The organism is Microbacterium sp. 4R-513 (assembly GCF_011046485.1).
GTDB lineage: Bacteria > Actinomycetota > Actinomycetes > Actinomycetales > Microbacteriaceae > Microbacterium.
This window is the reverse complement of the sequence record NZ_CP049256.1, coordinates 1554269-1611275: the sequence shown is the minus strand read 5'-3', so window position 1 is coordinate 1611275 and position 57007 is coordinate 1554269. Positions and strand designations below refer to the sequence as shown.

The 57007-nt window shown below is 72.1% G+C and carries 47 protein-coding genes, 4 pseudogenes and 1 riboswitch (2 of these 52 cut by a window edge); of the genes and pseudogenes, 23 read left to right on the top strand and 28 right to left on the bottom strand.

What is annotated here, in order from left to right; genetic code table 11:
* The 5 genes from G5T42_RS07030 to G5T42_RS07010 form a co-directional block, all read left to right on the top strand.
* Positions 1-458 carry the final stretch of an ABC transporter ATP-binding protein gene (locus tag G5T42_RS07030; RefSeq protein WP_165127154.1) on the top strand. Its footprint begins 475 nt before the window's first position, so the window shows 458 of its 933 coding nt (coding positions 476-933); its start codon lies beyond the left edge, outside the window; it ends in the stop codon at positions 456-458.
* The gene (locus G5T42_RS07025; RefSeq protein WP_165127152.1) at positions 455-2074 is read left to right on the top strand and encodes a polyketide antibiotic transporter; all 1620 of its coding nucleotides are present in this window, start codon (positions 455-457) and stop codon (positions 2072-2074) included. Before G5T42_RS07030 ends, G5T42_RS07025 begins: the two co-directional genes overlap by 4 nt.
* Positions 2075-2091: 17 nt before the next feature.
* Entirely contained in the window at positions 2092-2562 is a 471-nt protein-coding gene (locus tag G5T42_RS07020) for a helix-turn-helix domain-containing protein (RefSeq protein ID WP_165127150.1), read from the top strand.
* Positions 2563-2572: 10 nt separating this feature from the next.
* Positions 2573-3103 (top strand): ribonuclease HI, encoded by a 531-nt coding sequence (locus tag G5T42_RS07015; protein ID WP_241245996.1) that lies wholly within the window; start codon positions 2573-2575, stop codon positions 3101-3103.
* A 146-nt stretch (positions 3104-3249) separates the two neighbouring features.
* A complete protein-coding gene (locus G5T42_RS07010; RefSeq protein WP_165123763.1) occupies positions 3250-4065 on the top strand; it encodes a hypothetical protein in 816 nt (271 codons plus the stop codon).
* Position 4066: 1 nt separating this feature from the next.
* Here the strand turns inward: G5T42_RS07010 and G5T42_RS07005 are convergent, their stop codons facing one another.
* Together G5T42_RS07005 and G5T42_RS07000 are read right to left on the bottom strand one after the other, a co-directional pair.
* Complete coding sequence (locus G5T42_RS07005) at positions 4067-4540, bottom strand: NUDIX domain-containing protein (protein ID WP_165127146.1); 474 nt, start codon at positions 4538-4540, stop codon at positions 4067-4069.
* Between the two features lie 112 nt (positions 4541-4652).
* A complete protein-coding gene (locus G5T42_RS07000; protein ID WP_165127144.1) occupies positions 4653-5666 on the bottom strand; it encodes an aldo/keto reductase family protein in 1014 nt (337 codons plus the stop codon).
* Positions 5667-5859: 193 nt separating this feature from the next.
* On the opposite strand from G5T42_RS07000, the pseudogene G5T42_RS17880 reads away from it, so the two are divergent.
* A pseudogene (locus G5T42_RS17880) lies at positions 5860-5955 on the top strand (GIY-YIG nuclease family protein); the annotation flags it as partial.
* A gap of 105 nt (positions 5956-6060) precedes the next feature.
* Here G5T42_RS17880 and G5T42_RS06990 read toward each other — a convergent pair.
* Together G5T42_RS06990 and rlmN are read right to left on the bottom strand one after the other, a co-directional pair.
* On the bottom strand, positions 6061-7653 hold the full coding sequence (locus G5T42_RS06990) for a DUF4407 domain-containing protein (RefSeq protein WP_165127142.1): 1593 nt from the start codon (positions 7651-7653) through the stop codon (positions 6061-6063).
* 117 nt (positions 7654-7770) lie between these two features.
* Complete coding sequence (gene rlmN / locus G5T42_RS06985; protein WP_165127140.1) at positions 7771-9039, bottom strand: 23S rRNA (adenine(2503)-C(2))-methyltransferase RlmN; 1269 nt, start codon at positions 9037-9039, stop codon at positions 7771-7773.
* A gap of 26 nt (positions 9040-9065) precedes the next feature.
* Here rlmN and G5T42_RS06980 point away from each other — a divergent pair, with 26 nt between their 5' ends.
* The 6 genes from G5T42_RS06980 to G5T42_RS06955 are packed head-to-tail and all read left to right on the top strand — an operon-like array spanning position 9066 to position 22734.
* Positions 9066-12950 carry an adenylate/guanylate cyclase domain-containing protein gene (locus G5T42_RS06980; protein ID WP_165127138.1) on the top strand — a complete coding sequence of 1295 codons (3885 nt, stop codon included), beginning with the start codon at positions 9066-9068 and terminating at the stop codon, positions 12948-12950.
* Positions 12947-20077: a PD40 domain-containing protein gene (locus G5T42_RS06975; protein WP_165127136.1), complete on the top strand. Its 7131-nt coding sequence runs from the start codon at positions 12947-12949 to the stop codon at positions 20075-20077. The genes G5T42_RS06980 and G5T42_RS06975 overlap by 4 nt, the downstream gene beginning before the upstream one ends.
* Positions 20074-20625: a Pycsar system effector family protein gene (locus G5T42_RS06970; RefSeq protein WP_165127134.1), complete on the top strand. Its 552-nt coding sequence runs from the start codon at positions 20074-20076 to the stop codon at positions 20623-20625. Before G5T42_RS06975 ends, G5T42_RS06970 begins: the two co-directional genes overlap by 4 nt.
* Before the next feature lie 49 nt (positions 20626-20674).
* Complete coding sequence (locus G5T42_RS06965) at positions 20675-21157, top strand: GNAT family N-acetyltransferase (protein ID WP_206535724.1); 483 nt, start codon at positions 20675-20677, stop codon at positions 21155-21157.
* Positions 21158-21167: 10 nt separating this feature from the next.
* Entirely contained in the window at positions 21168-22070 is a 903-nt protein-coding gene (locus tag G5T42_RS06960) for a hypothetical protein (protein WP_165127132.1), read from the top strand.
* A gap of 25 nt (positions 22071-22095) precedes the next feature.
* Positions 22096-22734, top strand: a complete 639-nt coding sequence (locus tag G5T42_RS06955; RefSeq protein WP_165127130.1) for a LysE family translocator — start codon at positions 22096-22098, stop codon at positions 22732-22734.
* Positions 22735-22783: 49 nt separating this feature from the next.
* Here G5T42_RS06955 and G5T42_RS06950 read toward each other — a convergent pair whose 3' ends face one another.
* The 4 genes from G5T42_RS06950 to G5T42_RS06935 form a co-directional block, all read right to left on the bottom strand.
* On the bottom strand, positions 22784-23155 hold the full coding sequence (locus G5T42_RS06950) for a VOC family protein (RefSeq protein WP_165127128.1): 372 nt from the start codon (positions 23153-23155) through the stop codon (positions 22784-22786).
* A 59-nt stretch (positions 23156-23214) separates the two neighbouring features.
* Positions 23215-24069, bottom strand: coding sequence for an NAD(P)-dependent oxidoreductase (locus G5T42_RS06945; RefSeq protein ID WP_165127126.1), 855 nt, complete (start codon positions 24067-24069; stop codon positions 23215-23217).
* Positions 24070-24166: 97 nt separating this feature from the next.
* Positions 24167-24952 carry an enoyl-CoA hydratase/isomerase family protein gene (locus G5T42_RS06940; protein ID WP_165127124.1) on the bottom strand — a complete coding sequence of 262 codons (786 nt, stop codon included), beginning with the start codon at positions 24950-24952 and terminating at the stop codon, positions 24167-24169.
* 9 nt (positions 24953-24961) lie between these two features.
* Positions 24962-25723, bottom strand: a complete 762-nt coding sequence (locus G5T42_RS06935; RefSeq protein WP_165127122.1) for an SDR family NAD(P)-dependent oxidoreductase — start codon at positions 25721-25723, stop codon at positions 24962-24964.
* A gap of 141 nt (positions 25724-25864) precedes the next feature.
* Between G5T42_RS06935 and G5T42_RS06930 the strand changes: the two genes are divergently transcribed.
* Genes G5T42_RS06930 through G5T42_RS06920 form a run of 3 tightly spaced genes read left to right on the top strand, consistent with a single transcriptional unit; the run spans position 25865 to position 27442 of the window.
* On the top strand, positions 25865-26209 hold the full coding sequence (locus G5T42_RS06930; RefSeq protein ID WP_241245995.1) for a DUF488 family protein: 345 nt from the start codon (positions 25865-25867) through the stop codon (positions 26207-26209).
* 4 nt (positions 26210-26213) lie between these two features.
* Positions 26214-26939 (top strand): aminoglycoside 3'-phosphotransferase, encoded by a 726-nt coding sequence (locus G5T42_RS06925; RefSeq protein ID WP_165127118.1) that lies wholly within the window; start codon positions 26214-26216, stop codon positions 26937-26939.
* Complete coding sequence (locus G5T42_RS06920) at positions 26936-27442, top strand: SRPBCC domain-containing protein (RefSeq protein WP_165127116.1); 507 nt, start codon at positions 26936-26938, stop codon at positions 27440-27442. The genes G5T42_RS06925 and G5T42_RS06920 overlap by 4 nt, the downstream gene beginning before the upstream one ends.
* A gap of 45 nt (positions 27443-27487) precedes the next feature.
* Here the strand turns inward: G5T42_RS06920 and G5T42_RS06915 are convergent, their stop codons facing one another.
* The 3 genes from G5T42_RS06915 to G5T42_RS06905 form a co-directional block, all read right to left on the bottom strand.
* On the bottom strand, positions 27488-28276 hold the full coding sequence (locus G5T42_RS06915) for an energy-coupling factor transporter transmembrane component T (RefSeq protein WP_165127114.1): 789 nt from the start codon (positions 28274-28276) through the stop codon (positions 27488-27490).
* A gap of 115 nt (positions 28277-28391) precedes the next feature.
* Positions 28392-29864, bottom strand: a complete 1473-nt coding sequence (locus G5T42_RS06910) for an ATP-binding cassette domain-containing protein (RefSeq protein ID WP_165127112.1) — start codon at positions 29862-29864, stop codon at positions 28392-28394.
* A 1-nt stretch (position 29865) separates the two neighbouring features.
* On the bottom strand, positions 29866-30495 hold the full coding sequence (locus G5T42_RS06905) for an ECF transporter S component (RefSeq protein WP_165127110.1): 630 nt from the start codon (positions 30493-30495) through the stop codon (positions 29866-29868).
* Positions 30487-30595: riboswitch (TPP riboswitch) on the bottom strand. (Overlaps the previous gene by 9 nt.)
* 39 nt (positions 30596-30634) lie before the next feature.
* On the opposite strand from G5T42_RS06905, the gene G5T42_RS06900 reads away from it, so the two are divergent.
* Positions 30635-32116, top strand: a complete 1482-nt coding sequence (locus G5T42_RS06900) for a D-alanyl-D-alanine carboxypeptidase (RefSeq protein WP_206535723.1) — start codon at positions 30635-30637, stop codon at positions 32114-32116.
* An 86-nt stretch (positions 32117-32202) separates the two neighbouring features.
* Here G5T42_RS06900 and G5T42_RS06895 read toward each other — a convergent pair whose 3' ends face one another.
* The 4 genes from G5T42_RS06895 to G5T42_RS06880 are packed head-to-tail and all read right to left on the bottom strand — an operon-like array spanning position 32203 to position 35580.
* Complete coding sequence (locus G5T42_RS06895) at positions 32203-33132, bottom strand: J domain-containing protein (protein ID WP_165127108.1); 930 nt, start codon at positions 33130-33132, stop codon at positions 32203-32205.
* Positions 33133-33144: 12 nt separating this feature from the next.
* A complete protein-coding gene (locus tag G5T42_RS06890) occupies positions 33145-33654 on the bottom strand; it encodes a hypothetical protein (RefSeq protein ID WP_165127106.1) in 510 nt (169 codons plus the stop codon).
* Complete coding sequence (locus tag G5T42_RS06885; protein ID WP_241245994.1) at positions 33651-34517, bottom strand: LssY C-terminal domain-containing protein; 867 nt, start codon at positions 34515-34517, stop codon at positions 33651-33653. The genes G5T42_RS06890 and G5T42_RS06885 overlap by 4 nt, the downstream gene beginning before the upstream one ends.
* Positions 34518-34521: 4 nt before the next feature.
* Positions 34522-35580: an enoyl-CoA hydratase/isomerase family protein gene (locus G5T42_RS06880; RefSeq protein WP_165130125.1), complete on the bottom strand. Its 1059-nt coding sequence runs from the start codon at positions 35578-35580 to the stop codon at positions 34522-34524.
* Between the two features lie 138 nt (positions 35581-35718).
* Here G5T42_RS06880 and G5T42_RS06875 point away from each other — a divergent pair, with 138 nt between their 5' ends.
* Together G5T42_RS06875 and G5T42_RS06870 are read left to right on the top strand one after the other, a co-directional pair.
* A complete protein-coding gene (locus tag G5T42_RS06875) occupies positions 35719-37734 on the top strand; it encodes an ABC transporter ATP-binding protein (protein WP_165127102.1) in 2016 nt (671 codons plus the stop codon).
* Positions 37731-38558, top strand: a complete 828-nt coding sequence (locus G5T42_RS06870) for an ABC transporter permease (protein WP_165127100.1) — start codon at positions 37731-37733, stop codon at positions 38556-38558. Before G5T42_RS06875 ends, G5T42_RS06870 begins: the two co-directional genes overlap by 4 nt.
* Here the strand turns inward: G5T42_RS06870 and G5T42_RS06865 are convergent.
* The 11 genes and pseudogenes from G5T42_RS06865 to G5T42_RS06820 form a co-directional block, all read right to left on the bottom strand.
* On the bottom strand, positions 38555-39013 hold the full coding sequence (locus G5T42_RS06865; RefSeq protein WP_165127098.1) for a hypothetical protein: 459 nt from the start codon (positions 39011-39013) through the stop codon (positions 38555-38557). The two genes, G5T42_RS06870 and G5T42_RS06865, sit on opposite strands and share 4 nt — an antisense overlap.
* Before the next feature lie 86 nt (positions 39014-39099).
* A pseudogene (locus tag G5T42_RS06860) lies at positions 39100-39898 on the bottom strand (uroporphyrinogen-III synthase).
* Positions 39899-40103: 205 nt separating this feature from the next.
* Entirely contained in the window at positions 40104-40376 is a 273-nt protein-coding gene (locus tag G5T42_RS06855; protein ID WP_165127094.1) for a DUF3618 domain-containing protein, read from the bottom strand.
* Positions 40366-40767, bottom strand: coding sequence for a phage holin family protein (locus G5T42_RS06850; RefSeq protein ID WP_165127092.1), 402 nt, complete (start codon positions 40765-40767; stop codon positions 40366-40368). The genes G5T42_RS06855 and G5T42_RS06850 overlap by 11 nt, the downstream gene beginning before the upstream one ends.
* A gap of 1 nt (position 40768) precedes the next feature.
* Complete coding sequence (locus tag G5T42_RS06845; protein WP_165127090.1) at positions 40769-41158, bottom strand: hypothetical protein; 390 nt, start codon at positions 41156-41158, stop codon at positions 40769-40771.
* A 103-nt stretch (positions 41159-41261) separates the two neighbouring features.
* Positions 41262-42722 carry an FAD-dependent oxidoreductase gene (locus G5T42_RS06840; protein WP_165127088.1) on the bottom strand — a complete coding sequence of 487 codons (1461 nt, stop codon included), beginning with the start codon at positions 42720-42722 and terminating at the stop codon, positions 41262-41264.
* A 54-nt stretch (positions 42723-42776) separates the two neighbouring features.
* Positions 42777-43607, bottom strand: a complete 831-nt coding sequence (locus G5T42_RS06835; protein ID WP_165127086.1) for an ABC transporter ATP-binding protein — start codon at positions 43605-43607, stop codon at positions 42777-42779.
* Positions 43604-44626, bottom strand: a complete 1023-nt coding sequence (locus G5T42_RS06830; protein ID WP_241245993.1) for an ABC transporter ATP-binding protein — start codon at positions 44624-44626, stop codon at positions 43604-43606. Before G5T42_RS06830 ends, G5T42_RS06835 begins: the two co-directional genes overlap by 4 nt.
* Positions 44627-44630: 4 nt before the next feature.
* Positions 44631-45680 carry an ABC transporter permease gene (locus tag G5T42_RS17630; RefSeq protein ID WP_241245992.1) on the bottom strand — a complete coding sequence of 350 codons (1050 nt, stop codon included), beginning with the start codon at positions 45678-45680 and terminating at the stop codon, positions 44631-44633.
* A 412-nt stretch (positions 45681-46092) separates the two neighbouring features.
* Positions 46093-46344, bottom strand: a pseudogene (locus tag G5T42_RS17970) (FtsX-like permease family protein); the annotation flags it as partial.
* A gap of 992 nt (positions 46345-47336) precedes the next feature.
* Positions 47337-49754 (bottom strand): ABC transporter permease, encoded by a 2418-nt coding sequence (locus G5T42_RS06820; protein WP_165127084.1) that lies wholly within the window; start codon positions 49752-49754, stop codon positions 47337-47339.
* A 127-nt stretch (positions 49755-49881) separates the two neighbouring features.
* On the opposite strand from G5T42_RS06820, the gene G5T42_RS06815 reads away from it, so the two are divergent.
* From G5T42_RS06815 to G5T42_RS17620, 3 genes and pseudogenes are all read left to right on the top strand, one after another.
* Positions 49882-50454, top strand: a complete 573-nt coding sequence (locus G5T42_RS06815; RefSeq protein ID WP_165127082.1) for an HhH-GPD-type base excision DNA repair protein — start codon at positions 49882-49884, stop codon at positions 50452-50454.
* A gap of 153 nt (positions 50455-50607) precedes the next feature.
* Positions 50608-51462 (top strand): annotated as a pseudogene (locus G5T42_RS17965) (ATPase); the annotation flags it as partial.
* A 179-nt stretch (positions 51463-51641) separates the two neighbouring features.
* Entirely contained in the window at positions 51642-53483 is a 1842-nt protein-coding gene (locus G5T42_RS17620; RefSeq protein ID WP_165127078.1) for a hypothetical protein, read from the top strand.
* 114 nt (positions 53484-53597) lie between these two features.
* Here the strand turns inward: G5T42_RS17620 and G5T42_RS06800 are convergent, their stop codons facing one another.
* Complete coding sequence (locus G5T42_RS06800) at positions 53598-54407, bottom strand: ABC transporter permease (protein WP_165127076.1); 810 nt, start codon at positions 54405-54407, stop codon at positions 53598-53600.
* Positions 54404-55399 (bottom strand): ATP-binding cassette domain-containing protein, encoded by a 996-nt coding sequence (locus tag G5T42_RS06795; protein ID WP_165127074.1) that lies wholly within the window; start codon positions 55397-55399, stop codon positions 54404-54406. Before G5T42_RS06795 ends, G5T42_RS06800 begins: the two co-directional genes overlap by 4 nt.
* Positions 55400-55628: 229 nt before the next feature.
* Between G5T42_RS06795 and G5T42_RS06790 the strand changes: the two genes are divergently transcribed.
* Together G5T42_RS06790 and G5T42_RS06785 are read left to right on the top strand one after the other, a co-directional pair.
* Entirely contained in the window at positions 55629-56396 is a 768-nt protein-coding gene (locus tag G5T42_RS06790; protein WP_165127072.1) for an FHA domain-containing protein, read from the top strand.
* On the top strand, positions 56393-57007 hold the 5' portion of the coding sequence (locus tag G5T42_RS06785) for a DUF6177 family protein (RefSeq protein ID WP_165127070.1). Its footprint extends 531 nt past the window's final position; only the first 615 of its 1146 coding nucleotides appear in the window; it begins with the start codon at positions 56393-56395; its stop codon lies beyond the right edge, outside the window. Before G5T42_RS06790 ends, G5T42_RS06785 begins: the two co-directional genes overlap by 4 nt.

Genomic DNA, 57007 nt, shown 5'->3' with positions numbered 1-57007 from the left:
TGTACGTCTTCGACGAGCCGACGAGCGGACTCGATCCCCTCATGGAGGTCATGTTCCGCCGTGAGGTCGCGCGCGTGAAGGAGGCGGGCGCCACGGTGCTCCTGTCGAGCCACATCCTCTCGGAGGTCGAGCGGCTCTGCGACGGGGTGTCGATCATCCGCGCGGGGAAGATCGTCGAGACGGGCACCCTGGCGGATCTTCGTCACCTCACGCGCACCGAGGTCTCGTTCGAGGGGACGGATGCCGCGATCGCGGCGTCGATCGGGGCGGCTCACGACGCTCTGGCCGAAGACGGGCGCGTGAGCTTCACGGTCGACAGCGACCAGGTTGCGGGGGTCCTGCCTGAGCTCGCCCGCCTGAACGTGGCGGGCCTCCGTGTCGAGCCGCCCTCGCTCGAGGAGCTGTTCCTTCGCCACTACGGCGACGACCTCGCCGCACTCGAAGGCGCCGCACGATGAATCGGCTGCTCCCTCTGCTCGCCCAACGGCTGAGGCGCGACTGGCTGCAGCTGACGCTCTGGATCCTCGGCACCGTGGCCCTCGCCTTCGCCGGCCTCGGCGGGGTGACCCAGTCGTACGGGACCGAACAGGACCGCCTCGGCATCTTGGCGGCCGTCATGGCGAACCCGGTGATCCTGCTGTTCCGCGGGCTCCCGTCCGGCCCGGAGACGAATGCGTTCGTCGTCTTCCTGCTCTTTCCCTGGCTCGCGATCCTCGCCGCGTTCATGAGCGCGTTCCTGGCGGTGCGCCACACCCGCGGCGATGAGGAGGCCGGACGACTCGAACTCGTCGTCGCGACCCCCGCCGGCCGTTGGATCCCGACGATCGCGACCCTCATCCACGGGACGCTCGCGAACGTCGTGCTCGGCATCCTGGTCGCCCTGTCCTTCCTGGCGGGAGGAGCGCCCGCCGAGGGGTCCTGGCTTGTCGGCACCGCGACCGCCGCCGTGGGGCTCGTCTTCCTCGGGCTCGGGATGCTGTCATCCCAGCTCATGCGGACGTCGCGGGGCGCCAACTCCCTCACCGTGTGGATCCTGCTCATCACCTTCGTGCTCGCCGGCATCGGCAATGCGCTCGGGACGCCGAGCGACGATCTCACGCGCATCGACAGCTCGTGGCTCACCTGGACTTCGCCCTTCGGCTGGGCCGAGAACACGCGCGCGTACGACGAGAACCTGTGGTGGCCGGTGCTCCTGTGCGTCGGCGCGTTCGTCGTCCTCGCCGCGGGCGCCCTCGCGCTCCAGGCCGTGCGGGACCTCGGTGAGAGCATCGTCGCCGAACGTCTCGGGCGCGCTTCGGCACGGCCGGGGCTCTCGTCGACGACCGCACTCGTGACTCGCCTGTCGGCGCCGTCGACCATCGGCTGGATGGTCGGCGCGCTGCTCACCGGCGCCCTGTCCACGTCGCTCGGCGGCGTGGTCGACCAGCTCGGCGGCGAGAATCCGGCGATCGCCGATGTGCTGAAGTCGCTGTCGTCCGAGGGCGACCTCCTCCAGGCCGTGGTCGTCGTCTTCTTCACGATGGTCGGGCTCCTCGCGGCCTGCGCAGCCGTGCAGACGGTGGCCCGTGCCCGCCAGGAGGAGGCGCACGGCACGGCCGAGCCCGTGCTCGCGACCCCGGTGCAGCGGGTGCGGTGGCTGGCGGACTTCCTCGGGATCGGGTTCGCCGCGATCGTCCTGACGTGCGCGGCCGGGTTCGGCGGGGCGGCGCTGGGCGCCGCAGGGGTGGACGACGCTAACGACCTCCTCCGCTCCGCCGCCATCGCCGCGGCCGGCCAGATCGTCGCTGCGACGGTGTTCCTCGCGCTCACGGCGCTCATCTTCACGATCGCGCCACGCCTCACGATCCCGCTCGGCTGGACCCTCGTCGTCGTCGCCATCGTGGTCGGGCTCTTCGGACCCCTGCTGGGATTCTCGGACTGGCTGACGAACCTCTCGCCGTTCTCGGTCGCCCCGCAGGTCGACGGCGATACGGTCGACGTGCGGGGGCTGTGGTGGCTCCTGCTGACGATCGTGGTCGGGGGCGGGGCATCCGTCGCCCTCATGCGGCGGCGCGAGCTCGCACCGGCCGGATAGGCGAAGACGGGGAGACGATGGCGACCGAGCATCCCGGGGCGGAGGCCGCCGAGCAGGCCGCGGCCATGCTCACCGCGGCAGGCATGGCGCGCATGCCCGCCCGCGTGCTCATGGCGCTCGTCGGATCGCCCGACGAGGGGTACACCGCGGCAGAGCTCGCCGACCGGCTCGGGGTCTCGGCCGCCGCCGTCTCGGGTGCCGTCCGCTACCTCACGTCGATGCGGCTCATCCACCGCATCGCCCGGCCCGGCGACCGGCGCGATCGGTACGACCTCACGGGCGACGCGTGGCACGGAATGATCACGTCGAACGCGCCCCTCTACTCCAGCCTGGCCGGCCTGATGGACCAGATCGCCGACGAGAACGCGGGCGCACCGGCATCCGTCGAGCGCGCCCGGGATGTCGCCGATTTCATGCGGTACCTGGCGGCACGGATGCCGGAGCTCGTCGACGAATGGCAGGCGCAGCGCTCGCGCGGCGACCGGTAGCCTTGCCCGAGTGACTCCGGACGATCGCTACATCGTGGCCACCGACGGCGCCTGCAAGGGCAATCCCGGGCCCGCCGGCTGGGCATGGGTGGCCGAGGACGGCAATTGGGCGGCAGGATCGATCCCCGTCGGCACGAACAACATCGGCGAGCTGCTCGGGCTGATCAAGGCGATCGAAGACCACCGCGACGTGCGGAACCTCGTCGTGCAGGCGGACTCGAAGTACGCGATCGACACGTACGAGAAGTGGATGGACGGGCACAAGCGCCGCGGGTGGAAGACCTCCACCGGCGCCCCGACCAAGAACCGGGAGCTGCTCGAGCAGCTCATGGCCGCGCGCGACGAGCGGCGGGCCGCCGGTATGCCGGATGTCGTGCTCGAGCACGTGCGCGGGCACTCGGGTCACGTGCTGAACGCGTGGGCCGACGAGCGCGCGGTGCGCGCGTCGGAGCACGCGGCGAAGGGCATCGAGTCGGCGTGGTCGTCCCTCGGCTCGCACCCGAAGCTCGACGTCTCGGCGGCTCCCAAGAACGGGCGGTGATAGGGCCCGGCGTGACCGAGCCTTCGCCGAACTGCGCCGAGATCGCACGAATGACGGGGGCGGATGCCGCGGGACGGTGATCCTTGCCATCTCGATCAATCCCGGCGAGCCGCCTCGGCGGTCGGTGAGAGTTCTAGCCTGGAGGGGTGGCAGAGGAGCCCGATCCGCTGCATGTCGAACTGCGTGGGCTGCAGCGGCGCGCGTACGGGCCGGATGCCGACATCGACTCGGATCCGGCCGCCCTGGCACGCCTTCAGGAGCTCGAGCGGGCCTTCGCACCGCGCATCGTGCACCCGGCTCGGGCACCGGATGACCTAGTCGAGGTCGGCGGCTCGGCCGCCGTGGCGCAGTCCGCCACGGAGCCGCCCCAGCCGACACCCACGCCGAAGCCGCCTGTACGGCGGCGCGCCCCGTTCGTCGGGCTCGCCGTCGCCGCGGCTGTCGCGGCGCTCGCAGCCTTCGCGCCGACCGTGCTTGCGCCCCTGTCCGCCGCCGACCGCGCGGCGCAGCCCGGGAGCGGCGAGCCGTCCCCGGCCGGCGCCGTGTCTCTCTCGCGCGGCGAGGTCTACCGGCTCTACCTCGAGGGGAAGCGCAACGAGGTGCTCAACCTTCCGGGCGTGGAAGGCGTGGCGGCGCGGATGGTGCGCGAGGAGCTGCGGCTGTACGGACGTCTGTATGGCCGCCTCGTCGGTGCCGGACCGACCCTCGACGGCAGGCTGTGCATGCTCGTCGAGAACGAGCCGAGCGCGACGGCGGTGTGCCTGCGAGGGCCTGGGCCGGCGCCGGCGACCGTCATCTTCCCCGCCCCGCAGTTCGACGCGCTGTCACCGACGGGGTCGACCCTGGTCGAATACACCCTCGGAACGGACGGCCAGGTCGTCGCGCGCCCGACCACCGATTCGGCCGACGGACGCGTCCCGGTGCCGGTGCGCACGTCGATCCCCGCCCCCGGCACGCAGTAGGTCACGTCTCGGCGAACCGCTCGGCGAGCGCATCGAGCGCCGGCCGCTGACCCTTCACGAGCCGCGAACGCGCGTCGGGCAGAGGCATCCACTCGGCTCGGTCTACTTCGGGGAAGGACTGCCTGCGGCCCGAGCGCGGGGGCCACTCGAGCTCGAACTCGCCGTAGACGACGCCCTCGAGCGAGAAGTCGGCGCCGTCGGCCACGAACACCGTGATGCGCTTGCCCGACGAGTACGCCCACGTGCCCAGCTCGGCGTACGGCCCGTCGGGGGGCGTGAGGCCGAGCTCCTCTTCGAACTCCCGGCGCGCCGCGTCGAGCGGGGTCTCCGTCTCGGGGTCGTACTCGCCCTTCGGCACCGACCACGCGCCCTCGTCCTTCGAGGCCCAGAACGGCCCGCCCATGTGGGCGATGAGCACCTCGGGGGCAGCCTCTCCCACCCGGTAGAGCAGCAGACCTGCACTGTGCACCGGCATAGGGCTCCTCTCACACGACAACGTCGGAGATTCGCGCCTGCGTCGGAGGAATCACCGTGATTCCTCCGACGCTAGGCCGATTCTCCGACGTTGGGGTGCGCGGATCAGCGGATCAGGCCGGACGGCCCTGGGGCGACACCTCGTAGGTCTTCTCGGGGTCCGTCTCCGCGACGCCGCCGAGGGCGTCGTCGATCGCGGCCATCGTGTCGGCGTCGAGCTTCACGCCCGAGGCCTTGACGTTGTCGGCGATCTGCTCCGGACGGGATGCCCCGACCAGCGCAGCCGAGACGTTGGGGTTCTGCAGCACCCACGCGATCGCGAGCTGCGGCATCGTGAGGCCCGCATCGGACGCGATGGGCTTGAGCTTCTGAACGGCCTCGAGCACGTCGTCGCGGAGGAGTCGTGAGATGAACTGCGCACCGCTCTTCTCGTCCGTCGCGCGCGAGCCCTCGGGCACGGGCTGACCGGGGAGGTACTTGCCCGACAGGACGCCCTGGGCCATCGGCGACCAGACGATCTGCGAGATGCCGAGCTCTTCGGACGTGGGGATGACCTTGTCCTCGATGACCCGCCACAGCGCCGAGTACTGCGGCTGGTTCGAGACGAGCTGGAACTTGAGCTCCTTCGCGAGTGCCGCGCCCTCGCGCAGCTGCTCGGCCGTCCACTCCGAGACGCCGATGTAGAGGGCCTTGCCCTGGCGGACGACGTCGGCGAACGCCTGCATCGTCTCTTCGAGCGGCGTCTCGTAGTCGTACCGGTGCGCCTGGTACAGGTCGACGTAGTCGACGCCGAGACGGTTCAGCGACCCGTGGATGCCGTCGAAGATGTGCTTGCGCGAGAGACCCTGGTCGTTTGGTCCCTTCGGGCCGATCGGCCAGTAGACCTTCGTGAGGATCTCGAGCGACTCGCGGCGCTGGCCTTCGATCGCCTTGCCGAGCACGACCTCGGCGGCCGTGTTCGCGTAGGTGTCGGCGGTGTCGAACGTCGTGATGCCCGCGTCGAGCGCCGCGTGGACCGTCGCGATCGCCGCGCTGTCGTCGACCTGCGAGCCGTGCGTCACCCAGTTGCCGTAGGTGATCTCCGAGACCTTGAAGCCGCTGTTGCCGAGGTAGCGATACTCAACCATTCCTAGATTCTCTCGTTTCGTTCGTCCGGCGCGACCGCACCGGGGCTCTCCAAGCATCTCCTCTGCGAGACGCCGAAGGGCGCGAGAAGGCGAAATTCGCCCCGGCGTGCTCTCCTCAACAACGGCCCCGGCTGTGGAAGACCGAGAAGAGACGGATGCCGCGGCCTAGCCTGCCGTGATAGCCCACGTGTACATGCTCAAATGCTCGGATGGCACGCTGTACGTCGGCAGCACTGTCGACCTGCGCCGCCGAATGGAACAGCATTCGCCGGGGATGGGATCGGCGTACACGCGCAAGCGCCCGCCCGTCGACCGGGAACGAGCACGGCGCGTTTCGTCTCCGCGGCTTCGCCGCCCCGCTCAACGACCGAAGATCGGCACGGGAGCGACGAGGTCAGGCGTCGGCGTTCTGGGCGATGTCGGCGCGCTCGCGCCAGCTGCGGGCCGTCACGCGGTCGAGCGCGACCTGGCGGCGCAGGGCGTCGGCCTGCTCGTAGAGCGATGGCTCGCCATAGCTCGTGAGCACCTTCACGAGCACGGGCAGCAGCTCGATCATGAAGAAGAGACCGGCGATGAGCCAGTGCGCCCAGGCGAGCGTCGGCTCGCGGGCGGAGAGCCGCTCGAGTCCGCTGATCTGGCTGAGGAGCCCCACCGCCCCCGCGTTCCCGCCGGCGACCTCTGCCGCTCGGGCGTCGTACGCGGCGAGCGCCGCCTCGTACTGCTGCCGTGCCGCGGGCAGCTCGTCCTTCGCCTGCTGCTTGTTCTGGGACTCGGAGGCTGCGACATCCGACGTGCCGGCCGCCTGTGCTGCCGCGAGATCCGCCTGTGCGGCGGCGAGCTGAGAGGCGATGTCGTCGTACGACGCCTGCGCCTGCGTGAGCTGGTCCTTCGCGGCCGTCGAGCTCGCGCCCTCGCCGGCGACGCCGCTGCAGCCGGCGACCTCGCCGGATCCCTGACCCGTCAGCTCGCACTGGTACATCGCGCGAGCCTGGTCGATCACCTGCTGCTGCGCGGCGAGCTTCGCGGTGAGGTCGTCGACCGTCTGCTGTGCCGAAGCCGCCGACGCGGACGTCGTGTCGGCACCGGCGACGACACCGCTGGCCGCCTGGCTCTCGAGGGCCGCGACTCGTTCGCTCGCGGCATCCAGAGCCTGCTTCTCGGGGCCGTCTGCCACGGCGTCCTGGTCGGACTGAGCCTGGACGAGATTGGTCGCCGTGACTTCGCGAGCGATGTCGTTGTGGAAGATCTGCAGAACGAGAGGCTCGGCCACGACGATTCCGATGACCGCCGCCATGAGCACACGCGGGATCGCCAGCCCGATGAGCCTGCCGACGCTGTGAGTAGACCGCATGGTCGAGGTGAGGAAGCGGTCGAGGTTGAAGATGATGAGCGCCCAGACGATCGCGAGCGGGAGGGCGCCCCACGCGACGATCCGGACGCCGGTCGTGAGCGCGAAGTACATCGAGATGGCAGAGATGAGCGCCGTGCCGGCGATCACGAAGAACATCTGCACGAAGCGCGGCGTCTCGGTCGGCACCTGGTCGAGGACCGAGGCATCGGCCCCGCCGAGGACCGCGAGCCGCCGCCAGCCCGAGCCGCGCTCCCGGGTGCGCTTCGTCCGCTTCGCGCGAACGGGACGAGTGGATGCCGCGGCCGGCGGCTCCTCGACCGGTCGGGCGTCCTCGGTCGGCTCGTCGACGGCTCCCCATTCGCCGATCGTCGGGTGTGCGGCATCCGTCCCCTCCGCGGCAGGCGTCGAGACGGGCCGCGTGGGGTTCATCGCGAGCGCGTCGTCGAGGAGATCGAGGGTGTCGGGGTACGGGTCCTCGGGGCCGTCAGGGCCGAGATCCTCGTCGCGCGGCTCGCCGGCGGCCTGCTGGGCGCGGACGTCGTCGAGGTAGAGCTCGTCGGGCTGTTCGCCGTCGACCTCGAACTCGATGCGGCCGCCGGAGCCGAACCGGCCCGGCCGGTGAGCGGAGAAAGACATCCGGACAGCCTAGGAAAGGCAACCTGTGCGCCAGGTGAGTCCGGGCGATGGGTTCGCCGGGGAGCCGAAGCGTTTCGTCTCGCTCCGCTCGCTCAACGACCGAGGTCGGACCGGGGGTCAGTCCTCGAGGGGAGTGTCGGCCGCGACGCGCTGGTCGTCCTCGGTCGCCACGAGCTGGCCGCAGGCCCCGTCGATCTCCTTGCCCCGCGTGTCGCGCAGGGTCGTCGGGATGCCGGCGTCGTTGAGGCGGCGGACGAACTCGTTCTGCGCGGACTTCGTCGACGACGTCCAGATCGACCCGGGCGTCGGGTTGAGCGGGATCGGGTTCACGTGCACCCAGCCACGACCGCGGGCGTTGAGCTTCTCGGCGAGGAGGTCGGCGCGCCACGGGTGGTCGTTCATGTCCTTGATGAGCGCGTACTCGATCGAGACGCGGCGACCCGTGCGCTCGAAGTAGCCGCGCGCGGCGTCGAGCGCCTCGTCGACCTTCCAGCGCGAGTTCACCGGGATGAGCTCGTCGCGCAGCTCGTCGTCGGGCGCGTGCAGCGACAGTGCGAAGGTCACGGGGATGTCTTCGTTCGCGAGCTTGTGGATCGCGGGCACGAGACCCACCGTCGACACCGTGACGCCGCGGGCGCTCATCCCGAGGCCGTGCTTGTTGTCGGTCATGACCCGCACGGCCTGCATGAGGCGCGCGTAATTGGCGAGCGGCTCCCCCATGCCCATGAAGACGATGTTGGTGACCCGCTCGTCGGGGTGCTCGGCGGGACCGAGTCCGCCCTCACGGATGAGGCGATTCGCCCGCACGACCTGCTCGATGATCTCGGCGGCCGACATGTTGCGCGTGAGGCCCGCCTGGCCGGTCGCGCAGAAGGGGCAGTTCATGCCGCACCCCGCCTGGGACGAGACGCAGAGGGTGATTCGGCCGGGGTAGCGCATGAGGACGGACTCGACGAGGGCACCGTCGTGCAGCTTCCACAGGAACTTGATCGTGTCGCCCTTGTCGGTCTGGAGGCGGCGCACCTCGGTCAGCAGCGGCGGCAGCATCCCGTGCACGAGCTCCTCGCGGCCGGCTGCGGGCAGATCCGTCATGAGCGCCGGGTCGTGCGTGTAGTGCTCGAAGTAGTGCTTCTCAAGCTGCTTCGCGCGGAAGCCCGGCATCCCGAGCTCTTTCACCTTCTCGATCCGCTCATCGGGCGTGAGGTCGGCGAGGTGCACCGGCGGCTTGCCGCGCTTGGGCGACGCGAACTGCAGGAGCGGCCGGCCCTCGGCATCCTTCTTCTGCGTCCATCCCTCGGTCTTGGGCCGCACCTGCAGGACGGGACCGGCGGTCGATGCGGGCGTCTCGGCACGCGTCGGACGGGCAGGAGGACGCGTGGAAGTCATGCCTCCAGGGTAGGCGACCGATCTGCATGAAGCCTGGCGACGCGGACCATACGACGAACGCCGTGATAACCCGGCAGAACCCGCCGTGGCGCCGCCTCCCGATCCGTGAGATTCTTCTCACCATCAGGCGCCGCGTTCCGGCATCCCCCCGCACGGCCGGGTGCTGGCGCCCCCGAAGGAGGGGTCTTTCGCTGAACGCGCACGTCGCAGCATCGGCGCTGAGCCCGCGCCTCTTCCACGGGCTCGCCGACGACACGGACGGAATGGTCCGGGTCGAGGGCACCGCTGTGGTCGTCGACATCTCCGGCTTCACGACACTGTCGGAGCAGCTCGCCGCCGCGGGCCGTGAAGGCACCGAGCAGCTCATCGCGACGCTCTCGCGCATCTTCACCGTGCTGCTGCCCGCCACCGACGACGGCGGCGACGTCGTGAAGTTCGCGGGCGACGCGCTGTTCGTGCTCTTCTCCGGCCCCGACCACGCCCGCCACGCGGCGCACGCCGCCTGGAACATGAACCGTGTCCTCACGGCCATCGGCGACATCCACCTTCCCGCCGCGCACGCCAGGCTGCGGATGTCGGTGGGCGTGCACTCCGGGAGCTTCGACTTCTTCGTGACGGGCGGCGACAACGTCTCCGTCATCCTGACCGGGGCCGACACATCGCGGGTCATCGAGCTGCAGTCGGCTGCGGAAGCGGGCCGGATCCTCGTGAGCGACGAGACGGCAGCGCTCCTGCCGGCGACGCAGGTCGGCAAGGACGAGTCGGCCGACGGCGCCCGGCGACTGCTCAAAGCGGGATCGGTCGTGTCGACCTCTCTCATGGCCCTGAGCGCCGGGCGCACCGAGGCGGCCGAGCGGTTCCTGCCCCGGGCGTTCGCGCGGCGTCCCGATCTGCTCGGCGCCGAGCCCGACCACCGGTGGGCGGCGATCGCGTTCGTGCAGGTCTCGGGCGTGCCGGATGGGCCCGGCACCGACGACCTCGCGCAGATGGACCGCCTCACGCGGTTCGTCGAGGAGGTCGCGGAGCAGACCGGTGTGACGCTGCTGGATGTCGACCCCGCCGTCGGCGGCTACCGCTACTTCCTGACGGCGGGTGCGCCGACCACCGCCGAAGACCCCGAGGGCCGGCTCGTGAGCGCCGCGCTGCGCATCGTCCACGACTCGTCGGCCGGCTACGCCCTGCGAGCGGGCGTGACGTCGGGCCGCGTCTTCGCGGGCTTCGTCGGCGCGACCTACCGGCAGACGTACACGGTGATGGGCGACCCCACCAACCTGGCGGCGCGCCTGGCCTCCCGCGCCGACTCCGGCACCGTGCTGGTCGCGCGCTCCGCACTCGAGCGAACGGGACGCCCTTTCGACGCCGAGGACGGCGGCACGATCGCGGTCAAGGGCAAGACGCAGCAGATCCCGGTCGCGGTCGTCACGGGTCACGGCGGCGCGACGACCCTCGCGGAGCAGCAGACCCCGTTCGTCGGGCGCCACGAACACCTCGAGCGGCTGCGGACGATGCTGACGGATGCCTCGGCCGAGGTCGGCTCCGTGCTCACGATCACGGGGCCGGCCGGCATCGGCAAGACGCGCCTGCTCGAGTACGCCCTCGAGGAGACGCCGCTCCCGGTTCTCCGGGCGTACGGCGACCGATATGGCGCCAGCACGCCGTACCGCGCTCTGCAGACGCTGCTGCGCCCGCTCCTGCGGATCCGGCCTGCGGCGCGTCCGGCCGAGGCCGGCGAGCGCCTCGCACAGGTCGTGGCCGACCACTTCCCGCACCTCACACCGTGGCTGCCCCTCATCGCACCCGCCGTCGCCGCGCAGGCCGCGCGGACGGACGAGTCCGAGTCGCTCGATGACTCGTTCCGAGCGGAGCGCACCGCGCAGGTCGTGTCGCAGTTCCTCGCGGCGCTGACGTCGGGACCGGGATGCCTCGTCCTCGACGACGCGCAGTGGGTCGACCCTGCATCAGCCGCCGTCCTGACGGCGCTCATCGAACGCGACACCCGTCACGCCGTGCTGATCGTCCGCCGGCCCGGCGAGAGCGGCGTCGAGCCCCTCGGCGAAGACCTCGTGCTCGGAGGCCTCGAGGGCGAGCACATCCGGGAGATCATCGAGGCCGTCGCGGGGCGCAGGCTCCTGCCCGCCGATGCGCGGCCGCTCATCGCCCGCGCGGAGGGCAATCCCCTGTATGCCATCGAGCTCGCGACGAGCGTCGCGTCCGGCGATGACGCCCTCGGGATCGAGCAGCTGATCGGCGAGCGCATCGATGCTCTCACCGAGAGCGAGCGCACGACGCTCCGCCGCGCGGCTGTGCTCGGCATCCGCATACCGCTCGGCCTCTATGTGAAATGCGTGGGCATGCCCCTGATCACCGGCGGACTGGGCTCGTTCCTCGAGGTCGGCGGCGACGGCGTCTCGTTCCGCAGCGAGCTGTTCCGCGACGTCGCGTACGACCAGCTCACCTTCCAGAGCCGTCGCGAACTGCACCGGGCCGCCGCCGCGGCCCTTGAAGCCGACCCGGCGCTGGGGGGCTCGTCGCGCAACGTCATGCTCGCCACCCACTACGAGGCGGCAGGCGACTGGGAGGCGGCGCATCGGGCGGCGATCGCGGCGGCCAAGGCCGCGGAGGAGGCGTTCGCCCTGGAAGAGGCCGTTCGCAACTACCGGCTCGCGGTGGAGGCCGCCCGGCGCTCGGCCGGCGAGGAAGACCTTCCCACGCTGCTCGAGGCGCTCGGCCGCGTCTCGGTGGCCGGAGGCTGGGCGAAGGAGGGGCTCGAGGCGTTCTCGGCCGCCCGGAAGCTGCTCATCGACGCGATCGGACGCGCACGCGTCGACCGGGAGCGCGCCTATGCCCTCAATATCCTCGGGCGCCAGGACGAGGCGGTACGCACCCTCCGCACCGCTCGGCGCGCGCTCACCGGCGCGGGCGCGGCGGGCCACCGCGTACTCGCCGCCATCGCGGTCACCGAGGCCGGGCTGCGCCTTCGGCAATCGCGCTGGGCCGACGCGCGCGGGCTCGCGAACGAGGCGATCGGCCTCCTCGACGGCAATGTGCACGACGACACCGCCAAGCGCGTGCTGGCTGATGCGCTGCGGTACCACGACATCGCGGCCAGCGAGCTCGAGGGCGATGCCGGGATGATCCACCTCTCGCGCGCGCTCGAGCTCTACGACGAGACGAACGACGAGCTGTCGAAGGGCAAGGTGCTGAGCCTCCTCGGCGTGCGCGCCTACTACCGGGGCGACTGGACGACGGCGGCCGCCCTCTACGAGCAGGCCCGCGCCGCGCACGAGGCGGCGGGCGACGTCGTCGGCTCGGCTCTCGAGTCGGCCAATGCCTCCGAGATCCTCATCGACCAGGGCCGGATCGACGAGGCGCGACCCCTCGTGGCCGAGGCTCTGCGCGTGTTCGAGGCAACGGACAATCCCTACCTCATCTCGTTCATGAAGAGCTTCTCGGGCCGCATCGCGCAGCAGGCGGGCGACACCGACGGGGCTATCAGCGCGTTCCGCGCCGCCGCTCAGGGCTTCGGTTCGCTCGGAGAGACGGACGAGACCCTCGATTCGCGTGTCCGCCTCCTCGAGGCGACGCTCGACGCCGGCGACGGCGCGAGCGCTCGCGAGATGGCGGCGGCGCTGTCCGAAGCCCGGGGGCCCCGGCTGCTGCGCCAGCGCGCGCGGCTCGCCGCACTGGACGGCGACGACGCCGGCGCCCTCGCGCTGACCCTCGAGGCCGTCGACGACACCTCTGCAACGCCCCTCGAGCGGGCGCTCTCGCTCGCACAGCTCGGCCGCCTCAGGCCCGAGGCATCCGTCCGCAGCGAAGCGGAGCGGCTGTTCGCGGGCCTCGGCGTCGTCAACACCGCCGCGATCCTCGGCGGGCCATCGACACCTACGCAAGCGGAGCATGCCCGATGATCTTCGCCCTTCTTCGCCACGGCCGGATGCGTGTCCACGCCTCCGCGGTGGTCGGCGCCCTACTGGTGTCCGGCCTGGCCGTCGTCGCCGCGCCGACGGCGCCCGCCGCATCGGCCGCGGCGCCCACGCCCGAGACCTTCCGCGTCTCCCAGACCGACACCGGGTCCTCGACCGAGCCCTTCCTGACGCCCGACGGCCAGCGGGTCTTCTTCACCTCGACGGCGAGCGATCTCGTCGGCGGTGACACCAACGGCGACTCCGACGTCTTCGTCTCGGTGGCGGCACCGGGCAGCGACGACCCGTTCTCGGGAGCGGCTGCCCGCGTCAGCGTCCCCGACGACGCGCTCGCCGCCGCAGAGGCGGACGGTCCGAGCTCGCAGCCCGTCGCCAGCGCCGACGGGCGCTACGTCGCCTTCCGGAGCGCCGCGACGAACCTCGTCGCGGAGGGCGGCACGGCGGGGCTCACCAGCATCTACGTGCGCGACACGCTCCTCGGCAAGACGTTCCGGGTGCAGGGCGCTGCGGCGCCGGACGGTCCCTCCTACGACCCCGACCTCGACGACAGCGGCCGGCATCTCGTGTTCACCTCCGAGGCGACGAACCTCACGCCCGGCGACACCAACGGCGCCCGGGACGCGTTCGCCGCCGACCTCGACTCGAACGGAGACGGGATCTACGGGGATGTCACGCTCACCCGCTTCCTCGACCAGACCGCGATGGCGGGCGGCACCGAGCAGGCCCGGATCAGCGGGAACGGGGCATCCGTCGTCTTCACGGCGCACCGGGACTCGGTCACCCCTCCGGGGACGCCCGGCGACTACGTCTACTACGGCGCCACTCCCAGCATCGGGCTCGCGGCCAGCCTGGTCGGCAGCAACGCCCACAGCCCGACGATCGACGCGGTCGGAGACACCTTCGCCTACATCGACGAGGACGACTGCGGCGGCTTGCCCGCCATCGTCGCCGCGACGTCCGATGCCAACTTCTATTACGCGGCCGCCGGAACGACCGAGACCAATCGGAACGTCGGCTCTATCGCCGATCCCGTCATCTCGGGCGACGGCAGCCGGGTCACGTGGACCACGACGATTCCGAAGTTCGACCCGGGTTCGGCCGACGCGACCCTCGACGCGCCCGTGATCCGCATTCAGGAGATCGGCTGGAACGACTCCAGCCTGACGATCGACTGCACGGGGCTCATCCCCGACTGGACCGACCTCGCGGTCGGGTCCGAGGCATCCGTCTCGGCATCCGCCCGCACCGTGGCCTTCGCAGCCCCGACGCCCGCCGCCTCCACCGTGTACGCCATCGATACGCACCGCCACGCCGGCCTCGCGGTGTCGAGCACGCAGGGGCAGCTCGCGACACCGGGCTTCATGACGAGGGTCGACATCCCCACCATCCCGCTCACGTCACTGCGCGGGTACGCGTCGGCGATCGCGAACGCCCCGATCCACAATCTGCCGATCCACAACCTCCCGATCCACAACCTGCCTATCCACAACCTCCCGATCCACAACCTGCCCATCCACAACCTGCCCATCCACAACCTCCCGATCCACAACCTGCCGATCCACAACCTCGACTTCCCCGGCGGCTGGGCGCAGGTGCTGGAGGGCACCCCGTTCGCTGGCGAACTGATCCAGAGCGTCACTCTCAACGAGGTGCTCGCGTGGGCCGAGGCCGCGCTCGCGCCGGGCTCGACGGCGACGGATGTCGAGCGCGCCGCTGCGGAGCGGATCCAGAGCCTCACCCTCGGCGACCTGGACGTCGACGGCAGCGCGCTCGACTCGCTGACGCTCGCGTCGTACGTGATGGGCGAAGCACCCGTCGGCGACATCGCGCTGCCCGGCGGCACCACGTGGCAGAGCCTCGTCGACGCGCAAGGGCTCGGCTTCCAGGTCGACGCCGCGTGGTACCTCGCGGACCTCGACCTCGCCGGACTGAACATCGAGCGGTCGAGGATCGACGCCGTCGCGCTCCGCAGCCTTCCCGTCGGCAGCAGCCTCATGAGGTTCATCGATCCGTCCGACCTCTTCCTCGCCGGGACCCCTCTCGGCGACCTCGACGTATCGACGCTCGATGAGACCGCGCGCCTCGCGCTCTTCGGCGATCCGAACGTCACCGGAGCGCTCGCCGGCTTCTCGCAGGCCTTCCTCCCGGATGCGACGGTCGCCGATCTCGCGGCCGGCGCGCCGGAGTCCGTGACCTTCGGCGACCTGCTGATGTCGATGCTCGACCGAGACAGCTACCCCTGGGAGCAGATCGCGCCGGCATCGATCGACCCCAACCTCGTCGAGGCGTCGACCGATCCGCGAGGATGCGACGACAAACTGCGCTGCGGCCAGATCGCCGCCTTCAAATACACGTTCGACCCGGGGCCGGGCGAGCCGACGACCTTCCGCGCGCCGACGGCGACCTTCTCGAGCCCCGTCGGCACATCGCCGTTCACGACCTACGTCTGGGGCTCGGGCCCCGACGGGTCGACGGCGATGTTCCAGCCCTACACCGGGCCGAAGCAGATCGATGCGGAGCAGATGCGACTTCCGCTGCCCGACACCGCCGGCGGGACCGTCGTCGCGGTCAAGTCGTACTTCACCGCCACGACCCAGCCGGGTGACTCGCACGCCTCCGGCGAGCTCACGAGCGGCAGCCTCTCGGCTTCGGCGGACCTGTACGGCGGCGCTCCGCTCGACTCGTTCGACGACCCCGACCGCAATCTCGTCGACGGTCAATGGGTAGGCAATCCCGCGCCGCTCGTCGAGGACCAGATCTCCTACGAGTGGATCTCGCCGGCGTGGCGCGACCTCGACGACAACACCGGCGACAAGATCCAGGGGCCCGCACAGGACGAGGACTACTACCTCGTCAACCCTCCCCCTGCGGGCAAGCGCCTCGTCGTGTCGACGAATGCAACGGACGGCCAGATCTCGCTGTCGCTCTACGCGCCGAAGAGAAACGAGAGCGGGCTGGGCGTCGCCGACGCCGGTCCGGTGCCCGGTACCGCGGTGACGGAGCAGACGGGCGCCACCGACCAGCCCGCGCAGGCCGGCGCGGACGCGGGCGTCCCGCTCAGCGGCCAGACGCTCATCGACCAGACGGTCGTGGGGGGCGATGGGACCGCCCAGATCGAGGCGGCGTCGACGGATGCCGCACCCGGCGACCAGCTGCTCGTGCGGGTCACGAGCGGCAACCGCCTGCCCAGCGCCTCGCTCTACTCGCTCCGCGTGCAGTACCTCGACGAGCCGGCCGAGGCGCAGTGCACGGCGTGGACGCCGCGTCAGACCGCAGACCCGGGCGTCGAGGGCGTGAGCGACCCCGTGACCCCGACGACGAACACCATCTACCTCTTCGACGAGAAGCGCTACGGCGACACGTACGGTGCGGCATCCGCCCGCGACGTGCGCGATGCCCTCGTCTCGCTCACGGGCGACGGCCACGTGGGCGACGGAGCGGTCGACGGCGCCGTGCTCGCGATCGACTCGAGCCCCGCCGTGCAGGCGGCTCGAGCATCCGTCGACGCGAACCCGTGCTCGATGAAGGCCCGCGAGGCGCTCTCTTCGGCGATCAACGCGTTCGTCGGGCAGGAGCTGGGCGGGAACCGGTCGCAGATCCGTTCCGTCGTCATCGTGGGCGGCGACGACATCATCCCGCTCGCTCCCGTCGCTCAGCACACCTCGCAGTTCACCGAGGAGAGCCACGCCGACGACCTCCGGCTCCCGACGCTGCCCAACGGCGACCCCTGTCCCGCCGCTGTGGGCGTGGACCCCTGCGAGACTCCGCTGTCGGCTGCCGCACGCGCGGCGTACATCCTCACGGATGACCCCTACGGCCTCGCGAAGGCCTACGAGTCGCTCGGCGGACACCTCTACGTCCCGACGGTCGCTCTCGGCCGGCTGGTCGAGAAGCCCGAGCAGATCGAGGCGACGATCCAGCGCTTCCTCGACGCGGACGGGCGCCTCACCGCCGACTCGACGCTCACGGGCGGCTACGGCGCCTGGAGCGAGCTCCCCGCGCAGGTGACCGGTTCGCTCGCCTGGCGCTCCGCCGTCAACCAGCAGCTCCCCGACCCCTGGTATGCGGCGGACCTGCAGAACCGCCTCTTCCCGGCCGACGGCGATGCGCCCAAGGTCGTGTCGGTCAATACGCATGCGAACGAGACGCAGATGCTCCCCGGGGTTCCCGGCGCGGAGACGGGCGCGTTCGGCGCGAACGACCTCTTCCTCGCGCAGGGACACGAGGATGCCTCGGCACTCGCCGGCTCGCTGATCTTCGGCATCGGCTGCCATGCCGGGAACAACCTGCCGACCTCCTACTACGGCGACGTGACGGACTGGGTCGACGTCTTCTCCCAGGCCGGCGGCTACGTGGGCAACACGGGGTACGGCCTCGCCAACAACGTGACGACCGCTCTCGGCGAGCGCCTCCTCGGTCTCTACGCCGACTGGATCGGCGTCTCGGTGCAGGGTGATCAGGTCTCGTCCGGCGGCGCCCTCACCTACGCGAAGCAGTCCTATCTCGGCGGTCTCGGGCTGTACTCGGGTTACGACGAGAAGGCGCTCATGGAAGCCGTCTACTACGGCCTCCCGATGTACACCGTGGACGACCCGGCCAAGACCGAGATGCCCCTTCCGCCGACGCCCGACCTCACCCCGGTGACGAGCGGCGGCATCACGACGGCGTCGCTCTCGTTCCAGCCGAAGTTCGCTGCGGAGCAGGACGAGCAGGGCCGCACGTACTACACGGTCGACGGCAACGCCCTCGCGGTGCCGACGGCGCAGGGGATCCTGCCGAGCATCCTGCGCGTGCTGGAGCCGCAGGCGGGACTGGTTCCCCGCGGCGTGCTCCTCACGTCGCTCACGACGAAGGAGCAGACCGGGCCGCCCTCCCTCGGTCAGACGACGGTCGGCGTACCGGAGGACGAGACCACGTCTCGAGGCTCGGCCTTCCCGTCGGCCTTCGGGACCATCACGCACCAGGACACCCCGGCCGGCCCGGTCGATCTCCTCGCCCTCACCCCCGCGATCGTCCAGGTCACGCAGGACGGCAGAGGCTCCACCGAGCTCTTCACCGACTTCACGGCCGAGGTCACCTACGGGCCGGAGTCGTCGACCGACACGACGCCACCCGTCGTCGGCTCCGTCGACCTCACGCCTCCCGGGGGGATCGAGGTGCGCGCCTCCGACCAGGACGGCGACGTCGCCTCGGTCATGCTCCTCGTGCAGCTCCAGGGCTCCGACGCCTGGCAGCGCCTCGAGGGGAGCAAGGTCGTGGTGCGGAACCCCGACGGCACGGTCGCCGAGACCTACTGGCGGGTGCCGACACCCGCGGGGCCGTACCGCTGGATGCTGCAGGTCGTCGACTCCTCGGGGAACGTCTCGACCGACACCTCCCGCGGGCACCTCGATGTCGCCCAAGCCGTGGCCCCCACGCTCGGGGACGCGGGGCCGGACGCCTCGGTCGACCTCGGCGAGCGGCTGCTGCGCTCCGTGCCGATCACGGATGCCGTGGACGGCGAGCGCCTCACCGCATCGACGAAGGTGACGGATGCCGCGGGTGATGTCGTCTCGTCCAGTTCGTCGACCGTCGAGTACGGCGACGACGGCACGGCGCGGGCCCTCATCGACCAGCCGGTGACGACGCCCGGTTCGTTCACCGTCACCCTCAGGGTCTGCCGCGGAGATGCGTGCACGTCGGCCTCGTTCGGCGTGCAGACCTCGCCGCTCAACGAGGCGCCCACTGCCACGGTCCTGCTCCAATCCGACGCGAACCCCGTAGAGCCCACGAGCATCCTGACCGCATCGGCGAGGGCGACCGATCCCGATGGCGATCCGGTGTCGGCGGTCTTCACCTGGTGGCGCAACGGCGTGCAGATCCCGGACCGGTCGGAGTCGACCCTCGACCTCGACGGAATCGCGCAGACCGGCGACGTCGTGCGCGTCACCGTCACCCCCGACGACGGAAAGACCCAGGGGCACGCCGCGTCGGCCGAGGTCCTGGTCGGTCAGGCGGTAGTGGCGCCGCCCGGTCCGCAGATCACCGCGGCTGCGACGACGATCTCCGGCCCGTACACCGGCGGGGAATGGAGCCAAGCCGCCGTCACCGTCACGTTCGAGTGCACCTCGGGCACGCCGGTCGTCACGTGCCCCGCACCGGTCGTCGTGTCCGACGACACCCCCGCCGCAGGACTCGACGTCTCCGGGACGATGACCGACCTCCTCGGCCGCACCGCCACGGCGTCGGTGCTCGTCCGCGTCGATGCGACGGCTCCCTCGCTGAACCCGACGGTGACTCCGCCGACGGTCGCTCCGGGCGAGAGCGCGATCGCGACTGCGAATGCGACGGATGCCTCGTCCGGCGTCGCATCCCAGTCCTGCGACCCGCCGACCACCGAGACCGAGGGCGAGCGATCCGTCGAATGCCGCGCGACCGACGTCTCAGGCAACACGGCCACGGCGCTCGCCCACTACACGGTCGAGATCCCGGCACCCGAACCGCCATCGATCACGCTGACGGCGACCAATGCCCCAGGTGCCTACGTGGGCGGCACCTGGAGCCGCACACCGGTCACGGTCACCTTCACGTGTACCTCGGGCGTCGCCGTCACCACCTGCCCCGCGCCCCGCACGGTGTCTTCCGACACGCCCGTGACCGGCATGCTGGTGGCGGGGATGATGGAGGACGCACTGGGGCGCACGGCCACGGCGCAGATCCTCGTCCGCATCGACACGAAGGCGCCCGCGCTCGCTCCGAAGCTCCAGCCCGCGACGATCATCGCCGGTTCGCCGGGGTCCGCGACGCCGAACGCCACCGACACGGGTTCCGGCGTGGCGACGCAGTCGTGCGACGCCGTGGACTCTTCCAAGCCCGGCGCCAAGCGCCTCACCTGCCGCGCGACCGACGTGGCCGGCAACACCGCGAGCGTCGAGATCAAGTACATCGTCGCGCCATCGCAGCGGCGGCAGACCGTTCCGCCCATCTTCGGTCCGCAGAAGCCGGTTCGCGGCGGGGAGGGTGGCGGCTCGAACGGCGGCGGCGGCTCCGACGAGGGCGGCGGCTCCGAGGGCAACGGGCGGGCCGGCACCGCCGACGGCACGTCCTTCACGCCGACGTTCGGAGTGCGATGATCGACGACCAGGCGGCGGCGAATCCGGTGCACGATGCGGCGCACGACGACTCCGCGGAGGACCGAACCGCCGCACTCGCCGCCGAGATGCTGGCCGAGGTCTCGAGCGAGATCGACCGTGCCGACCAGAAGGCCTCCCTCCTCATCGGAAGCCTCGGGATCGCCTTCAGCATCGTCCTCAGCGGCATGCTCGGCGGCGACTGGTCCCCCGCCTCGCTCGGCACGTGGGCAGCCGCACTCTGGATCGCTGCAGCGGTGGCGGGCGCGGCATCCGTCCTCGCGGCCGCAATGGCGGTCTGGCCCCGGCTGAGCAAGGGACCCAGCCCCGCGACCATCACGTACTGGGGCCAGATCCGGGGGATGTCGTCGCCGCAGGCCGTCGCCGACGCCCTGGCGGAGCGCGGCCTGCAACCGCCCGAGCGGACCTACCAGCAGCTCCTCGTGCTGTCGTCGGTGGCGCAGCGGAAGTACCGGAACATCCGGCAGTCGATGGTGCTCGCCGGCATCGCCGGGCTCGCTGTCGTCGTGTCGTTCTTCCTCATCTTCTGAGCCGCCGCAAGACCGCCCGCACCCGTCTGGCGAGAGATACCGTGGAGGCGTGAGCGAGGTCGACGTCGCCGTGCGCGACATCCGGATCGAGGACGCGGGCGAGGTCCTCACGTTGCAGCGCGCCGCGTTCGTGCAGGAGGCCCTCATCTACGGCTCGCCCGAGATGCCGCCGCTCACGCAGACGCTCGAAGAGCTCGAGCACGAGCTGCACGACAACCTCGGATGCGTCGCGCTCGAGGGATCGCGCATGATCGGTGCGGTCCGGGCCCGCGTCGTCGGCGAGCTGCTGCTCGTGGGCCGCATCTCCATCGCGCCCGATGCGCAGGGGAAGGGCGTCGGCACGCTGCTGCTGGCCGAGGTGGAGCGCCGCGGCCGCGAAGCGGGGGCGACGGAGTCCGAGCTCTTCACCGGATCGCTGAGCGAGGCGAACCTGCGCCTGTACGAGCGCGAGGGCTACGCCGAGTCGCAGCGGGTGCCGGGCGACGACGGAACGGAGCAGGTCTTCCTGCGCAAGACGCTGGTGTCTTCGTGAGGCGGGAGCAATGGATGACGCGACTCGGGCCGAGCTCGCGCAGCTGAGGCGGCGGGCCTTCGGCCCCGACCCCGACATCGCCGATGACCCCGCGGCGGTGGATCGCCTCGTCGCGCTCGAGAGCCTCGTGCTGAGCGAGCATGCCGCGGCCTTCGCGGCCCGCCATCCCCCCGCGAGGGCGACCGCCGGCCCCGGCGAACGGGCACCGCAGGATCGAGCGCGCGACCCCGGCGACGAGGACTTCGGCGGCGAGGTCTTCTCGACGCACATCGCGGCGCTCCCGTACGAGGACGAGCGGATGCCGTCGCCTGCGGCGCCCGACGTGGCGGCCGACCCCGTGGCCCCGGCCTCGCGGCGCTGGAGCTGGCACCGCCACGACGGCAGCGGCATCGCGCTGACGGCCGCCGTCGCCGCCGCGTTGATCGGCGGCATCAACGGCGTCGTCCCGACGCCGGCCAGCGAGGCGGGCGTCATCGAGGAGACGACGCGCGAGGCGTACTCGTTCGTCCGCGACCAGGACGCCAAGACGCTGATCGAGGTGCCACTCGACGGGGGCTTCGACGAGGGCCCGCAGCTGCCCGCCGACGAGGTGCCGGTCTTCCCCTCGAGCGGGACGGTGGAGTGGGCGAAGCCCCTCGGCCAGTACTACGGCTGGAACCTCTGGATCGCGGGTGCGAAGGGCGCGTTCCGCGACGAGCAGTGCATCCTCGTCATCCGCGGCGAGGAGGCCAAGGGTCGCTGCGTCGTGGCGGCGCTGCGTCCGCAGAGCGCGCTGATCGTCTCGCTGCCGTACACGGTCATCGACCCGGCGAAGCGGCCCGAGGGCCTCGTGCCGGGGATGCGGATCGGCTTCTGGTGGACCGGAGACCCCATCGTCCGCATCCTCCTCGGCGTCGTCCCGGCCGACCGCTGACGTCGCGACGCACTATCGTTTCTTCGTGGTCCCGATCGAGAATCTCCTCGCCTTCGCGCTCGCGGCCCTCGTGCTCATCGTGATCCCGGGGCCGAGCGTCCTCTTCACGATCGGCCGGGCCCTCGCGCTCGGCCGCATCGGGGGCCTCCTCAGCGTGCTGGGGAACGCCCTCGGGCTTCTGCCGATCATCGTCGCCGTCGCGCTGGGCGTCGGCGGCATCGTCGCGAGCTCGGTCGTGCTCTTCACGATCGTCAAGGTCGCGGGCGCCCTCTACCTCATGTACCTCGGCGTGCAGGCGATCCGTCACCGCAACCGCACAGCCGAGGCGGCGACGAACGGCGCCCTTCCGCGCTCGCACTGGCGCCAGCTCGGCGAGGGGTTCGTCGTCGGCATCACCAATCCCAAGACGATCGCCTTCTTCGTCGCGGTGCTCCCGCAGTTCGTCGATCTCGACGCCGGCATGGTGCCCCTGCAGATGATCGAGCTGGGCCTCGTGTTCTTCGTGATCGCCCTGCTGTCGGACGGCATCTGGGCACTCATCGCAGCGGGCGCCCGCGACTGGTTCGGCCGCTCCCCCACGCGCATAGCGCGCCTGACGGCGACGGGCGGCGGCCTCATGATCGGCCTCGGCGGCATCCTGCTCTTCACCGGCAACAAGCACTGACCGGGCTGAGCGTGCCCATCGCCCGACGAGGGCGACGAGCGAGGTCGCATCACGCAGTCGTGGCGGCCGCGCCGAGGTTGACGAGGTTGCCGTCGGGATCGCGCACCTGCGCGGCTCGCTCGCCCCACGGCATGTCGGCCGGTCCGGACACCGACGAGCCGCCCACCGCCACCCACCGGGAGAAGGCCGCGTCGACGTCGTCGACGGAGAACCACAGTGCGACGCGGTCGCCGGCCACTGGGGCTCCGGGATCCCGGCCGATGCCCAGCGACGCCTCGCCGAGCTTGAGCGTGACGTAGTCGTCCTCGTCGGCGCTGCCGAAGCGGTAGTCGACCTTGGCGTGCAGGGCGTGCTCGTAGAACGACACCAGGCGCGGCAGATCGCGCGTCAGGATGATCGGGAAGAGGCTCCGGACGGCCATGAGCCCACGCTACGCCGCCGACCGCTCGGGCGGCAGGGCCCCGCGGCGCCGGCGGAGGCTCAATCCAGGAAGATGTCCGGGAAGAGCCGGTCGTCCGGGGTTCCCGGCACGGCGGCGTAGTGCGAGAAGTCGGTGACGCCCGACTCGGCGAGCACGTCCTCGACGATCAGGGTCTTCCCGGTGTACTCGCGCGCCGGCCGCGTGAGGACCTCGTATGCGGCGTCCGCGTAGATGTCCGGCGTGCGGCTGGCCTTCATCATCATGTCGCCGCCGAGCGCGAACTGCACCGCCGCCGTCGCGATCGTCGTGCGCGGCCACAGCGTGTTCGCGGCGATGCCGTCCTTGGCGAACTCGGCGGCGAGGCCCAGGGTCGCCATCGTCATGCCGTACTTCGCGAGCGTGTAGCCGGTGTGCGCCCCGAGCCACTTCGGCGACAGATTGAGCGGCGGCGAGAGCGACAGGATGTGCGGGTTGGCGCTGTCACGGAGGATCGGCACCGCGGCTCGCGAGAGCAGGAACGTACCGCGCACGTTGACGTCCTGCATCAGGTCGTACTTCTTCGCCGCGAGGTCGAGCGAGCCCGACAGATCGATGACGCTCGCGTTGTTGACGACGGCGTCGATGCCGCCGAACTCGCCCTGCGTCTCGAGCACGGCGCGGGTGATGTCGTCGTCGTTGCGCACGTCGCCCACGATCGGGAGCGCGCGGCCCCCGGCATCCCGGATCTGCTCAGCCGCCGTGTGCACGGTGCCCTCGAGCTTCGGGTGGGGGGTGTCTGTCTTGGCCATGAGTGCGATGTTCGCGCCGTCGCGCGCCGCGCGCAGCGCGATCGCCAGGCCGATGCCGCGGCTGCCGCCGGACATGAGGATCGTCTTGCCGGCCAGGGGCGCCGAGCCGTTCGAGGGGTCGGTCATGGTTCTCTCCCGTCGTGGAGCCGAAGTGGGGTGTAGCGTGTCCCGAATTCGGCCGCTCAGCGCCTGCGCAAGCGGCCGAATTCGGGACACAGAGACGTCAGGTGGACGGCCGGGCCGATTTGGCGGATGCCGCGGCGAACGCGGCGACGCGGGTGCGCGACTCCTCGGTCTCGAAGCGCGCGCCGATCGTCGCCGCCTCGTCGTCGAGGTTCTCGCTGAAGGTGCGGTCGGCGCCGACCCGCACGAGGCGCTTGGCCTGGCCGAACGCCGCCGTCGCGTTCGCGAGCCAGAACCCGGCGATCTCCTGCGCCCGGCTCGCGACCTCGGCCGCCGGCACGACCTCGGTCACGAGGCCCCAGTCCAGGGCGGTCGCGGCGTCGATCGTGCGGTCCTGGAGCAGCAGCTGCAGGGCGCGGCGCTGGCCGATCGCGGCCGGCAGCAGGGTCGAGACGCCGAGGTCGGGGGTCAGGCCGATGTTGGCGTACTTGCTGACGAACTTCGCCGACTCGGACGCGACGATGTAGTCGGCGGTGAGCATCAGCCCGAGGCCGCCGCCGGCGACGGCGCCCTGCACCGCGGCGACGATCGGCTTGTCGGAGAGCGCGAACGTGCGGATGCCGTCGTGGATGATGTGCGCCGTCTCGGTCACCTCCGTGCCGCCGGCGTTCGACGTCGCCATCGCGAGCACGTCGCCCCCGGCGCAGAAGGCGGGGCCTGCGGCATCCAGGATCACCGCCCCCACGGAGTCATCCGTCGTCAGCTCGTGGGCGACGTCGCGCCAGCGTCGGCCCATCTCGAAATCCATCGCGTTGAGGTACGCCGGGCGGTTGAACGTCACGCGGGCGAGGCCGCCCTCACGTGCGATCAGGATCGAGTCGCTCATGTGCATTCCTTACTTCGGCGCCATGCGGATCGCGCCGTCGAGGCGGATCGTCTCGCCGTTGAGGTAGCCGTTGTCGACGATCGCGAGCACGAGCTTCGCGTATTCGTCGGGGCGTCCGAGGCGCTGCGGATAGGGGACCTGCTGGCCGAGCGACTCCTGGGCCGCCTCGGGGAGGCCCTTGAGCATCGGCGTCTCCATGATGCCGGGGGCTATCGTCAGCACGCGGATGCCGTAGCGCGCGAGCTCGCGGGCGATCGGGAGCGTCATGGCGTGGACTCCGCCCTTGCTCGCCGAGTACGCGGGCTGCCCGATCTGGCCGTCGAAGGCGGCGACGCTCGCGGTGTTGACGATGACGCCCCGGTCGCCGTCGGCCGCGGCATCCGTCTTCGACATGACGGCGGATGCCTGGGCGATCACGTTGTACGTGCCGATGAGGTTGATCCGCACGATGCGCTCGAAGTCGGCGAGCGGCGACGGGTTCCCCTCGCGATCGAGCACCTTGGCCGGCGGTGCGATGCCGGCGCAGTTCACGACGACCCGGAGCGGTCCGGCCTCGGCGGCACGTGCGACCGCCCCGGCGACCTGCTCGGGATCGGTCACGTCGGCGGCCGCGAAGGCTCCGCCGAACTCCTGCGCGACGGCTGCTCCGGCCGACGACGGGAGGTCGACGATCGTCACGAACGCTCCTGCCTCCGCGAGCCGGCGCGCCGTAGCGAGACCCAGCCCGCTGGCCCCGCCCGTGACGAGGGCCGATGCGCCCGAGATGTCCATGCGTTCTCCTTCGAACTCGAATCGTGGCATCCAGTCCCAGCATAGGCGGGACTCCGTGTCATGCACGCCGCGGTACCGGCGCCACCCTCCAGGCTAGTGCGGAGGGTGGTGCGAGGGGAGCGCGCGGAGTTGACTGGAACGGTGGAGTTCTTCCTCAAGCGCGTGTACGACGAGCCGTCGGCCGACGACGGCTTCCGCGTGCTGGTCGACCGCCTGTGGCCGCGTGGTCTGACGAAAGAGCGCGCCGCCGTCGACCTGTGGGCCAAGGAGGCCGCACCCACGACCGAGCTGCGTCGCGCCTTCCACCAGGACGGGATGGACTGGGAGACCTTCGCTGCCGCCTACCGCGCCGAGCTGGCGGTCAACCCCGCCGTGCCCGAGCTCCGCGAGGCGCTGTCGGGCAAGCCCGTCGTGACGCTCCTCTACGGGGCGCACGACGAGCGTCACAACCACGCGGAGCTCCTGCGCGAGGCGCTCCTCGAGTGAGCCCGTGACGATCCCGCTCTCCGCCGTCGAGGTCCCCGGCCAGGTGCGGGCCCTCGCGCGCGGCGCGGACCTGCGCCCCGTCTGGCTCAACGAGATCGGCGGCGTGACGTTCCGCACCTCGGACGGCCGGCACATCAAGCACTCGCCTCGGAACCTCGAGACCTCCTTCGCCGACGAGGCCGAGCGACTGGACTGGGCCGTGCGCTACATTCCCGTGCCCCGGGTGCTGGAACACGGCGGCGATGGGACGCACGAGTGGATCGTGACCGAGACCGTGCCCGGCGAGTCGGCCGTCGCACCCCGCTGGGTCGCCGAGCCCGCCACGGCCGTGCGGGCGATCGGCGAGGGGCTTCGCGCGCTCCACGACGCGCTCCCGGTCGCGGAGTGCCCCTTCGACTGGAGCGTGACGTCGCGGCTCACGAATGCGGCGGGCCGAGGCATCCAGGTTCCGGACCGTCTTCGCGAACCGCCGACGATCGACGCGCTCGTGGTGTGCCACGCCGACGCCTGCTCCCCCAACACGCTGATCGGCGACGACGGCCGCTGGGTGGCTCACGTCGACCTCGGCGCGCTCGGCGTCGCAGACCGGTGGGCGGACCTCGCCGTGGCGTCGATGAGCACCGAGTGGAACTATGGACCCGGATGGGATGGCGCTCTCCTCGCGGCGTACGGGATCGAACCCGACACGGAGCGCATCGACTACTACCGGGAGCTCTGGAACGCGACATGACCGCCACCCGCACCGGCACCGTCACCACGATCGACGGCGCGCCCAACCTCGTGCTGACGCGCACGTTCGGCTCGCCGGCCGAGGCCGTGTGGCAGACGTTCACCGAGTCCGATCGCCTGCGCGACTGGATCGGCTACTGGGAGGGCGACCCCACCATGGGGCGGGTCTCGTTCTTCATGACGGCCGAGGGCGACGACCCCGAGCCGTCGCAGTACACGATCATCGAGTGCGATCGACCCCGTCGTTTCGTGGGAGACACGGATGCCGAGGCCGCCGGCGGCGGCTGGCACCTGTGGTTCGAGCTCGACGAGACGGCGGGCGTCACGACCCTCACCTTCGGCCAGCGCCTGTCGCCGGGCGAGGACATCGGCTCGATCGGCCCGGGCTGGGAGTACTACCTCGATCGCGCGCTGGCCGCCCACGAGGGTCAGGATGCCTCGGCCATCGTCTGGGACGACTACTACCCCGCTCTCAAAGACGAGTACGCGGCCCTCGCCCCCTGAGGACCAAGCACCCCACTGGTCCCTGAGCTTGTCGAAGGGCGGAGCTCAACCCGGGCCGAGGATGAAGTTCCACGTGCCGGCCAGCACGGCGGCCGTCACGGCGAGGGCCGAGATCGCGGCGCCGATCGCCATGAGCGCCCACTCCCGCCCGCCGAAGTGCGATTCGCGCGCCCACGTGCGCTCGACAGGAGCGCCGAACCCTCGTGCCTCCATCGACGTGGCGAGCTTCGATCCCCGGCGGATCGAGAGCACGAGGAGCGCGAACGCCATTCCGAGGAACCGTCGGGTGCGCCCACGGTCGGCGACGCCCCGCGCGCGGCGCGCGAGCTCGAGCGCGCGCCAGTCGTCGATGAACAGACCCACCATGCGCAGCCCCGCCAGCGCGCCGAGAACGAACCGGGCCGGGAGGTGCAGCACCTGGGCGAGCCCATCGGCGAGGTCGGTCGGATCGACCGTCACGAACAGCACGACCGAGGGCAGAGCGATGGCGAGCACGCGGAAGAACGTCGCGACGGCGAGTTCGAGCGAGCCCTCACTCACCCGCACGAGGAACCAGTCGACGTAGATCTGCCCCGACGTCTCGCCGTACAGCGCGATCGTGAGGGCCGTGAGCGGCGCGGCGAGCCAGACGGGCCATGTGCGCACCCAGAACTCCCGCCACCCGATGCCCGCGAAGGGGAACAGCAGGCACTCGAGCAGCAGCGCGACGGCGGCGGAGACCCAGTCGAGGGTCAGCACGAGCGGGAGCGCGATGAGGGCGCTCGCCCCCAGCTTCGCGACGGGGTTGATCCGCGCGACGGCACCGGTGCGCGCACGGCTCTCGAGCAGGGTCATGCGGATGCCTCGGCATCCGTCGTCCGCACGAGGAGATGTCGCGAAACGAGGAGCGGAACCGCGGGAATCATCCTGGTTCCGCCAGATCTCCTCGTTTCGGCACCACGGCGATTCCTCATGGCGCGGCCGCCAGTTCGACGACCTGGGCGTGAAGCGCCCGCACGACGTCGAGGTCGTGCGTGATCGCCACGATGGCGGAGCGCGCATCGCCGTCCCGCCCGTCGCGCACCGCGGCGAGGAGGTCGACGAGCTCCGCCCACGTCCGCGCGTCCTGCCCGAACGTCGGCTCGTCGAGCACGAGCACCCGCGGCCGCGTCGCGAGTGCGGCTGCCACCGTCAGCCGCCGCTTCTCGCCGCCCGACAGCGTGAAGGGGTTCGCCGCGGCGAGGTGGTCGAGGCGCAGGCGCGCGAGCAGCTCGTCGACGCGGGCGCGCATCTCGGCCTCCTCGAGGCCCAGTGCACGAGGTCCCACCTCGAGCTCGTCCCGCACCGTCTGCGTCAGCAGCTGGTGCTCAGGGTCCTGGAACACCGTTGCGATGCGGGTGAGAAGCTGCCGTGAGGCCCAGCGGATCGGTGCCGCACCCGCGCCATCGGCAAGCGCCGGAGTTGCGGCGAGCTCGCCACCGGCCGGCGGCAGGAGACCTGCGAGCGTCAGGCCGAGCGTCGACTTGCCCGCCCCGTTCGGCCCCGTGACGGCGAGAACGGTCCCCGCGCGCACATCGGCGTCGATCCCGGTCGCGACCGGCGTGCCCTTCACGCGCTCGACCGACAGCCCTCGGGCGCTCAGCAGCGTCTCGCCCGCGGGTGAGACGGGCGGCCCGGGCACGACCGGTGGGATGCCGGGCACCCACACGCCCTCCGCGGCGAGCCGCCGCCCTTCCCGTCCGAGCACGTCGGCGGGCGGTCCGTCGGCCACGACTCCGCCGTCGCCGAGGACGATCACCCGCGACACGACGGGCAGCCACACCTCGACGCGGTGCTCGACGACGACGAGCGTGGTCGGATGCCATTCGAGGAGCCGCTCCACCGCCGTCCGGACCTCGACGACGCCTGCGGGGTCGAGGTTGGCGGTCGGCTCGTCGAGCAGCAGCAGTCCGGGCTGCATCGCGAGCGCCCCGGCGAGCGCGAGCCGCTGCTTCTGCCCGCCCGAGAGGGCCTTGGTCGGCCGGTCGAGCGGCACCTCCAGCCCTACGGCGCCGAGCGCCTCCCGCACCCGCGGCCAGATGCGGTCTCGCGGAACGCCCAGGTTCTCGCAGCCGAACGCGACGTCGTCGCCGACGCGGGCGAGCACGACCTGCGCGTCCGGATCCTGCAGCACGAGCCCCGCGGTTCCCCGGACGGATGCCGCGGCCCGCCCTCCGACGAGCAGCTCGCCGTGCGACTCGCCCTCGTCGTCGCCGCCCAGCACGCCCGCAAGGCCGTGCAGAAGGGTGGACTTGCCCGAGCCGGATGCGCCGAGGAGCAGGACCCGCTCCCCGGGCTCGATGCGGAACGAGGCATCCCGAACCGCCCAAGCCCGACGGCTGGCGTGACGCCAGCCCCACCCGCGAGCCTCGACCGCGGCGGGAGCAGGCGTCTGGATCGGCACGCTAGACGCGGGCGCGCGCTTCGCGGCCCGAGGCGAAGCGGTCGAGCGCACCCGTCTTGGCGAGACCTCGCGTGAGCAGCCACGGCAGGGCGCCTGCGATGAGGGCTCCCGAGATGACGGTCGAGATGAGGTAGGTGACGGTGAAGCCGGCGCTCGAGCCGGCGTACCAGAGCACGAGATTGTTGATGCCGCCCGCGAGGGCTGCGCCGGCGCCGGCGAGCATCGCGACGGGAAGGTTCCACACGCGGTAGAGGAACGCCAGGAAGACCAGCTCGGCGCCGAGGCCCTGTACGAGTCCCGCCTCGAGCGTGAGGAAGCCTCCCCACTGGTTGCCGACCAGGGCCGAGACGACGGCAGCGAGCGTCTCGGTGTACAGCGCGGCACCGGGCTTGCGGATGATGAGGGCGCCGAGCACGCCGGCGAAGAGCCACGGCCCGTCGAGGAGTCCCTGGAGTCCGGGGAGCAGGGGCGCGAGGAGCGCCTGAGGGCCGAGGTAGCCGATGTTCCAGAACAGGAAGATCAGGCCCGACGCGACGCCGATGACGCTGGCCACGACGATGTCGACGACCCTCCAGCGGAGGCGGTGCGAAGCACCCGAGGCGGTGGTGGGGGCAGACGTGGAAACGTGCATTTCTCTCCTCCCTGCGCTGGCATGATCCAGATCAGGTTCGACGGTCGGAGCGTGTTCGCTCCCTCTCAGCCCGGCACACCGGACTCCCGTGGTTATGGCGATGAGTATATCGCGCAGGGAGGAGAGGTACCTTTAGCGGGTGACTCTCGCCGACACCGAGCCGCCGTCCCGGCGCGCCCTGCGCGCCGACACGGGTGGGATCGCGCTCGGGGAGCCCGAGCCCGGGCCGGAGCGTCCGGTCGCGCCCTCCAACGCGAAGCCGACCAAGTCGCCGCCGGCGCCGAAGGTCGCCTTCTCGTGGGTGGACGAGGCATCCGTCGCCCAGACCGTCCTGACCCCCCGCGAGGTGGCAGCCGCCGCGCACCCGTACGTCGTGGTCGACGCCGACCTGCTCGCGCGCGCCCCGCGGCGCTCGCCGTGGCGCGCGGGTGTGCTCGTGCCGATCGCGATCATCCTCTTCCTCTTCGGCGGGTACGCGGCGACGACGCTGTGGTGGCCCCTCACGGCCGTCGCTCCGACGATCGAAGCCGTCGCGGTCGAGCCTGTCCCGTCGGCCGTGACGACCCCCGCCTGGCCGGTCGAGGGCTCGGGCGCCGTCGCGGTCGCGGGCTTCGACGGCGTCATAGCGTCGACCCAGGATGCCGCGCCCATCGCGAGCATCACGAAGGTCGTGACGGCTCTTCTCGTCCTCGACGAGATGCCGCTCGCCCTCGGCGAGCAGGGTCCGGAGTTCCGGTTCACCTCGAGCGACCGCTCGGCGTACTGGGGCTACCGCAATCGCGGCGAGTCGTCGCTCGACGTCCCCGTCGGGGGCACGCTCACCGAGTATCAGCTTCTCGAGGGCATGCTCATCGGATCGGCGAACAACTACGCCGACCGTCTCGCGAGCAACCTGTGGCCGAGCGATGCCGTCTACGCGAGCGCGGCCAACAGCTGGCTCACGGCGCACGGGGTGCCCGGGGTCACGATCGCCGAGCCGACCGGCTTCGACAAGCGCAACACGGCGAGCGCCGCCGCGCTCATCCCCCTCGCGCAGAAGGCCCTGGCCAACCCCGTCATCGCCGAGATCGTGGCGAAGGCCGAGGTCGACCTGCCGGGCGCCGGGCACGTCGAGAACACCAACAACCTGCTCGCCGATGCGGGCGTCATCGGGGTTAAGACGGGCTCGCTCGACGACTTCAATCTTCTCGCCGCGAAGAACATCACGGTCGGCGACACCCCCGTCCGCCTCTACGCGTCGGTGCTGGGTCAGCCGGACGACGCCGGCCGCGTCGAGGCGACCCGCGCCCTCTTCACGCAGCTCGAGACCGAGCTGCAGGTCGAGCCGTCGGTGAACGTCGGCACCACCGTGGGGACGGTCGACACCGCATGGGGCGACCACGTCGATGTGGTGACGGATGCCGATGCCTCCGTCGTCTTGTGGAACGGGGCCGCGGGCACGGTCACGACGGACCTCGACCTCGGCGACGACCGCGACGCGGGCGACATCGTCGGCACGCTGAACGTCAAAGGCCCGGTCAACAGCGCGAGCGTCGACGTGTCGCTGTCGGACGACATCGATCCGCCGTCGCCCTGGTGGCGGCTCACCCACCCGCTCGAGCTCTTCGGCCTGGCAGGCTGACCCTCCCCCGACCCCCGGAAGCCCCAGACCCGGTCGTTGAGCGAGCGAAGCGAGACGAAACGCCCCCGGACCGGCGAGCGGCGCCGTTACACGTGGCGGACTGTGTGCTGCAGACGGGTCCGCACGTCGAAGACCTCGTTCCCGCCGATCTCGCGGGCGCCCGTCACGCCGCGGCGCAGGATCGTCGAGAGCGCGCTGCGTGACACGACGGCCACCGGCACGCCGCGCACCTTGCCGAGCTCCTCAATGGGCTGCTCGAGGTCCTCGTCGGGCAGCACGACGATCGCACCGCTGAACTTCACCCGCGCCGCCCGCGCGACGACGCGCACGTGGGCGACCAGTGTCGCGATCGGCGCGGTCTCGATGCCGTCGCCGACGAGCTCTCCCCGGCGCACCCGGACGGGCCCGCCGAAGTCCTCGGAGAGGATGCCGTAGAGCCCGCTCGGCCCCAGCACGACGTGATCGACCTTCTCGTCCGACGCACGGCCCGCCGCGACGTCATGCCACACCGTGTAGCCCATGCCGAGGTCGGCGACGACCCGCGCCGTCGCCTCTTCGGCGAGGGCGTCCGCGAGCAGCCGACGCAGCAGCCGCGGCGCCGACCGGACGAGCGCCGGATCGTACGGGTCGGGGAGGTCCACGCCCCGGCCGACCCATTCGCGCATGAGATCGAGGTACCGCTCGCGCCGCCACCCGCCGGGCTGGCCGTACGAGCGGGCCCGGGGCCGCGTGTCGGCGGGACGCGACGGCGGGCGCCAGGCCGGGGCATCCGGGGCGAACGAGGGAGCGGTCTGCGCACCGAAGCCGTGCCCGCGGTCGTACGCGGCGCGGGCGTCGGGCGTTCCGACGAGCTCCCACGCACGCTGAACCTGGATGAAGACGGATGCCTCGCCCCCCGTGTCGGGGTGGGTCTGGCGCATCCGAAGGCGATACGCCTTGCGCAGCGACTCCTCGTCGACCGTCGGCTCGACGCCCAGCACCTGGTACGCCGAAGCGGACAGCGGGGAGTCGAACATGTGCGGGTCCTCTCAGCGCTGCTCGTGGCGCCGAGCGTAGGCGGCCGCGCTCCGGCTGGACAGCGCGAGGAGGATCAGCGTATCGAGCGCCGTCGAGAGCAGGCTCGTCTTGAGGGTGATTTCCAGGTCCTCGGCCCACCACGCCCCGAAGGCGGTGGCGATCGAGATGACGGAGAGAAACATGACGACGACGCGCGCCCAGTTGTGCCCGCGCAGGATGACGATGCCCAGGATGACGTCGGCGACGACGACGACCAGGCCGATGACGAGGAGGAGAGTGAGCCCCACGCCTGCCGCCTCGGCGTCGGTGAGGCCGTCGATCTCGATCGTGCTCTGCATCGCGACGACGTTCCAGTTGAGACCCAGCTCGGCAAGGAAGAGCAGTCCCACCGCTGCGCGGAGGAACACGAGCACGGCGCCCGCCACCGTCGTCACCGGTCGCTTCATGTCGGGGTCGAACCCCGTCGGCCGAAGGAGTCGGCCGGGCGGCTCGTAGGCGGGGCGCTTGGCGGGGGTGCTCACGGCGACTCCGAGAGGGTCGCGGGGAGCGTCACGTCGCGCACGTCGACGATGGGCAGGTCGCCATCGGTGCTGATCGAGTCGCCGCCGCCGTTGCGGGAGTGGTACCCGGTCGAGAAGTCCTCGATCACGCGCACCTCGATGCGGGGATCGGCGACGGTCAGGGTCGAGACGATGTGGTCCCGCTCCGTGTCTGTCTCGGCGTCGATCTTGTGCGTCACCTGGAGCGTGAAGAGCGAGAGGCCGACCCGGCGGTCGAACGTCCCCGCGGCGAGCCAGTCGACCCTTCCTCCGCCGGGGAGCAGCCAGCCGTCGGGGCACCGCCAGAACCGCACGTGATGGCGCTGGGCGGGGCTGTCGTCGACGTCCTGCTGGTAGGCGAAGTCCTGCTGTCTGCCGAAGAGGAAGAGCGGGCTCACCGGAGCCTCGGGGTAGCTCCGGCCGGCGACCGTCGACGCGATGATGCGCCACGTCGAGGTGACGGTGATCGGATCGGCCCTCGTCCAGCCGGCGGCCGCCATCGCCGCCTCGATCTGCTCGCCGGTGCCCATGAACGCGAGGTTCACGGGGTCGCCCAGAAGCCCGTCGCTCGTGCGCGTGCGGCCGATGAAGTAGTCCGGCACGTAGATCGTCGTCAGGATCCGGTGCAGCCGCGGCAGCACGAGATACGCGAGCAGCGCCCAGAAGACGACGGCGAGGAGGATGCCCCACCAGCCGGTGCTGAAGGTCTCCGTGAGGCTCAGGTACGCCAGCCAGATGGCCGCTAGTCCCGCGAAGACGAAGAAGAACCAGTCCAGCGCGATGCCGAGCGACCACCCGCGACGACGCCGCGCCGACTCGGCGTCGGAGTCCGGTTCGCGGGCCACGGAGTCAGCTCCAGAGCGGGACCGTCGGAGTGAACGAGAGGGCGGATGCCGCGGCATCCGTCGGCAGTTCCGCGAGCGTCGCAGGCTTCCAGCGCGGAGAACGGTCCTTGTCGATCACCTGGGCGCGGATCCCCTCCGCCAGGTCGGGCTGCGTCGTGGCGAACCACATCACCAGGCCGTACTCCTGCGCGAGTGCGGCGCGCAGGCTGGGCAGCTCCCGCGCGCGGCGGACGGCCGCGAGGGTCACGGCGAGCCCCGTGGGCGAGAGCTCCTCGAGCAGATCGGCGGTCCGGGATGCCTCCTCCTCGGGCCTCCCCCGCAGGCGCTCGACGATCTCGTGCACGGTGTCGGCCGCGAAGGCATCGTCGATCCACTCGCGGGCCGCCGCGAGTCGGGAGCGCTCGGGAGTCTCGTCGAAGAGCAGCACGAGCTCGGCCGGGCCGGAGGGATCGGCACGCGTCTCGAGCGCGTCACGCAGACCGTCGAGGCTGTCGGTGGGGACGAAGTAGTCGGCGAAGCCCGCGTAGATCGCGTCCGAGGCATCCATCGTCTGACCAGTGAGCCCCAGATACTCGCCCAGCCGACCCGGAGCGTGAGCCAGGAGCCACGTGCCGCCGACATCGGGGGTGAAGCCGATGCGCGTCTCGGGCATGGCGAGCTTCGACCGCTCGGTGACCACGCGGAAGCGCGCGTGGCCCGCGAGGCCGATGCCGCCGCCCATCGTGATGCCGTCGGCGAAGGCGACGAACGGCTTGGGGTACTCGGCGATGCGGGCGTTGAGCGCGTACTCCTCGCGGAAGAAGACGGCGGATGCCTCGGCATCCCCCGCGACCGTGCGCTCGTACAGTCCCCGCACATCGCCGCCGGCGCAGAGGCCCCGCTCCCCCGCCCCGTCGAGCAGCACGATGTCGAGATCGGTGTCGTGCTCCCACGCGTCGAGGGCGGCCGAGGCCGCGCGGATCATGTCGAGATCGAGCGCGTTGATCGCCCGGGGACGGTTGAGGGTGAGCCTTGCGAGCGATCCGCTTCTGTGCACGAGCACTTTGTCTTCGGGGCCGCCCACCGCTTCGCTCACGGTGACACGTTACCGCCCGGCCCGGCGGGCGACGGGGCGTCGGCGTGCCGCTGTGGACTCTCAACGAGCGGGCCGACTTTCCGCAAAGATAGGGAGAACGGCTCACGACGACGAGAGGGTTCTCGCATGCCCGAGGGACAGGTGCTGGAGTTCTCCGCTGTCACGAAACGCTTCGGCGCCGTGACCGCCGTCGACGGATTCACGGCACGCGTCGAGCCCGGCCGGGTCACCGGCTTCCTGGGGCCGAACGGCGCCGGCAAGACGACGACGCTGCGGATCCTCCTGGGGCTGGTCCGGGCGACACAGGGCACCGCCACGATCGGCGGCGTGCCGTACGCGAAGCTGAAGAATCCGCTGCAGTCCGTCGGCGCCGTGCTCGAGGCATCCAGCTTCCATCCCGGCCGAACGGCGGCGAACCACCTCAAGGTGTATGCGCAGGCGGCGGGACTCCCTTCGTCGCGGATCGAGGAGGCGCTCGGTCTCGTCGGGCTCGGCGATGTGGCCGACCGAAAGGTCGGCGGATACTCGCTCGGCATGCGGCAGCGCCTCGGACTCGCCTACGCCCTCATCGGCGACCCCGGAGTGCTCGTCCTCGACGAGCCGGCGAACGGCCTCGACCCCGAGGGCATCAAGTGGATGCGAGGGCTTCTGCGCGAACTCGCCCGTCAGGGCCGCACGGTCCTCGTCTCTTCGCACCTGCTGGCCGAGGTGCAGCAGACCGTCGACTCCCTCCTGATCATCGCCGGCGGGCGCCTCGTCTTCCAGGGCGGGCTCGAAGAGCTCTCGGACCCCGCCGAGTCCGCAACGGTGGTCGACTCTCGGGATCGCGCCGCTCTCTCCGCGGCGCTGCGCGGAGCGCACGTCGACGTCGAGGTGCTCCGCTCGGGACTGACGGTGCGCGGGCTCGATCCGGCCGAGGTGGGGCAGATCGCCGCCGACGCGGGCATCGCCCTGACTTCGCTGCAACGCCGTGGTCCCGCCCTCGAGGAGGTCTTCCTCGACCTCGTGAACGGCACACGCGTGCACGCGAGCGCCGCGACGACGGATGCCGCGCCCGCCGCCGCTGCGACGGCAGCTGCTGTGACGGCGCAGGGTGTGGCGGAGGTCCCGGCCGGCGACGTGGTGGAGGAGCCGCCGGTCGAGGTCCCCGAGGCAGGGGCAGAGGGAGAGGCGAAGGCAGCCGAGGACTCAGCGGTCGAGCCGGAAGCCGACCGGGTTCAGGAGGCCTCGCGCACGGAGACGACCGGCGCCGAGGCAGCACCTGCCGCGTTCGCGGTTGCGAGCACCGGGGTCATCGACATCATCACCACCGAGAACGACTCGGACGCAGAGCCGGCCGACGGGGCACCTGTCGCAGAGGCGACGGACGAGACGGTCGAGGCCACCGAGGAGCCGGACGAGGAAGCGCCGGAGGCGCCGGGAGACGACGCGCCGGAAGCACCGGAGGAGCCTGCTGAGGCGCCCGGCGAATCGGCCGGCGACCGCGGGGTCACCGAGGAGATCCTCACCGTCCACGACCAGACCGGCGACGTCGACGTCGCCGGAGACGAGCCGCGCGCCGAGCCGGCGACGGCGGCCGAGGAGTGGGCCTCCGTCGACACCGCCGGCGTTCCGACTGCCGACGGCGACGCCGACGCCGGCACCCCGGATGTGGAGGACGAGGAGCCCGACACCGAGGCTGAGCCCGAGCGCGAGGACACGGCATCCGCCGAATGGGACTCCGTCGCACCGGCCCATCCCGCAGACGCACCTGCCGAAGAGCCCGACGACACGACGGGCGACGGCGCCGCCGCCGACGAAGAGGCGTCGGCGGAACCACCCGCGGACGACTCCGACCGCCCGTGGGAGCGCTACGTGAAGACGGACGCGGATGTCGAGGCCGACCGCTTCTTCGCCGCCTTCGACGACAGCGTCCCCGAGGCATCGGAGCCGGAAGGCGGGGCGCCCTTCGTCAACGAGCTCGAGACACCCCAGGCCGAGGATCTCGGTGCGCCGTCGGCGGACTGGCACGCGCAGCCCGAGCCGCTGCCCGCCGAGGAATGGCACGCCGACGAACCTTCTGACGAGCCGTCGGAGGAGGAGCTCACCGAGGAGCTCGAGGAACAGCAGCACGAGCACACGGAAGGAGACGAGACGCGATGACCCTCGCCACGACCACGCGCTCCGAGACGACCAAGCAGTTCACCACCTCGATGTGGTGGATCCTCGCGATCGTGCTGCTCGCCTACGTCGGCTTCACGGCGACGGTACTGGGCTTCGTCTTCTCGGCGTCGGCGACGGGTGCGCTGGGTGACGGCAATGCTCCGCGCATCCCTGAGGACGGGCTCCCATCGCTCCTCTACAGCACCGCTACGGCGGTCGGATACGTCTTCCCGCTCCTCATCGGAACGCTCATGGTCACGAGCGAGTTCCGCCACAAGACGCTCACGCCGACCTTCCTGGCGACGCCTCGACGCGCGACGGTGCTGGGCGCCAAGATCGTCGTCGGCCTGCTCCTCGGGCTGCTCTACGGGGTCGTCGGAGTCGTCGCGGCAGTGGGCCCGTCGGCCGCCTTCCTCTCCGGCTACGGCATCGAGACCGGGTTCACCTCGTCCGACACCTGGGCGCTGCTCGGACGGATGCTGCTCGCCTACGTGCTGTGGGTCTTCATCGGCATCGGGGTCGGCGCCCTCGTGCGCAACCAGGTGGGCGCCATCGTCGGCGTGCTGGTGTTCACGCAGTTCCTCGAACCGGTCGCCCGGGCCGCGGCATCCTTCGTCGACGGACTCGATGACGTGACGAAGTACCTTCCCGGCGCGGCGAGCGACGCGCTCGTCGGGGCGAGCGTCTTCTCGATCAGCACTGCGCAGACCGGAGTCGCCAACACCCCGCTCGAGTGGTGGGCGGGCGGCCTCGTGCTGCTCGGATATGCCGCGGTGCTCGTGGTCGCGGGCTACCTGACGAGCTGGCGCCGGGACGTCAGCTAGACGCCGGCGGCCGGGACCGGCGCCGAAGCGGGGCGCTTCTGGCGCGGCTTGCGCGTCGCCTTCGCGGCGATCTCGGTGACGTCGGCCGCCTCGGCCTCGTCGGCCACGTCGAGCCTCAGCGCCTGCACGAGGGCCAGTCCGTGGCGGGTCGTGATGACGATCCGCTGGAACTCGGGGTGACCTTCGAGATCGATCACGACACCTGCGCGGTGTCGACGGATGACGGCGAAGTCGTCGCCGCCCGCCGAGCGCCACGTGCCCATCGCGGCGATGCCGCGCACGTGGGTGCCGGGGCTCGGGACGCCGCGCAGCCACGTCCACGCGTCGTCGGTCAGCTGCACCTTCGAGATGGCCGGGCGCTCGATGACGACATTCCCCTTGCGGAATGAGAGCAGTCGCTCGGTGCCCGACAGCACGACCTCGAGGCGGGTCGAGTCGAGCAGGAGAGTGACCATGTCACTAGTCTGCCAGCGCCGCGTCGGCGCGACGGAGCGGTTTGCTCACAGGACGGCAACGATCGCGTGATGTGGCCATGTCGGCCTCAGGGCGCGAACTCGTCGGCGGCGTGCGGAAGGGGGGAATCGCGCGACCGAGTCGATCAGCGCGTCGACCGTCTGCCGGTCGGCCACGACGTCGACGGAGAGACCCGCCCGGCGAGCGTCTTTCGCGGTGCGGGGTCCGATCGCCGCGATGAGCGTCGTGTCGGGGATCTCGGGGAACTGCGAATGGACCTGCTCGGCCACGGATCCGCTCGTCACGAGGATCGCGTTGATACGCCCGTTGCGCACGTCGTGCGCGATCTTCTCGGTCACGGGCACGCCGACCGTCCGGTAGGCGACGACGCTGCGCACGCGATGGCCGGCTTCCGACAGCATGCGGGTCAGCACCGGCTTGGCGATCTCGCTGCGCAGGGTGAGCACATCGCGCGGCTCGGGTTCGAGCGCGATGAGCTGCTCGGCCATGCCCGCGGCGGAGTTGTCGCGCTCGGGCACGAGGTCGACGCGATAGCCCACGGCGAGAAGCGCGGCGGCGGTCGTCTCGCCGACGGCCGCGACCTTCGTCTTGGCGGGGATGACCGCGCGATACGCGTAGAGGACGTCGACCGTGGTGGCGCTGGTGAGCGTCAGCCAGTCGAATGCGCCGTCGGCCAGGTCGCGCAGCGACTGCTCGAGCGTCGCCTGATCGGTCGAGGGGGCGAAGTTGATGAGCGGAGCGATCACCGGAACCGCCCCCTGCTTGCGCAGGGAGGCGGCGACGCCATCGCCCCACGGTCCTCCGCGGGGGACCAGGACGCGCCACCCCGCGAGGGGTTTCGCAGGCTGCTGTGGTGAAGCGTTCATGGGGGTCGACTCTCGTGGGTACTACTCGGTCAGCCGCCCCACGTCCGGACAGCCGACGTGCGACCGAGAACCCGCTGCGATCGAGGGGTTCGCGCCGTCGGCAGCATCCGCGCCATCGCACTGCCTGGTTCCGAGCATACCCCCGCCCCCGACGGCTGTCGGGTCGACGGGTTCACGCGGGCCATGGGAGCGATCCGCCGAGGCGTCAGCGCGTGTAGGCGCGCACGATCGACCACACGAGCGCACCGACCGCCGTCGCTCCTGCGACGACGATCGCCGTGGCACCCACGGGGTTCTGCCGGCTGAATGCGCGTGCCGTCCGCCGAGCCCTGGTGGTCGCGCGTTCGACGCGTCGCGGCACGTTGGCCTTGACCTCGATCGCCGCCAGGGTCGCCTTGAGCTCCGCTCGCGCCCTCTCGACAGGGTCGGTGATGCCGAGCGGGACGGCGGTGCGGGGCACCGGAACCTCAGAGCTCATCGCGCACTGCCTCCACATCCATGGCGATCGACTGGGCGGGGTTCTGACTCTTCACGACTTTGCGCCACCTCAGGTAGCCGAGCAGGCCGCACACCGCGGCGGCGAGGATCAGGACGATCAGCACGATGAGGGAAGCGACCCACACCGGCATCCACGACGAGAGCCCGATGATGATGAAGGCCAGCAGGAGCGGGATCGACCAGAAGAGCAGGAAGAGCGCTCCGACGATCCAGCCGGAGCCGATTCCGGCGTCCTTCGAGGTGCGCCGGAGCCACGCCTTGGCCGCATCGATCTCCGCGGTGACGAGGTTGCGGATGAGTTCCGGCACCTCGCCGACGAGGGTCAGCAGACTTTCGTCGGCGCGATCGCGGAAGCCGCGCGGTGTCGTCATCTCACGCCCCGCCGCGGCCGGCGCTGGAGCTGTCGTCGATCACATCGTCGACGGCGTTCTGCACGGCTGAGGCGGAGGTCTGCGCGGCCGCGCCGATGTCGTCTGCGGAGTCCCCGCCGACCTTGATCGCGGCATCCAGTCGCTGACCCGGCGTGCCCTTGGACGTGGCGGCCTTCGTCACCTTGACGGCGCTGTCCCACAGCGTCGACGGGAGTGCCATGGCACTGGACTTGGCGAAGTCCTTGACCTTGTCCACCTGATCCTGCACCGGGTCCGCGTTCCAGACCTTGAGCGCCTGCGCTTTGATCTGCTCGTAGCGTTCGCGGCCCGCCCGGGAGCCGAGCACATAGCCTGCTGCGAGACCGATGACGAGTCCTACTTTGCCTTTCATGGCGCGTCTCCTCACGCTCGGGGGGTGCTGCGTCATCCCAGGTTAGTGCGGCATGCCGATTCCGGCATCCGCCCTTGACAGATCCGGCGGCGGCAGGGAGGAGTCAGCCGGCGGAGCCGCCGAAGAGAGCCCGGCGGCGCACGCGCTCGGCCTCTTCGACAGCGTCCGGGACGATCTGCGCGAGCCCGGATCCGGCGAGCCAGCCGCCCACACCGGCAAGGCCCGGAACCGCGCGGATGGCACTCCGCGCCGCCGCGGCTGCCGCCGCGTGCTCGAGCGCTGAAGCCGGCGTCGGCGGATCGAACCGCTCGCGGGCGGCTCCGCGGACAGCTGCGATGGGAGCGCCGAGCAGAGCGGATGCCTCCTCCGCCGCCAGCGCGAACGCCGCCTGGTCGTCGAGCTCGGTGGTGGCAGCCGGTGTCGCCGCCGTGCCGAATGAAACGCGCAGCACGCGCGCGTGCCCGCCCGCGAGGATCGGCATCCACGGCCAGCGAGCGGTCGAGTCGACGACCGACACGGCCCGAGCCGTGCCTGCAACCGGGTAGACGGCGCCGCGGCTTCCGTCGATCTCCGGCGCCTCGACGACGAGAGTCACGACCTCGACGGGATGAGCCGTCGGCACCCGTGCGTCGAGAGCCGGCACCGCCGGCTCCAGGAGCCGCCGGGCCTCGGACGCCGAGGTCGCGACGATCACGTCGTCGGCGGGGTCGAGGGCCGGGGCATCCTCGGACTCGCCGGCCAGCTCGGGCCACCAGCGACCGTCGTCCAGACGCTCGAGGCGGGTCGCCGCCCGGCCGAGCACGACCTCGACTCCCAGCTCCTCCAGCCGCCTTTGCGCCGCCGCGACGAGGCGGGACATCCCGCCGACGAGTCCTTCGAGACCGGTGCCCTTCGGACGGTCGACCAGCAGGTCGGACACAGCCCCGCTGAGCGAGCCGGTGCGCGTCAGTGCGGTGCTCAGCCCGGGTGCCACGGCTTCGACGTCGATGTCATCGGGGTGGGTGCCGTACACGCCGAGGCTCACGGGAGCCACGAGCCGGTCGAGCACCGCGGCGCCCATGCGCGAGCGGACGAGGGCTCCGAGGCTGCGCTCCTTGCCGATCGTCAGGGGCGGGCGCAGGCGGTCGACGTAGGCGCGCCAGGTGCCGCTCCAGCCGATGATGCGCCGGACGTCCTCGTCCCACGGGTTCTCGGGGACGCCTGCGATCGTGCCGGCAGGCAGGGGCGCCGCACCCGAGGGGAGTCCCGAGATCCAGGTCCGGGTGTCGTTCGCGGGAACGATCTGCCCGTCGAGCCCCAGCTCGGCGGCGAGGGCACGGACGGCCCCGCCCCGCGACGACCAGCCTTCGACGGCCGCGTCGAGCTCGAGTCCCGCGACGTCGATCGTGCGGAGGTTGCCGCCCAGGCGATCGGATGCCTCGACGAGCGTCACGCGCACACCGACCTTCGCGCACTCCAGGGCCGCGACGATCCCCGCGATCCCGCCCCCGATGACGACGACGTGTCGCTCGTGGGCCGCCGCGGCGAGCTCTCGGAGGTCGTCTTCCGGTGCGGTGTCGCTCATGCGGTCCTCCCCGTCCATCCTCGCATCGCCGACGGCGCGGCCCCCAGGGCCGGGTCAGTCGTGCGACGTCGCCCGCGCCCGCGCCTCGGCGCGCGTGAGCGGCGGGGTGGAGGCATCTGAGGTCGGGGCATCCAGGGTTGGGGCCACCGGGGTCGAGGCATCCGTCTCCGCCGCTTTGCCGCCCGCGACGGGAGCGCCCGCTTCCCGCGTGTCGGAGGTGACGCGACCGTCGTGCAGCTCGATGACGCGGTCGGCGCGCTGCACGAGGAGCGGGTCGTGCGTCGAGACGATCGCGGCGATGCCCTGCGTGTGGACGAGGTCGCCGATGAGGTCCATGACGGTCGCGGCGGTGCGGGAGTCGAGCTGCCCCGTCGGCTCATCGGCGATGAGCGCACGCGGACTGCCGACGATCGCGCGGGCGATCCCGACGCGCTGCTGCTGACCGCCGGACAGCTCGCCGGGCCTCTGCTGCGCGTGATCGGCGAGCCCCACGAGGCGCAGGGCCTCGGCGACGCGCTCGTCACGCTCACCCGGCGCGATGCGGGCGATCCGCAGGGGCAGCTCGACGTTCTCGGCGGCCGACAGCACCGGGATGAGCCCGAAGGACTGGAAGACGAAGCCGAGGTGCTCTCGGCGGAGGGTCGCCAAGGCGTCGTCGTCGAGGCCGGCCGTCTCGGTCTCGCCGATCCAGACGCGGCCCGAGGTGGGGGCGTCGAGGCCTCCGAGCAGGTTCAGGAGCGTCGTCTTGCCGGCGCCCGAGGCTCCTCGAACGACCAGCAGCTCGCCCGGCTGCACCTCGACGTCGATGTCGACGCACGCGTGCACGTCACCGGCCGACGAGCGGAAGGTCCGGGTCAGCTTCTCTCCGCGCAGCACAGCGGTCATGCCTGCTCCTCCTCATCTGCGGTCGGTACCCCACCGGGGACGGCGCCCTGTTCGGCGTCCGATGACACATCGGCGGAAGCCTCGGGCGGCGTGGCCCCGGTCTCGTCGTCCGCCTTCGGCCGTCCCGGCCAGACCCCCACGTGGTCGGTCTCCAGCGCGAGCCGCACGCGCTCGCGCAGGTCGAGCGCCATCACGAACTCGTCGGGCAGCTGCAGGCGTCCCACCCGGTCGACGACGGCGTACTCCTCGGCGACGTGCTGCTCCGTGCCGTGCTCGTCCACGCGGGTGGAGCGCAGCACCTCGGTCGACGTGCGGCCGTCGCGGATCTGCACCGTGCGGGCGACGTGCTCCGAGACGCCGGGATCGTGGGTCACGATGAGCGTCGTCACTCCGAGCTCCCGGTTCACCGAGCGCATCGCCTCGAGGACGTGGGCGCTCGTCGTGTCGTCGAGCTCGCCCGTCGGCTCGTCGGCGAGCAGCACTCGGGGCCTGTTGGCGATGCCGACGGCGATCGCGACGCGCTGCTGCTCGCCGCCCGACATCTCGGACGGCCGGCGCTCGGCGCAGTGCGAGACCTCGAGCAGGTCGAGCAGCTCGGCGACCCTCGACCGGCGGCCGGCGGCACCGCCCTTGTCGCTCGTGATCGCGAGCGTCGCGGCGACGTTCTCGCTCGCGGTGAGGTACGGCAGGAGGTTGCGCGAGGTCTGCTGCCAGACGAAGCCGACGCTGCCGCGGCGGAACGCCACCCGCTCCTTCTCCTTCATCGTGAGCAGGTCGTGCCCCGCGACCCACGCGACGCCGGCGGTCGGCTGGTCGAGGCTCGACAGGATCGACAGGAGCGTGGACTTGCCGGAGCCGGAGGCGCCGACGAGCGCCACGAGCTCACCGGGCTCGATCCGCAGGTTGAGCCCCTGCAGAGCCTGCACCTCGACGCCCTGCGCGGTGAAGATGCGCACGAGGTCGACGCACAGGATGTCTGCGTCGGGCACCCCTGCCGCGGACGGTCGTACCTGAGCCATGGTCCTATCCTTCCTCCACCGTTCGCAGCGCCGATGCCGCACGCACCCGCCGCGACGCCAGCAGGGCGACGGCGGTGAAGGCCACGGCGAGCAGGATGAAGCCTCCGAGGGTCACGGCGAGGGTCGCGGCATCCACGTGATACGCGGGCTGGATGGTGGATCCTGTGAACGGTCGCAGGTCGACACCCGTGAGCACGACGAGCGGGACGAGCGCCCCGAACAGTGTCCCGGCGATGACGGCGGCGATCGCCGGCGGCCCGACCTCCCACAGGGCGAGGGAGGTCGCGGACCGGCGAGGTGCGCCGAGCGTGCGCAGCAGCGCGAGCACCCGCCCGCGCGGTCCGGCGGCGAGCGTCAGCGTCATGACGATCGCGAGGGCGCTGAGGAGGGCCGCGACTCCCGTGGCGGTGAGGAGGGCGATCCGCACGCCCTGCACGGCGGCGCCCTGCTCGATCGTCGCGACGATCTCGTCGGCCGTCCGGACGCGGAGGTCCCCGCCGAGGAGGGTCCGCAGCTCGTTCTCCACGGCGTCCGGCGATGCCCCGGGCTCGAGCCGCACGAGCAGCGTGCGGTCGCTCGGATCCCGGCCGAGCACCTCCTCGGCGTACGACGCATCGATCGCCACCCAGTTCTCGCGCTCGCCGATCGGTACCGGGCCGGTCGCGACGCCGACCACCTCGGCATCCGTCGACCCGACGCGGACCTGGTCGGACCCGTCGATGAACCCAGCGGTCTGCGCCGCCACGACGACCGGCATGGCGCCGGAACGCGGTTCGAGCGATGCGCCCGGCGGAAGCATCCCCGGCGCCTCACCCTGCACCTCGCGGAGGTCCGCCGCATCGACGACGAAGACCGAGGTCGGGCGCTTCTCGCCGTTGACGTCGAGCGTCGACGGGTCGGCGCCCGAGATCCCCGTCGCCGCCGCCACGCCGTCGAGGCCGCGCACCGACTCGAGCTGCTCGCGCGTGAACGTCGCACCGCTGATGCTCATGTCGGCGCCGACCTCTCCACGCGCCGCCTCGCTGATCCCGGCCTGCAGCGCCGACAGGAGCACCCCGGACGAGACGGCGACCGAGACGCCGACGACGAGCGCGAGCACGGGCGTGAGGCCGATCGACGGCTCCCGCAGGGCCCGCGCCGACCCGAGGAAGGCGTCGATCCCGGGCGAGCGACGAGCGCGGGAGAAGATGCCGCGCAGGGGCGCCGGATAGACCCGCAGCGTCACGAGGCAGGCGACGAGCGAGAGAAGGAGGGGGGGTCGCGGCGAGCAGCATATCGACGCCTCCGCTGTACCCGCGGAAGAAGAGGAGCGCGAGCGACACGACGGCGAGGCCCACGACAACGCCCTCGACGATGAGACGCAGCCGGCTTCCCCGCCGACCCAGGTCGGCTCGCGCCTGACGCTCCGCGGCCGACGCAGCGAGCACCGTCAGGATCGCGAACGGGGCGAGGCCCACGAGCAGCGCCGCAATGAACCACTCGGGCGCCGGCGTGACGTCGAAGAGCAGCGAGCCGACGACCGTCGCGAGCACCGCGCCCAGGATCGCGGGCACGAGCCCGACGAGGGCGCCCTCCAAGCCCAGCAGCCCGCGAAGCTGCCCGGTCGAGGCGCCTCGGGCCGAGAGCAGCCGCAGGCTCGAGCGCCGCCGCTCCAGGATGAGCCGACAGCCGAGCACGAGCACCGCCGCGGCCACGCCGACCGGTCCCGCGACGATCATCGCGATGACGCCGGCGGTCGCCGCCTGCTGCGCCACGGCGTTCTCGATCGCGGCGGTCACGTCGGCCGTGAACCGCAGGCTCAGGATGCCGATGCCCCCGGCCTGCGAGCCCACGGGGTGCGAGACCGACGTGAACTTGCGCAGCGCAGCGGCCGTCTGCTCGGCCGTCTCGCGCTGGATCTGGGCGACCTCGAGCGGATACCAGACGAGCGTCCGCGGCGTCGTCTGGGTCGCGGCATCCAGCGCTCCCGCCACCGTCATGGAGGCCGGGTTCGCGAAGCCCGTGCCCGTGACCGAGCGGGGGCTGTTGCCGTCGTCGAAGACATTGGGGACGAGCACCGACGGCAGGTGCTGCCAGTACGGGTCGCCGGCGTCCCGGGCCTCGAAGGTTCCCGACAGCACGACGGTGAAGGGGACGGATGCCCCGGCGAGGTGCCGCTCCTCGCCGACGCCCCACTCGAGCTCGGCCGCCGTGTCGGTCGAGAGCACCACCTCGACGCGGACGCCGTCGCCTTCGGCGGACGCGGGCTGAGGCAGGGCGCCGTCGACGACCGTGATCTGCTCGCCGAAGTCCGGCGCGAACGCGAGGTGGAGCTCTTTGGTGCGCGGGTCCTCGACGAGCGGCACCTCACCCGCGAGGGCGACGGCGTGGGCGGTGTCGAGCAGATCGGGCAGCGGGGCATCCGCTTGCGCGCGTATGGCCTCGACGGCGTCGAGGAACGGTCCCCACGCCTGGTCGGCGTCGGTCGGAAGGGACTCGCCCACGTCGGGCGTCTGCGGGAAGAGCGCCGTGTCGGAGTCGACGTCGCGCTCTGTCGGACCGAGCGATGAGAGGCGCTCGTGCAGGCTCGCATCGCCCAGCAGCGTCAGCGCGATCGGGGCGGACGTCGCGAGGAGCGAGAGCAGCAGGACCAGCGCGGCCACCGTGACTCCGCCACCCGCGCGGGAGCGGAGATGGTGCGCGACCAGGGCTCTGGTCGAGACGCGGCGGCTCATCGGGACTCCTCCCCCACGGTCGCCGTGCGCGCCGCGCGCCGCACTCCGAGGGCGGCGGACGTCACGATGAGCGCGAGACCCACCACGAGCGCGGCGAGGGCGGCGCCGAGCGGTGCCCAGGCGAACGTCACCCCACCGCCGAGGGGAAGGATGCCGGGGGTCACGGCGCGGACGAGCTCCGACGCCACCAGCCAGGCGACCAGGGCCCCGGCGAGCGCGCCGAGCACAAGTGCTGCTCCGAGCACCGCCGCGAGCTCCGCGGCGCGCATCCTCGCCTGGCGACCGCGCGTCACCCCGAGCGCACGCAGCACGCCGAGTTCCCGGCGTCGCGCGAGGGCGAGGGTCTGGACGATCGCGAAGGCGGCGACGAGCGCCAGCACCGCCGATCCCGCAGTGGCGATCCACCAGCCGGGGACGAGGGCCCCCACGACGTCGGCCGTGACGCCCGGCGACGCCGTCTTCACCGGCCGGCCGCCGAGTGCGGCGCTGAGGGCGTCGTCGGCGCTCGTCGCCCCTGTCGCCCACACGGACGACGGCGCGACGATCGAGGTGCCCCGCTGCAGCATCGAGACCTGCAGCACGTCGAGCGGCGCGAACACCGCAAGCGTCGTCGCGGCACCGGGGATGGCGGCTTCGATGCCGCCGACCTCTATCGCTCCGCGGCGGCCGGTCCCGGCGTACCGGAAGTCGAGCGTGTCGCCGAGGCCGAGGCCGAGCCGCTCGGCGAGCGCTTCTGTCACGGCGACCCGGACCGGCGGCAGCTGGGCGGCGGCCGCCTCGGCGGCGTCCCCCTCGAGCTGCGCGCCCGTTCCGGCCGTCGCGCCGCCGTCGGCGAGCCACAGCACCGACTCCCGGCCGTTCCCGGTGAGCTGACCCTCGCCCGTCGCGTCGAGCGTCGAGCCGCCGATCGCCTGGACCGAGGTGAGCTCGAGCAGCACCTGTCCCGAGGCGTTCGTCGGCCCGATGAACGCCGAGATCGACTGCAGACTCCACGGGGCCGTGCCCTGCGGCAGATCGCTCTCGCCTGTGATCGAGAGGGCGCCCTGCTCGTCGCGCACGGCCTCGCCGGCCAGCCGCAGCTGCGCCGAGGCTCCGGTCGCGTCCAGCACGATCGCACGGAGCTCGAGCGACCCGACGACGTTGGGGCCGGTCGACTCGATGCCGGCCGCGACCCGGAGGCCCGTCGCCGCGTCGCCGAGAGGAAGCGGCTCGGCGACGACGCTGTCCTCCGCCGGCGTCACGGCGGCGGCCAGGGCGTCGGTGTCGATGAGGCCGCCCGCCGTCGACACGACGGTCGGGATCGCGGCCGCGGGGACGGCGATGAGCTCGGCCGTCGTGCTGCCGAACTCAGCACCCGCGACGAGGGCCGGGGACGCGGCATCCACCCCCGTCACCGCCGCGGCGTCGGCGACATCGGCGGGCGAGGCCGTCTGCGGATCGAGGTCGACGCGCAGGTCGGCTCCCGCCCGCACGGCGGCGGAGTCGGTCGCGGCGGCGGTCCACGTCGAGGAGTACGCAGCTGCGAAGACGGCCTGCGCGACGGTGAGGGCGACGAGGAGCACGGCGACCGCGTAGATCGTCAGGCGCCGGGCGACCTGACGCACGGGATAGGCCGGGATCAGTGACCGGCCGCCGAACGCCGGCGTCGCAGCGAGACCCGCGAGAGCGCCGAACACCGTCAGCGCGACGAGGGCTCCAGAGAGGAGCAGCACGGCCGGGGCGATCGCGACGATGGGGTCGAAGCCGGTCGGCCGCGCCTGAGGCAGCTGCCACACGACGAGGGCCGCGGCGAGGACGACCACGACGACGAGCGCTCCCGTGGTGGCGCGGGCTCCGCGCCCCGCGCCGCGCTGCTCGGCGCCGCGACGCAGGGAGACGGTCAGGACGACCGCGAGCAGGAACGCCATCGCGAGCGCGGCGATCGCCTGCGCGAACGCATCGGAGGGCGAGCCGCCCGCGATCCAGAGGAGGAGGGCCGCGACGGCGAGCCCCGCGAGAGCGCCGGCGATCGCGACGACGGCCGACTCGGCGGCATCCGTCGTCCATGCCTGCCGATACGAGAGACCACGGGCCCGCACGGTGGCCCACTCGTGCTCGCGGGCCGCCGCCAGGAGCCGGCCGAGCTGAGCGGTCGCCGTCGCGGCGAGGATCGCGACCAGGAGGAGAAGAGCCGGCGCGGCCGAGAGGAGCGCCGTCGTGCCCGCCGCCACCTGGGCGGCCACCTGCTCGGGCGGAACGCCCGGCGGTGCGGGGGTGCCGGCCGATGCGACCGCCCGGGCGAGCGACGCCAGCAGCGCGCACACGGTGGCGACGGCCGCCGCGATCGTCGCGGTGGCGCTCGCGAGCAGGCCGGTCCGCGCGCGGGAGCGCGCCCACAACAGGCGTCCCGACGACAGGGGACGGCGGTCGGGCATGTGCTCGGACCTCCGCGGTGTCTCTCGGGGAGCGCCGCCATGGCGCCTCTGACAACCTAACCGACGACTCCCCCGGCCCCGGAACGCGGCCTGGCCGCCCGGGAGAACCGGTGCGAGACTGGGCCGCATGACGCTCCACATCACGGGTGACGCCGACGCGGACCGCCTGCTCACGGACGACCCCCTCGCCCTCCTCATCGGCATGCTGCTCGACCAGCAGGTGCCGATGGAGACGGCGTTCGGCGGGCCGCTCAAGCTGCAGCGGCGCCTCGGCTCGGTCGACGCCGCGACGATCGCCGGCTACGACCCCGAATCGCTCGTCGAGGTCTTCAAGCAGCCACCGTCGGTGCACCGCTTCCCAGGGTCGATGGCGGCGCGCGTGCAGGCGCTGTGCGCGGCGCTCGAGCAGGACTGGGGAGGGGATGCCGCGGCCCTCTGGACGCGCGACGACCCGAACGGCCCCGAGGTGCTCCGACGGCTCAAGACGCTCCCCGGCTTCGGAGAGCAGAAGGCCAAGATCTTCCTCGCGCTGCTCGGCAAGCAGTACGGCTTTCGCGGCGAGGGCTGGCGCGAGGCATCCGCCCCCTACGGCGAGGACGGCTCGTTCCGCAGCGTCGCCGACATCACGAGCGCCGAGGCGCTGACGAAGGTGCGCGAGCACAAGCGCGCGATGAAGGCGGCGGCGAAAGAGGCCTCGTGAAGCCGACGGGCGGCGACGTCGCCGGGTTGGCGGTCACCGGCTGATGCGCCGAGCGCCACACTTCCCTGCGAGTGCGGCGTCGTCCGACGTGGCTCTCGCCGGAAACTGCAGCGCTCGCGCGGGCGAGCGGGTCCGCGGTCCTATCGTTGATCCGTGCGGCTGAGGTTCTTCGGCGGCCTCGCCCTCGAAGGTCCCGCGGGCGAGGCGATCGCCGTGCACGGACGCGGACAGCAGGCCCTCCTCTTCCGGCTCGCCGTCGACGCGGGCACGTCCGTCGCCTACCGGCCGCTCGCCGAGGACGTCTGGCCCGAGGACGCCCCGGAGGACCCGCGCGCCGCGCTGCAGTCGCTCATCTCGCGCCTGCGCCGGTCACTGGGAGCGGAGGCCCTCGCTTCCACTCCGGGCGGCTACCGCCTCGCCGTGTCACGCCACGACGTCGACATCACGGAGTTCCAGGACCTCGTGGCGGCCGCTCGATCGGCCGCCGAACCGCTCGAGGCGGGGGCGCTCGCCCGCAAGGCTCTCGCGCTCTGGGCGGGCGACCCCTGGAGCCCGGGGCCCGAGTTCGACTGGGTCGTCCGCGATCTCCTCGAGGATCGGGCCCACGCCGAGCGGCTCAGCCGGGCGACGTATGACGTCTCGGGTTCCGCGGGCCCGGCCGCGGCATCGCCGGCACCGCCGGCGGTCCCCGCCGCTCTCACACCGCTCGTCGGCCGGCAGCGCGAACTCGCGACGATCGGCGCACAGCTCGGCGCGGAACGCCTCGTGACGCTCATCGGGCCGGGCGGCGCCGGCAAGACGACGCTCGCCCTCGAGACGGCGCGGGCCTGGGGCGATGCCACCGTCGTCGTCGAACTCGCCCCCGCGGCGCCGGGCGAGGTGTGGGCAGCGGTCGCGGCGGCGGCGGGTCGCAGCATCCGTCTCGGCGACTCGACGTCCGCGGCGACACCGACCTCGCCACGACAGCGCGCCCTCGACGCGCTCGCCGGCCGCCGCGCCCTCATCGTCCTCGACAACTGCGAGCACGTCTCGGCCGAGGCCGCCGACGTCGCCCTGACGCTCCTGCGGGCGACGCCGGCCGCCCGGATCCTTGCGACGAGCCGCGAGCCGCTCGGTGTCGCGGGCGAGGGGTTCGTCGACCTCGGTCCGCTTCCCCCGACGACGCCCTCGAGCTGTTCGGACGGCGTGTGCGGGCGGCCCGCGGCTTCCCGCCCGCCGACGACGAGACCGACACGGCCGAGCGGATCGTGCGGCGCCTCGACGGGCTGCCGCTCGCGCTCGAGCTTGCTGCGGCCCGCGCCCGCACCCTCACGCTCACCGAGATCGACGACGGCCTGGACGACCGCTTCGCGCTCCTGGCCACCGGCCCCCGCACCGCCGATCCGCGCCACCAGACCCTGCGCGCGCTCATCGACTGGAGCTGGGAGACCCTCACGGCTGCGGAGCGCGAGGCGCTGCTCGCGGCATCCGTCTTCCCCGACGGCATCGCCGCCGGCGACATCCGCGCGGTCGCACGGCGGTTCGAGACGGATGCCGCGGCCTTCGACCAGCTCGTCGACCGCTCGCTGCTGCGCCGCAGCGACGGCGGCTACCGGATGCTCGAGACGGTCCGCGAGTACGGGATCGACCGGCTGCGAGCGGACGGTCGCGAGCCCGGAGCCCGCGGGCGACAGGCGCAGGTGATGGCCGAGCTCGCGCGGGAACGAGAGCCGATGCTGCGCGGACCGCGAGTGCGCGAGGGACTGGCCTGGTTCGACGCGAACGACGAGAACCTCTCGGCCGCGCGGCGTGCCTGCGCGGAGCAGCCCGGGCTCTTCACGACCGGCGTCGAGCTCGTCCGGGCATCGCTGTGGCCGAGTCTCATGCGAGAGCGCTTCGACGAGCTCTCGGCGGGGGTCCGGCGGTTCACCTCGGACGAGGCCGAACTCGGCTCGGAGGCAGCCGTCGTCGTGAACGGCGTCGCGCTCCTCCTGTCGCTCATGATCGCCGCCGCGGGCCAGGCGGACGACCAGACGCCCCCGGTGCCGGGCGATTTCGAGGAGCGCCGCGCCCGGCTCGTCGACGCCGCGGCGCGGCATCCGTCCGACCTCACCGCCGTCCTTCCGCCGCTCCTCGCCGCCGCCTCTCAGGCGATCGACCGCAAGGACCGCGGCTGGGGCTGGTCACGAGGGTTCACCGTCCCGGAGGCCGCAGCGGGCGCCCCTCCGTGGTCGCACGCGTTCGTCAGCATGATCCGCTCCGCCGTCGCCCAGAACAGCGGCGACGTCGACACTCTGGGGGTCGAGAGCGAGCGGGCGGTGCGGACCTTCCGCGAGCTCGGAGACGTCTGGGGGGTCGCCTTCGCGAGCCAGATGCGCTCCGAATGGCTCATGCTCGAAGGGCGCCTGGAAGAGGCGCTCGAGGTCGCCGACGCCTCGACGGAAGGGTTCACGGGACTGACCTCGGTCTCGGACCTTCTGCAGCAGCGCGGGCAGGGCCTGGGCATCCTCCTCCGGCTCGGTCGCGTCGACGAGGCCCGCGAGCGGCTCGCCGCGATGGAAGCGACCGCGCGGGCCGACGGCTCGGATCGCGCGCTCGCCCAGGCCCGGATGACAGCGGCGACGGTCGAGATCGCCGCGGGCGATGGCGAGGCCGCACTGCGACAGCTCGACGGCCTCGGTGCGACGATCGCCGAGCAGTTCCCGGACCAGCTGACTGCATGGGCCGGCTCGCGTCGCGCCCAGGCGCTCGTGCTGCTCGGACGCTCCGACGAGGCCGCCGAGGCGCTGCGCCTCGCGCTTGCGCCGGCACTGCGCAGCGGCGACCAGCCGATCATCGCGGACGTCGCGCTGAGTCTGGCGGGGTGGTTCGCGGGGGCGGGACAGGATGCCGCGGCCCGCCGCGCGCTCGCGGCGTCGGTCTCGCTGCGGGGCCGCGCCGATCAGGCGGATCCGTTCTACCGCCGGGTCGTCGAACGGGTCGGCGCCGCTGAGCCGGCCCACGGCACCCCGCACGACGAGCTGACCGCCCTCGCCGAGCTGCTCCCGTGACGGAGAGCGCGCCCGTCACCGAGCGCGCCCGAAACGGGGAGCGCCCAGATCGCACGAACTGCGGCTCGGCGTGGGCCGCGGCCGCAGTTCGTGCGATCTCGAGGGGCTGCGGGGTCAGGCCCGGCGCATGTACGCCCGTACGGTGAGCGGCGCGAACACCGCGACGATGACCGCGGCACCGATGATCGTCGCGACGACGTCGGCTCCGGCATCCGTCCCCATCGTCAGGGCGCGAGCGGCCGACACGAGGTGCGAGACCGGATTGATCGACGCGAACCACGCGAGTGCCGGCGGCAGCGTGTCGATCGGCACGTAGGCGTTCGAGAGGAACGTCAGCGGGAACAGGATGAGGAACGAGATGCCCTGGACGGATGCCGCGGTCCGCGCGATGACGCCGAAGAACGCGAAGATCCAGCTCAGCGCCCACGACGCTCCGATCACGAGCAGGCCCGCGAGCAGGACGCCCGTGAACCCGGCCTCGGGCCGGTAGCCCATGACGAAGCCCGTCGCGAAGGTCAGCGTCGTCGCGATGGCGTAGCGGAGGGTGTCCGCGAGGAGCGCACCGGCGAGAGGCGCGACCCGGGCGATCGGCAGCGACCGGAACCGGTCGAAGACGCCCTTCTCCATGTCTTCGCGCAGCTGCACGCCCGTGACGACGGAGGTCGTGATGACGGTCTGCACGAGGATGCCGGGGAGCAGGAACGGCAGGTAGGTCTCGACGCTCCCCGCGATGGCGCCGCCGAAGATGTAGGCGAACATCACCGTGAAGATGATCGGCTGCACCGTCACATCGATGAGCTGCTCCGGCGTGCGACGGATCTTGATGAGCCCGCGACCGGCCATCGTGAGCGAATTGCGGATGGACTGGCCGATGCTGACGTGGTTGCGCAGCGGCGCCGCGGGGGTGAGGACTGCAGTGGTCATGCGAGGCTCCCTTCGAGCTCGGCTTCTGCGCGGGTGTCGGCGCTGTCGACGCCGTGACCCGTGAGGGTGAGGAAGACCTCGTCGAGCGTCGGCTTCTGCACGCTGAGCTCGGCGAGCTGGATGCCCGCCTCGCGGAGCGTGACGAGCAGATCGGTCACGAGGTCGGGGTTCTGCATCGGCGCCGTGAGGCGCGTGGCCTCGGGCGAGGCCGTGACGGGCACGCGGAGGATGCGCTCGACGGCCGCGCGCACGTCGTCCAGGTCGGCGGCGTCGGCGGGGCGCAGCTGCAGGCTCGACGTGCCCACCGAGGCCTTGAGCTCGTCCGACGTGCCCTCGGCGACGACCTTGCCCGTGTCGATGACGGCGATGCGGTCGGCGAGCTGATCGGCCTCGTCGAGGTACTGGGTCGTCAGGAGCACGGTCGAGCCGTCGGCGACGAGGGTGCGGATCGTGTCCCACATCTGGGCGCGCGTGCGCGGGTCGAGGCCCGTGGTGGGCTCGTCGAGGAAGATGAGCGGCGGACGTGCGATGAGGGATGCCGCGAGGTCGAGGCGCCGGCGCATGCCGCCCGAGAAGTTCTTGAGGGGCCGTTTCGCGGCATCCGTCAAGCCGAACTCCTCGAGGAGGGATGCCGCCTTGCGACGGGCGTCGGGGCGGCTGAGGCCCAGCAGGCGTCCAAAGAGCACGAGGTTCTCGGTCGCCGACAGGGTCTCGTCGACGGAGGCGTACTGCCCCGTCACGCCGACGAGCTGGCGGACGACCTGCGCCTCGCGCTCGACGTCGTGGCCGAAGATCTCGGCGCGGCCGCCGTCTGGGCGGAGGAGCGTCGCGAGCATCCGGATGGTCGTGGTCTTGCCCGCGCCGTTCGGGCCGAGGACGCCGTAGACGGTGCCCGCTTCGACCTGCAGGTCGACGCCGTCGACGGCGCGGTTGTCGCCGAAGACCTTGACGAGGCCCTCGGCACGCACCGCGGGGGTGGAGGTGGAAGTCATGGGATTGCCTTTCTCTGAATGGCCTTCCCCAGAGTGCGCCGCGGGCGCTGTCACGCCGCTGTCAGGGCGGCGGCGCCGCTGTCATGTCGCTGTCGCTCCGCTGTCATCGCCGATGCGTCGCACGCCAGGGCGGCGCATCGCCGATGCGTCGCGCGCCAGGGCGGCGACGGCGGGCGGGGTGAGGCATCCGTCTAGAGTGGTGGGGTTCCCTCGGGGGAAGCACCTTGCGATGACGACACTGGACCAGACGACGCCGGCCAAGGTCGATCCGCTGATTCTCACGGCGCCCGCGCGCGCCGGGCAGCGGGTCGCCGCGCTCGCCGTCGACGTGCTCGTGCCCGTGGCGATCGCCGCGATCGCCGTCCTGCTCTTCCTGGTCGGGGCGACGGGCGCCGGGTGGGTCGTCGTGCTCCTCACGCTCGCGCTCGTCGCCGTCACGGTCGCGACGCTCGGCCGGTCCGGGCTGACGCTCGGGCGCATCGCGGCCGGTACGCGCACCGTGGAGCGCGCGACAGGCGCGGCGGCCGGGGCATCCGTCCTCGCGAAGCTCGTCGCGGGGCGACTCGGCACATACGACATCCACCGCGGTCGCGACCCCTTCGCGCCCGCCTTGTCGCCGTTCGAGTTCCCCGTTCAGCAGCCGGCCGTCGCGGCGCCCGCGCGCAGCACTCTGACGCCCGTCGTCGAGCTCGACTCCGGCCAGCGGTTCACCCTCGACGCGCCGCTCGTGCTCGGGCGCAATCCGACGGCGCCGGTGGATGCCCCGGCCGAGGTCTACCGCTGGGCCGACCTGTCGCGCACGCTGTCCAAGTCGCACGCGCGGCTCGAGTGGGACGGGCGCCGCGTCTGGGTCACCGACCTCGCCTCGACGAACGGAACCTTCGTGCGGACGGGCGGCGCTTCGCAGCCGCTCATCGCGCACCAGCGCACTCCTCTGGCCGCCGAGGCGATCCTCGAGCTCGGCGACCGCATCGTCACCGTCAGGGTCCCCGCATGAGCGCCGTCGCCACCGACCATCCCCTCGTCGACGGCGCCGGACCCGGCTGGGTGGCGACCGAGACACGCGCCGACGTCGTGGCGCTGACCGTCGGCATGAGCGACTTCCTGCACCGCGTCGCGACGGCGGGCGATCGGCCCCTCGTCGTGTCGGGCGAGTACTCGCGCATGACGCAGCCGCTCTCCGAGGCCCTCTCGGCCGTGCAGGGGCACTGGGTCATCCGCACGGCGGAGGACGGGTGCTACGACGCCCGGACGGGGGCTCCGCTGGCCGAGCCGCAGGCCGTGCTCGACCTCCCCGCGCACCCCACCCGCGACGGCGTGCATCCGGCCTTCGTGCGGGCGTCCGTGGCGACGCGCCTGCAGGTCGTCGCGACGGTGTCGACGCGGCACCGCGTGAGCAGGCCCGTGCGCCTGGGCGGTGTGCTCGAAGCCGCGTCGGAGCGCTTCGCCGGGCGATCGCCGGATGCCTGGGGCCCCACCGAGCCGCTCGTAGCCCCCTGGGATCGCGACGACCTGACCGAGCGCACGCGCCGCCGGATCCCGATCGACAGCCGCTGGGCCGCCGTCACCTCCGGCGACCACCCCCTTGTCGGGACGCTGCACCTCGCG

What these genes read in the sequence shown, in the direction of transcription:
- G5T42_RS07025 (WP_165127152.1), top strand. Translation starts at nt 455, where the DNA reads ATGAATCGGCTGCTCCCTCTGCTCGCCCAACGGCTGAGGCGCGACTGG.
- G5T42_RS07020 (WP_165127150.1), top strand. Translation starts at nt 2,092, where the DNA reads ATGGCGACCGAGCATCCCGGGGCGGAGGCCGCCGAGCAGGCCGCGGCC.
- G5T42_RS07005 (WP_165127146.1), bottom strand. Translation starts at nt 4,540, where the DNA reads ATGCCGGTGCACAGTGCAGGTCTGCTGCTCTACCGGGTGGGAGAGGCT.
- G5T42_RS07000 (WP_165127144.1), bottom strand. Translation starts at nt 5,666, where the DNA reads ATGGTTGAGTATCGCTACCTCGGCAACAGCGGCTTCAAGGTCTCGGAG.
- G5T42_RS06990 (WP_165127142.1), bottom strand. Translation starts at nt 7,653, where the DNA reads ATGTCTTTCTCCGCTCACCGGCCGGGCCGGTTCGGCTCCGGCGGCCGC.
- rlmN (WP_165127140.1), bottom strand. Translation starts at nt 9,039, where the DNA reads ATGACTTCCACGCGTCCTCCTGCCCGTCCGACGCGTGCCGAGACGCCC.
- G5T42_RS06980 (WP_165127138.1), top strand. Translation starts at nt 9,066, where the DNA reads ATGAAGCCTGGCGACGCGGACCATACGACGAACGCCGTGATAACCCGG.
- G5T42_RS06975 (WP_165127136.1), top strand. Translation starts at nt 12,947, where the DNA reads ATGATCTTCGCCCTTCTTCGCCACGGCCGGATGCGTGTCCACGCCTCC.
- G5T42_RS06970 (WP_165127134.1), top strand. Translation starts at nt 20,074, where the DNA reads ATGATCGACGACCAGGCGGCGGCGAATCCGGTGCACGATGCGGCGCAC.
- G5T42_RS06960 (WP_165127132.1), top strand. Translation starts at nt 21,168, where the DNA reads ATGGATGACGCGACTCGGGCCGAGCTCGCGCAGCTGAGGCGGCGGGCC.
- G5T42_RS06950 (WP_165127128.1), bottom strand. Translation starts at nt 23,155, where the DNA reads ATGGCCGTCCGGAGCCTCTTCCCGATCATCCTGACGCGCGATCTGCCG.
- G5T42_RS06945 (WP_165127126.1), bottom strand. Translation starts at nt 24,069, where the DNA reads ATGACCGACCCCTCGAACGGCTCGGCGCCCCTGGCCGGCAAGACGATC.
- G5T42_RS06940 (WP_165127124.1), bottom strand. Translation starts at nt 24,952, where the DNA reads ATGAGCGACTCGATCCTGATCGCACGTGAGGGCGGCCTCGCCCGCGTG.
- G5T42_RS06935 (WP_165127122.1), bottom strand. Translation starts at nt 25,723, where the DNA reads ATGGACATCTCGGGCGCATCGGCCCTCGTCACGGGCGGGGCCAGCGGG.
- G5T42_RS06920 (WP_165127116.1), top strand. Translation starts at nt 26,936, where the DNA reads ATGACCGCCACCCGCACCGGCACCGTCACCACGATCGACGGCGCGCCC.
- G5T42_RS06915 (WP_165127114.1), bottom strand. Translation starts at nt 28,276, where the DNA reads ATGACCCTGCTCGAGAGCCGTGCGCGCACCGGTGCCGTCGCGCGGATC.
- G5T42_RS06905 (WP_165127110.1), bottom strand. Translation starts at nt 30,495, where the DNA reads ATGCACGTTTCCACGTCTGCCCCCACCACCGCCTCGGGTGCTTCGCAC.
- G5T42_RS06895 (WP_165127108.1), bottom strand. Translation starts at nt 33,132, where the DNA reads ATGTTCGACTCCCCGCTGTCCGCTTCGGCGTACCAGGTGCTGGGCGTC.
- G5T42_RS06875 (WP_165127102.1), top strand. Translation starts at nt 35,719, where the DNA reads ATGCCCGAGGGACAGGTGCTGGAGTTCTCCGCTGTCACGAAACGCTTC.
- G5T42_RS06870 (WP_165127100.1), top strand. Translation starts at nt 37,731, where the DNA reads ATGACCCTCGCCACGACCACGCGCTCCGAGACGACCAAGCAGTTCACC.
- G5T42_RS06865 (WP_165127098.1), bottom strand. Translation starts at nt 39,013, where the DNA reads ATGGTCACTCTCCTGCTCGACTCGACCCGCCTCGAGGTCGTGCTGTCG.
- G5T42_RS06855 (WP_165127094.1), bottom strand. Translation starts at nt 40,376, where the DNA reads ATGAGCTCTGAGGTTCCGGTGCCCCGCACCGCCGTCCCGCTCGGCATC.
- G5T42_RS06850 (WP_165127092.1), bottom strand. Translation starts at nt 40,767, where the DNA reads ATGACGACACCGCGCGGCTTCCGCGATCGCGCCGACGAAAGTCTGCTG.
- G5T42_RS06845 (WP_165127090.1), bottom strand. Translation starts at nt 41,158, where the DNA reads ATGAAAGGCAAAGTAGGACTCGTCATCGGTCTCGCAGCAGGCTATGTG.
- G5T42_RS06840 (WP_165127088.1), bottom strand. Translation starts at nt 42,722, where the DNA reads ATGAGCGACACCGCACCGGAAGACGACCTCCGAGAGCTCGCCGCGGCG.
- G5T42_RS06835 (WP_165127086.1), bottom strand. Translation starts at nt 43,607, where the DNA reads ATGACCGCTGTGCTGCGCGGAGAGAAGCTGACCCGGACCTTCCGCTCG.
- G5T42_RS06830 (WP_241245993.1), bottom strand. Translation starts at nt 44,626, where the DNA reads ATGGCTCAGGTACGACCGTCCGCGGCAGGGGTGCCCGACGCAGACATC.
- G5T42_RS06820 (WP_165127084.1), bottom strand. Translation starts at nt 49,754, where the DNA reads ATGCCCGACCGCCGTCCCCTGTCGTCGGGACGCCTGTTGTGGGCGCGC.
- G5T42_RS06815 (WP_165127082.1), top strand. Translation starts at nt 49,882, where the DNA reads ATGACGCTCCACATCACGGGTGACGCCGACGCGGACCGCCTGCTCACG.
- G5T42_RS06800 (WP_165127076.1), bottom strand. Translation starts at nt 54,407, where the DNA reads ATGACCACTGCAGTCCTCACCCCCGCGGCGCCGCTGCGCAACCACGTC.
- G5T42_RS06795 (WP_165127074.1), bottom strand. Translation starts at nt 55,399, where the DNA reads ATGACTTCCACCTCCACCCCCGCGGTGCGTGCCGAGGGCCTCGTCAAG.
- G5T42_RS06790 (WP_165127072.1), top strand. Translation starts at nt 55,629, where the DNA reads ATGACGACACTGGACCAGACGACGCCGGCCAAGGTCGATCCGCTGATT.